Annotated in this window: 53 protein-coding genes and 2 pseudogenes (1 of these 55 running past the window's edge); 21 read left to right on the forward strand and 34 right to left on the reverse strand. The window is 67.7% G+C overall.

From position 1 onward, the window contains the following. Positions 1-197: 197 nt before the first annotated feature. From ASE02_RS05605 to ASE02_RS05615, 3 genes are all read left to right on the forward strand, one after another. A complete protein-coding gene (locus ASE02_RS05605; RefSeq protein WP_056732017.1) occupies positions 198-1,622 on the forward strand; it encodes a short-chain fatty acyl-CoA regulator family protein in 1,425 nt (474 codons plus the stop codon). A 124-nt stretch (positions 1,623-1,746) separates the two neighbouring features. After that, positions 1,747-3,894, forward strand: a complete 2,148-nt coding sequence (locus tag ASE02_RS05610; RefSeq protein WP_056732019.1) for a tetratricopeptide repeat protein — start codon at positions 1,747-1,749, stop codon at positions 3,892-3,894. Between the two features lie 188 nt (positions 3,895-4,082). Continuing rightward, complete coding sequence (locus ASE02_RS05615) at positions 4,083-5,270, forward strand: OprO/OprP family phosphate-selective porin (RefSeq protein WP_056732023.1); 1,188 nt, start codon at positions 4,083-4,085, stop codon at positions 5,268-5,270. Between the two features lie 64 nt (positions 5,271-5,334). Here the strand turns inward: ASE02_RS05615 and ASE02_RS05620 are convergent, their stop codons facing one another. Further along, entirely contained in the window at positions 5,335-6,612 is a 1,278-nt protein-coding gene (locus ASE02_RS05620) for a cytochrome P450 (RefSeq protein WP_056732025.1), read from the reverse strand. 169 nt (positions 6,613-6,781) lie between these two features. Between ASE02_RS05620 and ASE02_RS05625 the strand changes: the two genes are divergently transcribed. Continuing rightward, the gene (locus ASE02_RS05625; protein ID WP_056732027.1) at positions 6,782-7,882 is read left to right on the forward strand and encodes an NADH:flavin oxidoreductase; all 1,101 of its coding nucleotides are present in this window, start codon (positions 6,782-6,784) and stop codon (positions 7,880-7,882) included. Between the two features lie 110 nt (positions 7,883-7,992). Here ASE02_RS05625 and ASE02_RS05630 read toward each other — a convergent pair whose 3' ends face one another. The 7 genes from ASE02_RS05630 to ASE02_RS05660 form a co-directional block, all read right to left on the reverse strand. Then, on the reverse strand, positions 7,993-8,904 hold the full coding sequence (locus tag ASE02_RS05630; protein WP_056732029.1) for an SMP-30/gluconolactonase/LRE family protein: 912 nt from the start codon (positions 8,902-8,904) through the stop codon (positions 7,993-7,995). 126 nt (positions 8,905-9,030) lie between these two features. After that, positions 9,031-9,549 carry a dihydrofolate reductase gene (locus ASE02_RS05635; RefSeq protein WP_056732030.1) on the reverse strand — a complete coding sequence of 173 codons (519 nt, stop codon included), beginning with the start codon at positions 9,547-9,549 and terminating at the stop codon, positions 9,031-9,033. A gap of 19 nt (positions 9,550-9,568) precedes the next feature. After that, on the reverse strand, positions 9,569-10,930 hold the full coding sequence (locus ASE02_RS05640) for a HAMP domain-containing sensor histidine kinase (RefSeq protein ID WP_056732031.1): 1,362 nt from the start codon (positions 10,928-10,930) through the stop codon (positions 9,569-9,571). Next, positions 10,927-11,610, reverse strand: coding sequence for a response regulator transcription factor (locus ASE02_RS05645; protein WP_056732033.1), 684 nt, complete (start codon positions 11,608-11,610; stop codon positions 10,927-10,929). Before ASE02_RS05645 ends, ASE02_RS05640 begins: the two co-directional genes overlap by 4 nt. A 112-nt stretch (positions 11,611-11,722) precedes the next feature. Beyond that, positions 11,723-11,953: a hypothetical protein gene (locus tag ASE02_RS05650; protein ID WP_156405920.1), complete on the reverse strand. Its 231-nt coding sequence runs from the start codon at positions 11,951-11,953 to the stop codon at positions 11,723-11,725. Positions 11,954-12,068: 115 nt separating this feature from the next. Beyond that, complete coding sequence (locus tag ASE02_RS05655) at positions 12,069-12,914, reverse strand: thymidylate synthase (protein WP_056732037.1); 846 nt, start codon at positions 12,912-12,914, stop codon at positions 12,069-12,071. Positions 12,915-13,014: 100 nt separating this feature from the next. Next, positions 13,015-13,569, reverse strand: coding sequence for a DUF924 family protein (locus ASE02_RS05660; RefSeq protein WP_056732039.1), 555 nt, complete (start codon positions 13,567-13,569; stop codon positions 13,015-13,017). A gap of 205 nt (positions 13,570-13,774) precedes the next feature. Here ASE02_RS05660 and ilvC point away from each other — a divergent pair, with 205 nt between their 5' ends. Then, positions 13,775-14,794: a ketol-acid reductoisomerase gene (gene ilvC, locus ASE02_RS05665; protein ID WP_056732041.1), complete on the forward strand. Its 1,020-nt coding sequence runs from the start codon at positions 13,775-13,777 to the stop codon at positions 14,792-14,794. 174 nt (positions 14,795-14,968) lie between these two features. Here the strand turns inward: ilvC and ASE02_RS05670 are convergent, their stop codons facing one another. Beyond that, positions 14,969-15,664 (reverse strand): M23 family metallopeptidase, encoded by a 696-nt coding sequence (locus tag ASE02_RS05670; protein WP_235536620.1) that lies wholly within the window; start codon positions 15,662-15,664, stop codon positions 14,969-14,971. A 367-nt stretch (positions 15,665-16,031) separates the two neighbouring features. On the opposite strand from ASE02_RS05670, the gene otsA reads away from it, so the two are divergent. Continuing rightward, complete coding sequence (otsA, locus tag ASE02_RS05675) at positions 16,032-17,432, forward strand: alpha,alpha-trehalose-phosphate synthase (UDP-forming) (RefSeq protein WP_056732043.1); 1,401 nt, start codon at positions 16,032-16,034, stop codon at positions 17,430-17,432. Positions 17,433-17,438: 6 nt separating this feature from the next. On the opposite strand, the gene ASE02_RS05680 is transcribed toward otsA, so the two are convergent. Continuing rightward, positions 17,439-17,861, reverse strand: a complete 423-nt coding sequence (locus tag ASE02_RS05680) for a VOC family protein (RefSeq protein WP_200957615.1) — start codon at positions 17,859-17,861, stop codon at positions 17,439-17,441. A gap of 132 nt (positions 17,862-17,993) precedes the next feature. On the opposite strand from ASE02_RS05680, the gene ASE02_RS05685 reads away from it, so the two are divergent. Continuing rightward, positions 17,994-18,821, forward strand: a complete 828-nt coding sequence (locus tag ASE02_RS05685) for an acyl-CoA thioesterase II (protein WP_056732045.1) — start codon at positions 17,994-17,996, stop codon at positions 18,819-18,821. On the opposite strand, the gene ASE02_RS05690 is transcribed toward ASE02_RS05685, so the two are convergent. Next, positions 18,818-19,564 (reverse strand): tRNA1(Val) (adenine(37)-N6)-methyltransferase, encoded by a 747-nt coding sequence (locus tag ASE02_RS05690; RefSeq protein WP_235536621.1) that lies wholly within the window; start codon positions 19,562-19,564, stop codon positions 18,818-18,820. The two genes, ASE02_RS05685 and ASE02_RS05690, sit on opposite strands and share 4 nt — an antisense overlap. A gap of 178 nt (positions 19,565-19,742) precedes the next feature. On the opposite strand from ASE02_RS05690, the gene ASE02_RS05695 reads away from it, so the two are divergent. Continuing rightward, entirely contained in the window at positions 19,743-20,714 is a 972-nt protein-coding gene (locus tag ASE02_RS05695; protein WP_056732735.1) for a polyprenyl synthetase family protein, read from the forward strand. Between the two features lie 152 nt (positions 20,715-20,866). Here ASE02_RS05695 and ASE02_RS05700 read toward each other — a convergent pair whose 3' ends face one another. The 4 genes from ASE02_RS05700 to fumC all read right to left on the reverse strand — a co-directional run bounded on the left by ASE02_RS05700 (position 20,867) and on the right by fumC (position 24,810). After that, on the reverse strand, positions 20,867-21,652 hold the full coding sequence (locus tag ASE02_RS05700) for a 3-hydroxybutyrate dehydrogenase (RefSeq protein WP_056732048.1): 786 nt from the start codon (positions 21,650-21,652) through the stop codon (positions 20,867-20,869). Between the two features lie 42 nt (positions 21,653-21,694). Continuing rightward, positions 21,695-22,852, reverse strand: a complete 1,158-nt coding sequence (locus tag ASE02_RS05705; RefSeq protein WP_056732049.1) for a patatin-like phospholipase family protein — start codon at positions 22,850-22,852, stop codon at positions 21,695-21,697. Between the two features lie 129 nt (positions 22,853-22,981). After that, positions 22,982-23,419, reverse strand: coding sequence for a GNAT family N-acetyltransferase (locus ASE02_RS05710; RefSeq protein ID WP_056732050.1), 438 nt, complete (start codon positions 23,417-23,419; stop codon positions 22,982-22,984). Next, the gene (fumC, locus tag ASE02_RS05715; protein WP_056732052.1) at positions 23,419-24,810 is read right to left on the reverse strand and encodes a class II fumarate hydratase; all 1,392 of its coding nucleotides are present in this window, start codon (positions 24,808-24,810) and stop codon (positions 23,419-23,421) included. Before fumC ends, ASE02_RS05710 begins: the two co-directional genes overlap by 1 nt. Before the next feature lie 82 nt (positions 24,811-24,892). Between fumC and ASE02_RS05720 the strand changes: the two genes are divergently transcribed. Next, on the forward strand, positions 24,893-25,282 hold the full coding sequence (locus ASE02_RS05720) for a RusA family crossover junction endodeoxyribonuclease (RefSeq protein WP_056732054.1): 390 nt from the start codon (positions 24,893-24,895) through the stop codon (positions 25,280-25,282). Between the two features lie 67 nt (positions 25,283-25,349). Here the strand turns inward: ASE02_RS05720 and ASE02_RS05725 are convergent, their stop codons facing one another. The 4 genes from ASE02_RS05725 to ASE02_RS05740 all read right to left on the reverse strand — a co-directional run bounded on the left by ASE02_RS05725 (position 25,350) and on the right by ASE02_RS05740 (position 29,444). Further along, positions 25,350-25,637: a DUF1153 domain-containing protein gene (locus tag ASE02_RS05725; protein WP_056732056.1), complete on the reverse strand. Its 288-nt coding sequence runs from the start codon at positions 25,635-25,637 to the stop codon at positions 25,350-25,352. 166 nt (positions 25,638-25,803) lie between these two features. After that, positions 25,804-27,201, reverse strand: a complete 1,398-nt coding sequence (locus ASE02_RS05730) for a flagellar hook protein FlgE (protein WP_056732057.1) — start codon at positions 27,199-27,201, stop codon at positions 25,804-25,806. 43 nt (positions 27,202-27,244) lie between these two features. Continuing rightward, the gene (locus ASE02_RS05735; protein WP_082601892.1) at positions 27,245-27,976 is read right to left on the reverse strand and encodes a flagellar hook assembly protein FlgD; all 732 of its coding nucleotides are present in this window, start codon (positions 27,974-27,976) and stop codon (positions 27,245-27,247) included. Positions 27,977-27,986: 10 nt separating this feature from the next. After that, positions 27,987-29,444 carry a flagellar hook-length control protein FliK gene (locus ASE02_RS05740; RefSeq protein WP_056732059.1) on the reverse strand — a complete coding sequence of 486 codons (1,458 nt, stop codon included), beginning with the start codon at positions 29,442-29,444 and terminating at the stop codon, positions 27,987-27,989. A 431-nt stretch (positions 29,445-29,875) separates the two neighbouring features. Here ASE02_RS05740 and flgK point away from each other — a divergent pair, with 431 nt between their 5' ends. Genes flgK through ASE02_RS05760 form a run of 4 tightly spaced genes read left to right on the forward strand, consistent with a single transcriptional unit; the run spans position 29,876 to position 35,345 of the window. After that, a complete protein-coding gene (flgK, locus tag ASE02_RS05745) occupies positions 29,876-31,978 on the forward strand; it encodes a flagellar hook-associated protein FlgK (protein WP_056732067.1) in 2,103 nt (700 codons plus the stop codon). A 13-nt stretch (positions 31,979-31,991) separates the two neighbouring features. Further along, positions 31,992-32,924: a flagellin gene (locus ASE02_RS05750; RefSeq protein WP_056732072.1), complete on the forward strand. Its 933-nt coding sequence runs from the start codon at positions 31,992-31,994 to the stop codon at positions 32,922-32,924. A gap of 43 nt (positions 32,925-32,967) precedes the next feature. After that, positions 32,968-34,125, forward strand: coding sequence for a tRNA 2-thiouridine(34) synthase MnmA (gene mnmA, locus ASE02_RS05755; protein ID WP_056732074.1), 1,158 nt, complete (start codon positions 32,968-32,970; stop codon positions 34,123-34,125). Between the two features lie 29 nt (positions 34,126-34,154). Further along, on the forward strand, positions 34,155-35,345 hold the full coding sequence (locus ASE02_RS05760) for an acetyl-CoA C-acyltransferase (protein ID WP_056732076.1): 1,191 nt from the start codon (positions 34,155-34,157) through the stop codon (positions 35,343-35,345). A 4-nt stretch (positions 35,346-35,349) separates the two neighbouring features. On the opposite strand, the gene ASE02_RS05765 is transcribed toward ASE02_RS05760, so the two are convergent. Beyond that, positions 35,350-36,015 carry a DUF3617 family protein gene (locus tag ASE02_RS05765; RefSeq protein WP_156405921.1) on the reverse strand — a complete coding sequence of 222 codons (666 nt, stop codon included), beginning with the start codon at positions 36,013-36,015 and terminating at the stop codon, positions 35,350-35,352. A 71-nt stretch (positions 36,016-36,086) separates the two neighbouring features. Between ASE02_RS05765 and ASE02_RS05770 the strand changes: the two genes are divergently transcribed. Continuing rightward, positions 36,087-36,362 carry a GNAT family N-acetyltransferase gene (locus ASE02_RS05770; RefSeq protein ID WP_056732080.1) on the forward strand — a complete coding sequence of 92 codons (276 nt, stop codon included), beginning with the start codon at positions 36,087-36,089 and terminating at the stop codon, positions 36,360-36,362. Here the strand turns inward: ASE02_RS05770 and ASE02_RS05775 are convergent. From ASE02_RS05775 to ASE02_RS05795, 5 genes are all read right to left on the reverse strand, one after another. Further along, positions 36,359-36,661 (reverse strand): hypothetical protein, encoded by a 303-nt coding sequence (locus ASE02_RS05775; protein WP_156405922.1) that lies wholly within the window; start codon positions 36,659-36,661, stop codon positions 36,359-36,361. The two genes, ASE02_RS05770 and ASE02_RS05775, sit on opposite strands and share 4 nt — an antisense overlap. 84 nt (positions 36,662-36,745) lie before the next feature. Continuing rightward, positions 36,746-37,036, reverse strand: a complete 291-nt coding sequence (locus ASE02_RS05780) for a hypothetical protein (RefSeq protein ID WP_156405923.1) — start codon at positions 37,034-37,036, stop codon at positions 36,746-36,748. 251 nt (positions 37,037-37,287) lie between these two features. After that, the gene (gene uvrB / locus ASE02_RS05785) at positions 37,288-39,537 is read right to left on the reverse strand and encodes an excinuclease ABC subunit UvrB (protein WP_056732737.1); all 2,250 of its coding nucleotides are present in this window, start codon (positions 39,535-39,537) and stop codon (positions 37,288-37,290) included. A 78-nt stretch (positions 39,538-39,615) separates the two neighbouring features. Beyond that, positions 39,616-39,879, reverse strand: a complete 264-nt coding sequence (locus tag ASE02_RS05790) for an alpha/beta fold hydrolase (RefSeq protein WP_056732087.1) — start codon at positions 39,877-39,879, stop codon at positions 39,616-39,618. A 30-nt stretch (positions 39,880-39,909) separates the two neighbouring features. After that, entirely contained in the window at positions 39,910-40,692 is a 783-nt protein-coding gene (locus tag ASE02_RS05795) for an alpha/beta fold hydrolase (RefSeq protein ID WP_056732095.1), read from the reverse strand. A 138-nt stretch (positions 40,693-40,830) separates the two neighbouring features. Here ASE02_RS05795 and ASE02_RS05800 point away from each other — a divergent pair. From ASE02_RS05800 to ASE02_RS05810, 3 genes and pseudogenes are all read left to right on the forward strand, one after another. Next, positions 40,831-41,806, forward strand: a pseudogene (locus ASE02_RS05800) (beta-ketoacyl synthase N-terminal-like domain-containing protein); the annotation flags it as partial. A 54-nt stretch (positions 41,807-41,860) separates the two neighbouring features. Then, positions 41,861-42,523 (forward strand): iron-containing redox enzyme family protein, encoded by a 663-nt coding sequence (locus tag ASE02_RS05805; protein WP_056732098.1) that lies wholly within the window; start codon positions 41,861-41,863, stop codon positions 42,521-42,523. Then, complete coding sequence (locus ASE02_RS05810; RefSeq protein ID WP_056732100.1) at positions 42,520-43,434, forward strand: hypothetical protein; 915 nt, start codon at positions 42,520-42,522, stop codon at positions 43,432-43,434. The genes ASE02_RS05805 and ASE02_RS05810 overlap by 4 nt, the downstream gene beginning before the upstream one ends. Here ASE02_RS05810 and ASE02_RS05815 read toward each other — a convergent pair. After that, positions 43,431-43,841, reverse strand: a complete 411-nt coding sequence (locus ASE02_RS05815; RefSeq protein ID WP_056732102.1) for a hypothetical protein — start codon at positions 43,839-43,841, stop codon at positions 43,431-43,433. The genes ASE02_RS05810 and ASE02_RS05815 overlap by 4 nt on opposite strands. A gap of 224 nt (positions 43,842-44,065) precedes the next feature. After that, a complete protein-coding gene (locus tag ASE02_RS05820; RefSeq protein WP_056732103.1) occupies positions 44,066-44,248 on the reverse strand; it encodes a hypothetical protein in 183 nt (60 codons plus the stop codon). Positions 44,249-44,537: 289 nt separating this feature from the next. Between ASE02_RS05820 and ASE02_RS05825 the strand changes: the two genes are divergently transcribed. Both ASE02_RS05825 and ASE02_RS05830 read left to right on the forward strand, forming a co-directional pair. Next, on the forward strand, positions 44,538-45,665 hold the full coding sequence (locus tag ASE02_RS05825; protein ID WP_156405924.1) for a cell wall hydrolase: 1,128 nt from the start codon (positions 44,538-44,540) through the stop codon (positions 45,663-45,665). Between the two features lie 83 nt (positions 45,666-45,748). After that, complete coding sequence (locus ASE02_RS05830; protein WP_056732741.1) at positions 45,749-46,312, forward strand: DUF1003 domain-containing protein; 564 nt, start codon at positions 45,749-45,751, stop codon at positions 46,310-46,312. Here ASE02_RS05830 and ASE02_RS05835 read toward each other — a convergent pair. Further along, a complete protein-coding gene (locus ASE02_RS05835) occupies positions 46,309-47,250 on the reverse strand; it encodes a GlxA family transcriptional regulator (RefSeq protein WP_056732105.1) in 942 nt (313 codons plus the stop codon). The two genes, ASE02_RS05830 and ASE02_RS05835, sit on opposite strands and share 4 nt — an antisense overlap. 80 nt (positions 47,251-47,330) lie before the next feature. On the opposite strand from ASE02_RS05835, the gene ASE02_RS05840 reads away from it, so the two are divergent. Further along, complete coding sequence (locus tag ASE02_RS05840) at positions 47,331-48,020, forward strand: DJ-1/PfpI family protein (RefSeq protein WP_056732106.1); 690 nt, start codon at positions 47,331-47,333, stop codon at positions 48,018-48,020. A gap of 7 nt (positions 48,021-48,027) precedes the next feature. Here the strand turns inward: ASE02_RS05840 and ASE02_RS05845 are convergent, their stop codons facing one another. From ASE02_RS05845 to ASE02_RS05865, 6 genes and pseudogenes are all read right to left on the reverse strand, one after another. Next, positions 48,028-49,671 (reverse strand): ATP-binding protein, encoded by a 1,644-nt coding sequence (locus ASE02_RS05845; RefSeq protein WP_056732108.1) that lies wholly within the window; start codon positions 49,669-49,671, stop codon positions 48,028-48,030. A gap of 208 nt (positions 49,672-49,879) precedes the next feature. Beyond that, complete coding sequence (nadC, locus tag ASE02_RS05850) at positions 49,880-50,725, reverse strand: carboxylating nicotinate-nucleotide diphosphorylase (RefSeq protein WP_056732109.1); 846 nt, start codon at positions 50,723-50,725, stop codon at positions 49,880-49,882. Continuing rightward, the coding region (locus tag ASE02_RS22875; RefSeq protein WP_235536623.1) for an FAD-binding protein at positions 50,722-51,701 on the reverse strand (980 nt) is incomplete at its 5' end. The genes nadC and ASE02_RS22875, both read right to left, overlap by 4 nt. A 1-nt stretch (position 51,702) precedes the next feature. Beyond that, positions 51,703-52,245 (reverse strand): annotated as a pseudogene (locus ASE02_RS22880) (FAD-binding protein); the annotation flags it as partial. Between the two features lie 2 nt (positions 52,246-52,247). Next, positions 52,248-53,330: a quinolinate synthase NadA gene (gene nadA / locus ASE02_RS05860; protein WP_056732111.1), complete on the reverse strand. Its 1,083-nt coding sequence runs from the start codon at positions 53,328-53,330 to the stop codon at positions 52,248-52,250. 169 nt (positions 53,331-53,499) lie between these two features. After that, positions 53,500-55,845: a PAS domain-containing sensor histidine kinase gene (locus ASE02_RS05865; protein WP_056732112.1), complete on the reverse strand. Its 2,346-nt coding sequence runs from the start codon at positions 55,843-55,845 to the stop codon at positions 53,500-53,502. A gap of 157 nt (positions 55,846-56,002) precedes the next feature. Between ASE02_RS05865 and ASE02_RS05870 the strand changes: the two genes are divergently transcribed. Then, positions 56,003-56,192, forward strand: the 5' end (the start) of a protein-coding gene (locus ASE02_RS05870) for a cell wall hydrolase (protein WP_056732113.1). It continues 1,016 nt past the right edge of the window; the window shows 190 of its 1,206 coding nt (coding positions 1-190); the start codon lies at positions 56,003-56,005; its stop codon lies off the right edge, out of view.

Raw genomic sequence — 56,192 nt, forward strand, 5'->3', positions numbered from 1 at the left:
GCTCGCCGCCCCCAAGACGGGCCTCATCACGACGCTTCTCAAGCTCTTCAAGGATGTGCTTCATGATGTCTGTAAAATTGTGTTGAGTGTGGCTACGGTGAATCTCAGGCGTGAGCTTCCGTAGAGCGCGGCTGAGGGGTGTAATTCAATCCAGATCGTGCCAAGTTTTCGCGGTCGCTCGGATCGGATTTGTAAAATTGCAAAATTCACGGAAGCTGTTTGTCGGGCCAAAGGTACGCGCCCTGAGGGAAGCCAAGGGCTGGAAGCTGGAGGCTTGCGCCCTGCGCCTGGGCGTCTCGGTCAGCTACCTCTCGCAGATGGAGTCCAACCAGCGGCCGGTGACCTCGCGGGTGCTGATGGCCCTGGTCGAGACGTTCGAGATCCCGGCGGCGTTGCTCGACGCCGACGACGACCAGAGACTGATCGCCGACCTGCGGGAGGCCCTGGCCGACATCGGGCGCGGAGAGGCGCCGGTCGCGACCTCCGAATTGAGGCAGGCGGTCCAGCAGGCGCCGACCTTTGCACGGCGGCACCTGGAGCTGCACCGCGCCTATCGCCAACTGGACGAGCGGTTGCGGCTGACCGAGGAGGCGGTGGCGCTGGATGAATCGGCGGTGGCCAGTTCGCTGCTGCCCTACGAAGAAGTCCGCGACTTCTTCCACTTCAAGAACAACTACCTCCACGATCTCGACGTCGCCGCCGAGGCCCTGGCCGAGGCCGCGATGGGGGAGGGCGGGCGCTTCGACGAAGCCGGCCTCGCGGCCCATCTGACGCAAGCCCTGGGCGTCACCGTCCAGCGGGGCGCGAGCGGCGACCTGATGCGCCGCTACGATCCGGTCACACGGACGCTGTGGTTGAACGCCGCACAGGCCGACGAGACCCGCACCTTCCAGATGGCGTTCCATCTGGTCTCCACGCAGCTGACCGAGCTGATCGAGCGCGAACTGCAGCGCGCCGGGCTCAAGAGCCGCGAAGCGGTGGACATCTGCCGTATCGGCCTGGGCAACTATGCGGCCGGCGCCTTCCTGATGCCCTATCGGCGTTTCGCCGCCGCCGCGCGGGGCGTGCGCCACGATATCGAGCAGTTGAGCCAGGCGTTCCATGTCAGCCTGGAACAGGTCAGCCACCGCCTCAGCACCCTGCAGCGTCCCGGCGAGCGCGGGGTGCCGATCTATTTCGTGCGGATGGACTACGCCGGCAACATCACCAAGCGCCACAGCGCCACCCGCTTCCGGTTCGCGCGGTTCGGCGGGACCTGTCCGCTGTGGAACGTCCACGAGGCGATCGCTTCGCCCGACCGTTTCCTGGTGCAGATCGCCGAGATGCCGGACGGCTCGCGCTATCTCTGCGTCGCGCGTAGCATCGTGAAGCGCTCGGGGGCCTACATGTCGCCGGACCGCCGCTATGTGCTGGGGTTCGGGTGCGAGCTGCAATATGCGAGCGAGCTGGTCTATGGCGCGGGCCTCGACCTGAAAGGGCCGCCGGCGCGGATCGGGGTCAGTTGCCGGATCTGTGAGCGCAACGACTGTTCTCAGCGCGCCTTCCCGCCGGTCGACCGGCGCTTGACCGTGCCGCTCAATGAGCGCGCCATCGTGCCGTTTTCGCTCGACCCGTCGCGCTGACGGGCTTCGTAATCAACTGATTGTAGAGCTTCAGGGAACGACAACTCTGTAGCATAGTGAGGTGGCTGCATGCGGGGCTGCCTTGGATATTCGGCTTTTCCTTAGCGAGCTGAAGAAACGAAACGTGGTCCGCGTGGCCGGCGTCTACACGGTCACGGCCTGGGGCGGCTTTCAAGTCGCCAAGACGATCCTTGAAACCCTCGACCTGCCCAAGTGGATATCTGCGCTCATCTTGATGCTGCTGGTCCTGGGGCTGCCGATCGTGCTGCTGCTGTCCTGGGCGTTCGAGCTCGCCCCCGACGGTTCGATCCGGCGCACCCGCGCCAGCGAGGGCGACGAGCCCAAGCGCCGGCTGAACTGGATGGATTGGGCGGCGCTGGCCGCGATCGTCGTGGTGGCCATCGTCTTCACGGCCACGACTTTGGGACTGGTCGGATCGTTGGGGCGCGACGGACCCGCGGGCCTGCAGATGGCGGCCTCGAACAAGTCGGTGGCGGTGCTGCCCTTCGCCAATTTCAGCAACGCCCAGGACGCGGAGTATTTCGCCGACGGCCTGACCGAAGAGGTGATCAACAGCCTGGCCCAGGTGCCGGACCTGAAGGTCGCAGGCCGGACCTCGGCCTTCTATTTCAAGGGCCGGAACGAGGACGTGCGCGAGATCGGCCGCAAGCTGAACGTCGCCCATGTGGTGGAGGGCAGCGTCCGGCGCTCGGGCAACCGGCTGCGGGTGACCTGCCAGCTGGTCAGCGTCAAGAACGGCTATCACCTGTGGTCGGAGACCTACGACCGCACGATGGACGACGCCTTCGCCATCCAGACCGAGATCGCCGACGGGGTCGCCGAGGCCCTGAAGGTGGAGCTGCACGCCGGGGGCGAGACGCGGCCGGCGCCCCGCGATCCTGAGGTCTATCGGCTGGAGGTCGTGGCCAAGGGGCAGCTGCGCCGCATGGGCAAGGCGCAGGTCCAATCGGCCCAGGCGATCTACAAGCGCCTGATCGAGATGGAGCCGGACAACGCCGAAGTGCACGCCGACTACGCCTACGCCACCGCCTACCTCGTGCAAAACCATCTGGAGGGCGACTTCCTGCCCTCGGTGCGCGACGCCCAGGCGCAGATCGCCAAGGCGCTGGAGTTGGATCCGAAATCCTCGTCGGCCTATGTCGCCAAGGGGATGCTCAATGCGATCCTGTTTATTCGGGAAGGGCGCCAGAGCGCCGAGATCGAGGCCGAGGCCGCCTATCGCCGCGCCGTCGAACTGGCCCCGCGCGATCCCGAGGCGCTCAGCCTGCTGGGCGACTTCATCTCCGGGCGCAAGCCGCAGGAGGCGGTGATCTATCTGCGCCGGGCGCTGGAGATCGACCCGCTGGACCGGATCGCCAACAACGCCCTGGCCGGGTCGCTGGTCGCCACCGACCACCTCGCCGAGGCTGAGCAGCGCTATCGCTCGAACGTCGAGCTGTTCCCCGACTTCGTGGATTCAAAGGAGCAGCTGGCCGATCTCCTGCTGCAGGAGGGAAAGCTGGATCAGTCGGCGATCTGGTACGAGAAGGCGGCCGCCCCCCATACCGATCCCGCGGCTTCGCTGGCGCTGGCCAACGTCTATTACAATCTCGGCCTGCTCCGTCAGGCCGAGGCGGTCCTGGACGCCTGGAAGACCCATCCGGTGGTCGGCGAGTTGACCACCGCGATCGAGATGGTTGTGGCGCGCGACTATCAGGGCCTGCTGTCGCTCTCGCAGGCGAAGATGACGGCGCCCGATCCCGATCCGGTCTGGCGCAGCGGAGTGATCATCGCGGCTGCGTCGAACGGCCAGTTCGACATCGCCCGCGAGCAGTTGCTGGTCGAGGCGCCGGACATGTTCAAGCCGACGCCGGTCGTCTCGCCCCGGCTTGCGAACGAGGCGGCGGGCGCGGCCTACATCATCGGAGAAACCGGCGACCGGGGGCAGGCGCGGCGGATACTCACCTCGTTGCTCGACGTCACACAACCGCGGCCTGGGCTACGCCAGAGCCACCCCCGGCAGATCGCGCGTCTCAAGGCCTATGTGATGCTGGGCGACAAGGATCGCGGCCTGGCCGAGCTTCGCGCTGCGATCGATGGCGGCTATCGCCAGCTCTACGACACCGACGGCTTCATGCGGCTCGACGACTATCCGATGCTGACGCCGCTGCGCGACGACCCACGGTTCAAGGGCATGATCGCCGAGGTCGAGGCCGACAACGCCCGCATGCGTCAGGCGCTGCTGTCGCAATCGGCGTCACCGGCGCGCTGAAGGCGCCGTCAGGCGCGCCAAATCTATGACCCGGCATGGTCGGTGGCGAAAAGAACTGGCGGCCCTGCGGCCAAAGGCTATTGAGGCATATTGCATACAGTCTCGACTCCGGGGGGAGCGTCCTCATTTTCAAGGTTTCAGGTTTTGGACCCGCGGCCGGAGTTTGGCCGGCGATCGCCGGTTGCGCCGTGCTTCTCTCGGCGACGTCGCCGGCCTTCGCCGCCGATGGCGTGCCGACGCCGCCCACCGCAGGCGTAAATTGGGATAAGGGCACGCCGGAATTCGTCAGCGCCGACGGCCAATTCAGCTTCCGGCTCAAGGGCCGGATGATGCTGGACGCCGCGACCACCAGCGGGTCGAGCTACCCGCTACGGAACCGCTCCGGCGATGAACTCAGGACCCTGCGGCTGGGCTTCGACGGGATGGTCGGCGATCACCTCTACTACACCTTCGAAACCGACTTCGCCGGCGACAAGCCTGCGGTGAAGGGCGCCTACATCGCCTGGCGCACGCCCCACAGCGAGCTCACGGTCGGCAACCGGCTGAGCGAGCGGGGCGTCGAAGGCTCCAGCAGTTCCGACGGCACTCCGTTCATGGAGCGTAACGCCGTCGCCTCGGCCACCGCCCCGCTGAAGGGCTTCTACGGCCTGGGCGTGATCGGCAAGGTCTATGGCCGCGACTGGCACATCGCCGCTCAGGTCGCTGGTGATGATCCCGGCAATCGCGGCGTCGCCAGGGACACCGTCACCTACATGGTCCGTGGCCACTGGAACCCGATCAAGACCCGACAGGCTGCGGTCCATCTCGGCGCCTGGGGGTTCTACGAGAACTATCCTTCGGACCTAGCCAGCCTGTCGCGCACCACCACCTGGGCGGGGCACGTCAATGATCGGCTCCAGGTTCCGCTGGGGGCTCTGCGCGATCCGGTGGATGGGATCGGCTATGGCCTGGAGCTGGGCGGCGTCGCCGGTCCGCGCTGGAGCTTCCTCGAGGTCGGGCGCCGCGAGATCGAGACCCGGACCGAGCATGTCGAGGTCGAGGCGCTGTCGGTCTCGGCCGGCTGGATGATCACCGGCGAGACGCCCTCCTATTCCCCGCGTGGCGGCACGCTCACCAAGGTTGCGCCCAAGTCTCCGCTGTCCAAGGGCGGGCTCGGCGCGCTGGAGATCGCGGTGCGCTACCAGCTGCTCGACAACACCGACGCGGCGACCGGCGGCAAGGGGCAGGAGGCCAGCGTCGGCCTCAACTGGCGCCTGGAGGAATGGATGCGGCTGATGGTCAATCTCAGCCACTGGGAGGTCGACCACAAGGTCGGCCGGTACGCCGGAAACGACACCGGCGAGAGCCTGGCCGGCCGCGTGCTGGTGTCGTTCTAGAGGCGGGGCTTCGCGCCCTACGCGTCATCCTCCGGTGAGCCGAAGGATGACGAGCGAGGCGGCCCTAGAGCTTGGTGGGGATCACCACCTGCAGGTTCTCGTAGCCCTTCACGAAGGAGGAGGGGACGCGCTTGGGCTCGGCCACCACCTGAATGGTCGGGAAGCGCTTGAGCACCTCTTCCCAGAGGATCTTGAGCTGCAGTTCGGCCAGCCGGTTGCCGACGCAGCGGTGGATGCCGAAGCCGAAGGACAGGTGCTGGCGGGGCCGTTCACGGTCGATGAGGTAGGCGTTGGGGTTCTCGATCACCTCGTCGTCGCGGTTGCCCGAGACGTACCACATGATGACCTTGTCGCCCTTCTTGAGCTGCTTGCCGCCAAGCTCGGTGTCCTGGTTCACGGTCCGGCGCATGTGGGCCAGCGGGGTCTGCCAACGAATGGTCTCGGAGACCATCGACGGGATCAGCTCGGGATTGTCGCGCAGCTTTTGATACTGGTCGGGGTTCTGGTTCAGGGCGACGACCGAGCCGGTCATGGTGTTGCGGGTGGTGTCGTTGCCGCCGACGATCAGCAGGATCAGGTTTCCCAGATACTCCATGCGATCCATGTTCCGGGTGGCCTCGCCATGGGCCAGCATCGAGATCAGGTCGCCCTTGGGTTCGGCGTTGACCCGCTCGTTCCAGAGCCGCGTGAAGTAGTCCACGCACTCGAACAGCTCGGCCTGGCGTTCCTGTTCGACGATCTCGGGATCTTCCGAGCTGAACAGGCCCGAGTTCGGGCCGGCGGTGGCCACGTCAGACCAGCGGGTCAGCTTGCGGCGTTCTTCCCAGGGGAAGTCGAACAGGGTGGCCAGCATCTGGGTGGTCAGTTCGATCGAGACCTTGTCGACCCAGTCGAACTCTACGCCGATCGGCAGGCTGTCGAGCGTTTGGCAAATCCGCTCGCGGATCAGCGGCTCCAGCACGTGCAGGTTGGCCGGCGAGACGATCGGACTGACGGTCTTGCGCTGAACGTCGTGTTTGGGCGGGTCCATCGCGATGAACATCGGCATCACGAAGTCTTCCTTGGGATCGAAGATCGTGATCGCCGGCTCGGACGAGTAGATGTCGTGGCTGGTGTCCACGGTCATGATGTCGTTGTACTTGGTCACCGACCAGTAGGGGCCGTCCTCGTGGAGGCCTTCCGGGTGGTAGTGGACCGGGTCTTCGGCGCGCAGGCGCTCGAAGTAGGGCCACATGGCGTCGGTCCGGAACAGCTCCGGATCGGCCACGTTTATCTCGTCCAGCGGCATGGCGTAGGCCTTTGCACGCGCCTCGGCCTTGAGATCGATCGCACCGTCGCTCATGACAATTTCCTCCGGGATCCGGGTCTTTGGGTGACCGCTGTTCACCTGACAATGGCGCCGTATGGGCTTCAGGGGAAGTTGCGGGTGTGCAACAGAAAATCTTAACTGACAAAGCGACCGGTCGTGCTTTATTCAGCTAGCGAACGTCTGTTTGAATTCCGGAGCGCCCATGTCGGCCGACATCCTCTTCAAGCCCTTTGATTTTAAGGGCCTGCACCTCAAGAACCGCATTGTCATGGCGCCCATGACCCGTTCGTTCTCGCCCGGCGGCGTGGCGAACGACGAGGTCGCCCAGTACTACAAGCGCCGCGCGGCGGCCGAGGTCGGCCTGATCGTGTCGGAAGGCACCGGCGTCGATCGGCCCGCCTCGCTCAACGACAAGGACGTCCCGCGCTTCCACGGCGAGAAGGAACTCGCCGCCTGGAAGACGGTGATCGACGAGGTTCACGCCGCCGGCGGGGTGATGGCGCCCCAGCTTTGGCACGTGGGCAATGTCCGCACGCGCGACCCGGAATGGACCCCGCCCGGCCCCTATGACAGCCCGTCGGGCCTGTCGCGCCCCGACAAGGCGTTCGGCGCGCCGATGACCGACGAAGAAGTCGCTGACGCCATCCGCGCCTTCGCCGAAGCGGCCAGCAACGCCAAGAAGCTGGGCTTCGACGCCATCGAGCTGCACGGCGCCCACGGCTACCTGATCGACCAGTTCTTCTGGGAGGGCACCAATCTGCGTGAAGACGCCTATGGGGCCAAGGATCTGCCGGGCCGGGCGCGCTTCGCCGCCGACATCCTGAAGGCGGTGCGCCAGGAGGTCGGCCCCGACTATCCGGTGATCATCCGCATCAGCCAGTGGAAGCAGCAGGACTACGAGGTGAAGCTGGCCAACGATCCGAAGGCGCTGGAGGCCTGGCTCGGGACCCTGGTCGACGCCGGCGCCGACATCCTGCACTGCTCGCAGCGCCGGTTCTGGGAGCCGGAGTTCGAGGGCTCGGATCTCAACTTCGCCGGTTGGGCCAAGAAGCTGACCGGCGTGCCGACCATCACCGTGGGGTCGGTCGGCCTGTCGGGCGAGTTCATCGCCGCCTTCGCCGGCGAGGGCTCCAAGCCCGCCTCGCTGGAGGAACTGGAGCGTCGTCTGGACCGGGGCGATTTCGACCTGGTCGGGGTCGGCCGCGCCCTGTTGCAGGACCCTGAGTGGGTGCTGAAGATCCGCGACGGCCGGACCGAGGAGCTGAAGAGCTTCGAACGCGCCGCCTTGGGGACGCTGTACTAGGGTTCTAGTCCCCCTCCGTCGCGCTGCGCGCGCCACCTCCCCCAGCGGGGAGGACCAGATGCTCCCCCGCTGGGGGAGCTGGCGGCGAAGCCGACTGAGGGGGAACTTATCTAAGCGTTGAAGTTCAGCTTCAGCCCCGCGCGCGGCCAGGTGGTCTTGTAGAGCTTGCCGGTCGAGGACGCGGTGATCCAGGCGGTCATCATGTCCGATCCGCCGAAGCAGATGTTGGTCACGATCAGGTCGGGCACCGGATAGTGCTCGGTCGTGCCCGAGGGATCGAAGGCGGTGATGCCGCCGTTCAGGATCGTCGCCACGCAGACCTTGCCGGAGGCCTCGACCGCCAGACTGTCGAGGAACTGCACGCCGGGCAGGTTGGCGACCGAGCGGCCCGCGGCGAAGCCGGTCGCCGGCGCCAGGACGCCGGGCTCGACGACGTCGAACGCCCACAGCCGGCCAAGCTGGGTGTCGGCCAGATAGACAGTCTTCTCATCGGGCGAGAGGCCCACGCCGTTCGGCGAGATCAGGTGGTCGCGCTGGCGGCTGACGTGGCTGCCGTCGATCTTGGCGTAATAGAGCGCGCCGAACTTGCGGCCCTCGTTCGTGCCGCAGCCGTGGTCGGAGAACCAGAACCCGCCCTGCTTGTCGAACACCAGGTCGTTGGGGCCGACGAAGGGGCGGCCGTCGCAGGTCTCATAGAGGGTTTTCAGCTCGCCGGTGGCGAGGTCGAAGCGCTGGATGTAGCCGCCCGTGTGGGTGTCCGGCGTTGGGCCGGGAATGGTCAGGCCGTCCTGCTGGGGCCAGGTGAACGAGCCGCCGTTGTTGGTGATGTAGATCGCGCCGTCCGGGCCGATGGCCGCGCCGTTCGGGCCGCCGCCGGTCTCGACCACGGTCTCCTTGCGGCCGTCGGGATAGACGCGGGTCAGCCGCTGACCCTTGATCTCGGTGAGGATCACCGAGCCGTCGGCCATGGCGATCGGGCCTTCCGGAAACTCGAAGCCCTCGGCGACTAGCTGCATGTCCATGGTCGTTTCCTCGCGCGGTCACCGCACGGATCGGCGGCGTTCGAGGGCGACTATGACCGATCGGCGCGGCGGCGACAGCCGGAATTTAAACGGCCGTTCGCCTTCCGCGAGGGAAGGCCGCGGGCCTCAGCGGCGCTCCAGCACCCGGAAGGTGAAGGCGTATTCGTCGTCCTCGCCGGCGGGGTGTTCCTCGCGGCGAACCTCGGTCCAACGGCTTTCGTCGATGGGAGAGAGGACCACGTCGCCCTCGATCTCGGCGTCGACCTCGGTCAGGTAGAGCCGCTTGGCGCGGGGCAGGGCGAGTTCGAACAGCGAGGCGCCGCCGATCACGCAATATTCGTCGCGGCCGTCTTCCTCGGCCTGCTCGCGGGCGATGGAGACCGCCTCGGCGAACTCGTCGCAGACCACGGCCTGCTTGGGCTCGAACGAGCCGTCCTTGGACAGCACGATATTGGTGCGGCCGATCAGCGGCTTCTTGGGCAGGCTGTCCCAGGTCTTGCGACCCATGATCACCGGCTTGCCCATGGTCACGGCGCGGAAGATCGCCATGTCGGACTTCAGCCGCCAGGGCAGGCTGCCGTCCTTTCCGATGACGCCGTTGCGGGAGCGGGCGATGGGGCCGGCGGTGAGGATGGGTGAGCTCATGGCGTCGTCTTAGCAGCTTCTATCGGTGGTCGGCCAAGTCGATCACGACACGCAGGCCCGGGGCCGCATCTTCAAGCTCCAACGACCCGCCGTGCAGCTTGGCGCAGGCCGCGGCGATGGCCAGGCCCAGGCCCCCGCCGGGGGCTGAGCGGGCCGTATCGAGGCGCACGAAACGTTCGCGCACCCGGCCCCGGTGTTCTGCCGGAATGCCCGGGCCGGAATCGGCGACGACGATCCTCACCCGCCCCGGAGCTCGTTCGAGAATCAGCCGGATCACCGCTCCAGGGCCGGCATAGAGGGCGGCGTTGTGCAGCAGGTTGCCCAGCGCCTGGCGCAGGATCAGCTCATGGGCGTTGACCACCACCGGCTCGGACGGGGTCGAGGTCATCAGGGTCTGCTCGGCGTCCTCGATCATCGGGGCGAACAATTCGCCGATCTCGCCGACCAGGGCGCTCAGATCGACCGGCGCCATCATCTCGCGCGACAGTCCGGCCTCGGCGCGGGCGATGTCCATCAGCGCCGAGAGGGTGGCCAGCGAGCGGTCGGCCTCGGCGTGGGCCAGTTCGATGTAATCGAGCCGGGTGCGCTCGTCGGCGCCGGGCTCCATGGCGCGGGCCAGGTCGGCGCGCATCCGGGTCAGCGGCGAGCGCAGGTCGTGGGCCAGGCTATCGGTGACGGTGCGCATGCCGGTCATCAACTCCTCGATCCGGTCGAGCATGCCGTTCATGGCCTCGCCCAGACGGTCGAAGACGTCGCCCTTGGGGTGGATCTCGGTCCGTGCCGAGAGGTCGCCCTCGGCGATGCGGCCGGCGGTGGCGGCCAGGGTCTCCATCCGGCTGAGCAGCAGGCGATTGAGCCAAAGCGCGGCCAGCAGCACCAGCCCGACGCCGGCCACCAGCGCCACCCCGCCGCTGGCCACCAGGGCGCGCTGGAAGGCGATGCGCTCGCCGATGTCCTCATAGACGACCAGGGTGCCGCCGACCGACAGCGGCTGGACCAGAACCCGCCAGGGCGAATTGCGACCCTCATTGAGGATTTTGAGCTTGGCGGCGCCGGAGGAAGGCAATCGGTCGGCGTCCAACAGTCGCGCGCCGCCCAGGAGCCGGCCGTCTTCGGCGTAGAGCGCGTAGCGGAAGGCGCCGCCGGGATCGGTGCGTTCGCGCAGGTCCAGCGCCCGGGCGAGCGGGGCGACCCCTTCCTCGTGGGCGAAGGCGACGAAATAGTCCCGCGCGGCGGTGGCCACGGCCTGCTGGCGCTCAGCGATGATCTTCTCGCCGATCCGGTCGATCATCAGCAGGCCCACGGCCAGGGCCGAGATCGCCACCACGAGCATGACCAGGATCAGCGCGCCGGGCCGCAGTCTGGAGCGCACGGGCGTCATGGCTCCAGGGACAGCCGGTATCCGGTTCCGCGCAGGGTGTGCAGCAGGGGGTGGGGGAAGCCGTCGTCGATCTTCTTGCGCAGGCGGCTGATATGGGTGTCGACGACGCTGGTGTGCGGGTCGAAGCGGTAATCCCAGACCTGCTCCAGCAGCATGGTGCGGGTGACCACCCGGTCCTTGTGGCGCAACAGGTATTCCAGCAGCTTGAACTCGCGCGGCAATAGGTCGAGCGGCCGCCCGGCGCGGCTGACCCGGCGCGCCAGCAGGTCGATGACGAGGTCGCCGCAGACAAGTTGGGTCTCGACCTCAGGCCCGGTCCGGCGGCGCAGCAGGTTTTCCAGCCGGGCGGACAGCTCCGAATAGCCGAAGGGCTTGGTGAGGTAGTCGTCGCCGCCGGCCCGCAGCCCCGTCACACGCTCGTCGAGATGGCTCAATGCGCTGAGGAACAGGATCGGTGTGGGGATGGAGGCCGCGCGCAGGGCCTTCACGACGCTCAAGCCATCCATTCCGGGGATCATCCGGTCCATGATGATGGCGTCGAAGTCGAGGCTGGAGGCGGCGTAGAAGCCGTCACGTCCATCGGACATGTGCTCGGCGGTGTAGCCCTCTTCGCGCAGTCCCTTGAGAATGTAGTCCGCCGTCTCGGCGTCGTCCTCGACTAGCAGGATGCGGCGGCTCATGGGGCCTTCCTAAACTCTGGGTCTGTCGAAGATGGGCCTCTTTCGGCTGTGATCCAAATGGCGATCGGACGGCCGTGGGAGGCCAGCCGTCCGATCCTTGCCGGCGTCGCGACTAGCCCTTGGCGACGCAGGCCTTCACGAAGGCGGCTTCCGTGCCGGTGTGGGTCTTCTGGCTCTTCCAGGATTGTTCGCAGGCGGCGTGCTTGGCGCCGGTGTCCATTTTCGCGGTCGCGGCCGGCTTCATGGCCGCGGGCTTGGCGGCGGGCGCAGGCGTGGCGGCGAAGGCGGCGGAACCCACAGCCAGGCTCAGAATGAGGGCGGCGGGGGCGATCAGATTACGCATCAGGCTCTCCATGTGTTCAACCGGTCCATGCCGGTGAACAGGAGAAGACCATCGCCGTCCTGCGGCTGCCGGTCGTTCAACTCGCAAATCTGTAAGGTTGGGGCGGGCGAGCAGTTCAGACCGCGATCGGGGCGGCGATCTTCTCGTGGGCCTTGTAGCCGCGGAGTTTGAAATCCTCGTACTCGAAGGCGAAGAGGTCGCCCCTGTCGGCGATCTCCATGGTCGGGAAGGGCAGGGGCTCGCGGCCGATCTGCTCTTTCGCCTGGTCCAGGTGGTTCAGATAGAGGTGAGCATCGCCGAGCGTATGGACGAATTCGCCAGGCTCAAGCCCCGTCACCTTGGCGACCATCATGGTCAGCAGGGCGTAGGAGGCGATGTTGAACGGCACGCCGAGGAACACGTCGGCTGAGCGCTGGTAGAGCTGGCAGGACAGCTTTCCGTCCGCCACGAAGAACTGGAACAGGCAGTGGCAGGGCGGCAGGGCCATGTCGTCGACGTCGGCCGGGTTCCAGGCCGAGACGATGTGGCGCCGTGAATTGGGCGTGGTCTTCAGGCTCTCGACTACACCCGCGATCTGGTCGATCACCCGGCCGTCCGGCGCGGTCCATGAGCGCCACTGCTTGCCGTAGACCGGGCCAAGTTCGCCGTCCGCATCAGCCCATTCGTCCCAGATGCTGACGCCGCGCTCCTGCAACCACTTCACATTGGTGTCGCCACGCAGGAACCACAGCAGTTCCAGGATGATCGACTTGCGGTGCAGTTTTTTGGTGGTGAGGAGCGGGAAGCCCTTGGCCAGGTCGAAGCGCATCTGGCGGCCGAACACGCCCAGCGTGCCGGTGCCGGTGCGGTCGCCGCGTTGCACGCCGTTGGCCAGGATGTCGGACAGCAGATTCAGATACTGGCGCTCGGGATGATCGGCCGGAGCGGTGGTCGTGCCTGCAATGTCGACGTGAGCGTTCATCGGGCGGCCGTTCTGCTGGTGCGCCTGATTCGTAACCCATCAGCCGCCGATTCGCTGCGGCCAATGGGGCGTCCGTTCGCCTCATCCACAGAAGTGATTCTCAGCCGGCGAAACCGCCTTCGTTCAGGAACGCCTGCTCGTTCGGCGTGGTGATGCGCCCCAGGCAGGGGTTGCGATGCGGGAAGCGCCCGAAGCGAACGATGATGTCGCGATGCAGTTCGGCCCAGCGCAGGGATTCGCCGTCGCCGGTCTCGTCCTTCAGGGTGGTGTAGAGGGTGATCGCGTAGTCCTGGTCGGGCAGGTCCTCCGAATGTTCGAAGGGCAGATAGAAGAACTGCCGCAGGTCGGCGTCCACGGCCCGGTCGTGACCGGCGGCGATGGCGCTGCGGGCGATCTGCCGGGCCTTGGGATCGGTGGCGAAGGCGTGGCCGGAGTTGCGGAAGAGATTGCGCGGAAATTGATCGAGCAGGATCAGCAGGGCGAGCGAGCCCTCGGCGCTCGCCGCCCAGCGGTCGTATTCGCCTCGCGCCGCAGCCAGGTGGACGGGTTCGAATTTCAGGGCGATCGACTGGTCGAATTTCGCGTTTTTGGTGAACCACTTCTCCGGTCCCGCGCCGCGCCAGAAGCCGATCACGTCCTGTGGTGTCGCCGCCATTTCGAACCCTCCGAGTCGAGGCGACTATGTCGGACGACGCCGCTTCGGGTTCAAGTCGCGTTTCTCGTAGCGGTTTTTACGGTGATATCGCCGCAGATCGCCGGCCTTCCCTTGACGTTCGCGCAAGATTCCCCTTCATAGCCCCGCCTTTGCTGCGGCGCCGTTGCGCGGAACCGTGGCTACCTTCGACTTCAGGAGAATGATCATGCGCGTCTACTATGACCGCGACGCCGACCTCGCCCGCATCCTGGACAAGAAGATCGCGATCGTAGGCTATGGCAGCCAAGGTCGCGCGCACGCGCTCAACCTTAAGGACTCCGGCGTCAAGGACGTCGTGGTAGCCCTTCGTCCGGGTTCGGCCACCGCCAAGAAGGTGGAAGCCGACGGCCTGAAAGTCATGACCGTCGCCGAGGCCTCGGCCTGGGCCGACGCCGTCATGGTGCTGGCGCCCGACGAATTGCAGCGCGGCATCTACAAGGATGAAATCGCGCCGAACATTAAGGACGGGGCGGCTCTGCTGTTCGCTCACGGCCTGAACGTTCACTTCAACCTGATCGAGCCCAAGGACAGCATCGACGTCCTGATGATCGCGCCGAAGGGCCCGGGTCACACCGTGCGCGGCGAGTATCAAAAGGGCGGCGGCGTGCCGTGCCTGATCGCCATCCACGCCAACCCGACCGGCAATGCGCTGGACTTCGGTCTGGCCTACGCCTCCGCCATCGGCGGCGGTCGTTCGGGCGTGATCGAAACCACCTTCCGTGAAGAGTGCGAAACCGACCTGTTCGGCGAGCAAGCCGTGCTCTGCGGCGGCCTGGTGGAACTGATCCGCGCCGGCTTCGAAACCCTGGTCGAAGCGGGCTACGCGCCCGAGATGGCCTATTTCGAGTGCCTGCACGAGGTGAAGCTGATCGTGGACCTGATCTACGAAGGCGGCATCGCCAACATGAACTACTCGATCTCCAACACCGCCGAGTACGGCGAGTACGTCACCGGCCCCCGCATCGTGACCGCCGACACCAAGGCGGAAATGAAGCGCGTGCTGGAAGACATTCAGTCGGGCCGTTTCGTGCGCGACTTCATGCTGGAGAACGAGGCTGGTCAGCCGAGCCTGAAGGCGACCCGTCGCCGCGCCAGCGAGCACGGCATCGAGGACGTCGGCGGCCGCCTGCGCGCCATGATGCCCTGGATCACCAAGAACAAGCTGGTCGACACCGCGCGCAACTAAGCGCGGCTGCGATAGCTATCTGAGACGGCGAGGCCCGGGCGAAAGCCCGGGCCTTTTCGTTTGCGGTCAATGAGTGGACGTCCCGCGCCTGGCTTGATGGTCTTGCGGCGATTTGCGAAGGCCGGTGGGGTGATCCGATGGCGGGCGAGCAGCCTGGAAGCGACGCCCGCCGAACTAGGCTCCGAGCCGGGTCACATAGCGCTGCGCCAGCACCCGGGTCGCGTCGATGCGCGCCTGGCCTGGCCTCATCAGTTCCATGTGCACATGGTCGGTCATGCCGCCGGGATAGCGGGCCTGCAGGCCGTGGGCGCGGCCGATGGGCTGGCCGAGCCGCAGAGCGGCGCCGACCTCTACCGACGGGTCGACATAGAAGACCCGCGCGACATAGCCGATGGCCGGGTTGGTGATCTCGACGAACTTCAGGTTCGCGTCGTCGGCGTAGGCGAAGCCGATCTTGGTGACGAAGCCCGACACCGGCGCGACCACGTCCTGGCCGGCCTGCGCCATATAGTCGACGCCCTCGTGCGGGCGAGAGCCGCCGTCGCGGGAGGCGCCAAACGCGCCGTAGCCGTAGGCGTCGTGCGTGCGGGGAGCCTTGCCGGTCGGATTGGCGAAGTCCGGCGCGCCGTCGCCGTCGACGTCGACGCCCTCCCAGGTCAGGACCTTGACCGGCTCGGCGGGCGGCTGGAGCGTCAGTTCGAGGGGCAGGGGGGCGTGAGCGCTGGTGAACTTGACGTCGAGCTTGGCCGCCGCCGCCGCGCCGGCGTGCAACAGCACCGCCACGCCGAGCGCCGCGCCCAGGGTCGCAGAGGTTTGGACAAGCCATGTCCGGAGGGCGCGGGCGTCAGGCAGCGTCAGGGCTCGCATCATGCAGCGTTCAATCCATTTCCCGATTTCGGGCCGAGCGGGCTTGCGCCGCCCTGGCCGTGCCGATTGGCGTTGATCCCCGAGGCGACAGATATGGAGGCAAGGGCGGCAAATGCGGATGTGACCGGTTGCCGCTGGTCGAGGTCACAGGTGTGTGAGGTCGGAAGACGCGCGCTTAAGGTGTGATAAAAGGATCGTCGCGCTGGTGACCAGCAAATCCGTACGAATGGCTGTTGTGTCATTCCAATAGTACGAAATTGTGATCGTAGACATGTCGAAATAGTCGACGTTATTCTGCGCGCATAGAGGGAAATTCTATAGTTTTGTTCCAGATGTTGAAAACTGTACGTCGCGACCGGGAAACCTTCCTCTGGGTCGGCTGATCGTCGTCTCCAACCGCGTGCAGCCGCCGGGCGACGCGTCCAGCGGGGCCGTGGGCGGTTTGGCGATGGCGCTCGCCGCGGCCCTGCGCGAGCACAGCGGGGTCTGGTTCGGCTGGAGCGGACAGACCATCGAGGAACACACCGGCCAGCTCTCGGTGCAACGGATCGGTGGGGTGACGGTCGCGACGATCGACCTCGAGCCCCAGGATCTCGATGAGTACTACAACGGCTACGCCAACAAGACCCTGTGGCCGCTGTTCCACTACCGCGTTGATCTGAGCGTCTATGAGCGCTCGTTCAGCGAGGGCTATGGCCGGGTCAACGCCCGGTTCGCCGACGCCCTGGCGCCGCTGATCCAGCCGGACGACATGGTCTGGGTCCACGACTACCACCTGATGCCGCTGGCCCAGGAGCTGCGGCGGCGCGGCGTGAAGAACCGGATCGGGTTTTTCCTGCACATCCCCTGGCCGGCGCGCCGCCTGTTGGCCACGCTTCCGAACCACCGCGACCTGGTTGAGGCGCTGTTCGACTACGACCTGCTGGGCTTCCAGACCGAGGACTCGGCCAGCGCCTTCGAGGACTATGTCACCGGCGAGCTGGATGGGAGCGTGACACCCGATCGCCGCGCGCACGCTTTTGGTCGGACGGCCCAGGTCGGCGCCTTCCCGATCGGCCTGGACGTCGAAACCTTCGAGGCCGCGGCCCATGACGAGGTCGCCGTGGCTGAGTATGAGCGGATGCACGCCAGCCTGAACGGCCGGGCGATGATCCTGGGCGTCGACCGGCTCGACTATTCCAAGGGGCTGGAAGAACGTTTCCTGGCCTATGAACAGGCGCTGCTGGACCACGAGGAGCTGCGCGAAAAGGTCTTCCTACTGCAGATCGCCACCCCGAGCCGCGAGGAGGTGGACGCCTATCAGGACATCCGCGCCCGGCTGGACGCGGTCACCGGCCGCATCAACGGCGCCTTCGCCACCGTGGACTGGGTGCCGATCCGCTATGTGAACAGGGCCTATCGCCGCGACGAATTGGCCGGCGTCTACCGCGCGGCGAAAATCGGGCTGGTGACGCCTTTGCGCGACGGGATGAACCTGGTCGCCAAGGAGTATGTCGCCGCCCAGGATCCGGAGGATCCCGGCGTCCTGGTGCTGTCGCAGTTCGCCGGGGCCAGCGAGCAGATGACCCAGGCGCTGATCGTCAATCCGTTCAACCGCGAGGAAGTCGCCGAGGCGATCGTCCGGGGGCTGGCCATGCCGAAATCCGAACGCATCGCTCGCTGGGCCGAACTGATGGCCGACCTGCGGCGCACCGACGTCACCGCCTGGCGCGACGCCTTTGTCAAGGCGCTGGCCAGCGACACCGCCGGAACCGAACGCCTGGCGGGTTAGGGCGCCCTAGACCGGCCAGATCCCCTGGTGGAGGACGACCCGGTAGCCGTCCGGGTCCTCGAAGGTGACGCCCTCGCGGTCCCAATAGGGATTGAAGGAGGCCACCGGCTGGTGGCCGCGCCGCCCCATGACCCCGATCATCCGGCTCCAGGTCCTGGCGTCGGGCACATAGATGGCCAGCAGGTTGTCCTGGGTCGGCGCCCGTCCGGCCACGTGGCCGCACGCGGTGGTGAATTCCAGATGATAGGGCGCGCCCGGGAAGCCGAGGATGACGCCGTCGAAACCGTCGTGGTCGGCGAACCGGGTCAGTTCTGGAAAGCCGAGACCGTCGCGATAAAAGGCCACGACCTCCTCGAGCCGATCAGTGGGTCTGGCCACCCGCAGGATGCAGCCGGCGAGCGAGGGGGGCTGGAGGGTCATGATCGACATCGGCGTGCTCCCTAATTTGGAAAGTGAAAACTTTCTAAAATGCCATCCGCTTTTTGTAAATGCGGAGCTTTGCAAATTTTAATGGCCTCGCGGGTTATCGACGGAGCGCTCATGGCGAGGCAGGGTGCGCCCATGTCCGAGACCTTGATTGCGCCGCACCCCCTCGACCACGCCGTCCGTCTGGAGCCCGTAGAGCCCGGCCTCTATCGCGGGGCGACAACGCCGGAATACTGGAACATGGCCGGGCCGTTCGGCGGGGCGACGGCCGCCGTCATGCTGAAGGCCGTCCTCGATCATCCCGAGCGCCGTGGCCGGCCGGTGGCCCAGACGGTCAATTTCTGCGCCGCGGTCGCCGAGGGGTCGTTCGACGTCGCCGTGCGCCTGGTACGCGACGGCCGCTCGACCCAGCACTGGCAGGTGGAGCTGTCGCAGGGCGGCAAAATCGCCACCACCTCCAGCGCTGTCACCGGCGCCGAGCGCGAGACCTGGACCCATACGCCCGGTGCGCCGCCGCAGGTCCCGCCGGCCGAGCAGACGCCGGTGCTGGACACCACCGGGCGCAACGGTTGGCGCTCGCGCTACGAGTTCCGCTATGTGCGCGGCGAGCCGACCCCTGGCGGCGGCAGCGCCGAGGCGCCGGCCTCGGCGGTTTCGCAGACCTGGATCCGCGACGAACCACGCCGGCCCCTCGACTATGTCTCCCTGGCGGCGATCAGCGATTCGATCGTGGTGAAGATCCTGCAGGTGCGGGGCGACGTGCCGCCGGTCGCCACGGTGTCGCTCTCGACCTATTTCCTGGCCGACGAAGCCGCCTTGGCGCGGCAGGGATCACGCCCGGTGCTGGGCGTCAGCGATGCGCGGGTGTTCCGTCACGGCTTCAACGACCAGAGCGCCGAGCTGTGGTCCGACGACGGGCAACTGCTGGCGGTCTCGAACCAGGTGGTCTGGTTCAAGGGCTAGAGCCAGGGCAGGGCTGCTTCCCCGCGGAAGATCGCCTCGGCCTCGGGGGTGTGCTTGGCGCCTTGGCGTGGGTGCAGCACCAGGGCGGGCAGCAGTTGCAGCGGCGCCTTGCCGGTCTTCAGCGCCCTGACCAGCACACGTTTCGCGGGTGCGTCAGCGTGCGGGTGGACCGGGCGGATCTGGAACGACCCGGCCTTGGGCGCCAGCAGGGCCAGGATGTCGGCCAGCCGGTCGGCGCGATGAATGATGGTGATGGAGCCGCCTTCGCGAACCGCCTTCAGCAGGAAATTCGTCCAGACCGACAGGCCCCCGTCAGCCATCCAGGCCCCGTGCTTGGCGGGGGCCGGCGCGCGCAGGGCGCCCGGATCGTCGAAGAATGGCGGGTTGCTCATCGCCGCGTCGAAGGGGGGCAGATCCAGGGCGCGGAACGGTCGGCTCACATCGCCGTCCAGGATCTCGACCCGATCGGACAGTCCATTCAACTGAGCATTGTGGCGGCCGAGCGCGGCGGCGGTGAGGTCGCGCTCGACGCCCGTGAAGCTCGCCCCGGGCCTGCGAGCCGCCGCGGCCAGCAGGGCTCCGCCCGCGCCGCAGCCGGCCTCCAGCACCCGCGCGCCGGTCCCGGCGTCGCAGGCGGCGGCCAGCAGCGCGGCGTCCATGCCGGCGCGATAGCCGTCCTGGCCCTGGCGCAGGACGATCTTGCCGCCCAACAGGCGGTCCTCAGTGACGGGGTCGGTAAGCAAGGGGTGTGACGTGGGTTCCATTTGCGCCTAGAGACAGCCTAGCCCGCCTTGACCCTGGTCTATCCCGTGACCATTGTCGCCCGCAAACCACGGCCCTGTTCGCGGCCGTGCAACGCCTTGGAGTTTCGATAGCTTGGACGTCGTCAGCGCTGCGATCGCCCGCGAAAAACCCGTGTCGATCGACGGGCTGTTGGAGCTCGCACGGCCGGACATGGCCAAGGTCGACGCTCTGATCCGCGATCGGATGCAGAGCCCCGTATCGGTGATCCCGGCCCTGGCCGAACATCTGATCGGCGGATCGGCCAAACGCCTGCGCCCGCTGCTCACCATCGCCGCGGCCCGTGTCGCCGGCGCCCAGGACGACGCCTGCCTGAAGCTGGCGGCGGCGGTCGAGTTCATCCACACCGCCACCCTGTTGCACGACGACGTGGTCGACTCCTCCCAGCTGCGCCGCGGCAAGGTCGCCGCCCATCTGATCTGGGGCGCGCCGGCCAGCGTGCTGGTGGGCGATTTCCTGTTCGCCCGCGCCTTCGAACTGATGGTCGAGGCCGGCTCCATGCAGGCGCTGGAGATCCTGGCCCGCGCCAGCCGCGTGATCGCCGAGGGCGAGGTGCTGCAGCTGACCCGCGCCCACGACCTCAATCTCAGCCAGGATCTCTATCTGGAGATCATCAAGGCCAAGACCGCCGAGCTGTTCGCCGCGGCGGCCGAAGCCGGCGCGGTCTCGGCCGGGGCGAGTCCGGAACGCTGCAAGGCCCTGCGCAAGTACGGCCAGGACATAGGCCTGGCCTTCCAGCTGGTCGATGACGCCCTCGACTACAGCGGCACCAGCGCGACCCTGGGCAAGAACCCCGGCGACGACTTCCGCGAGGGCAAGGCGACCCTGCCGCTGCTGCTGGCCATCTCGCGCACCGGCGCGGCCGAAAAGGCGTTCTGGGACCGCACCGTAGGACGGCGCGAGCAGGACGAGAGCGACTTCGAGCGCACCCGCGAACTGATCGTCTCCACGGGCGCCGACGCCGAGACCCTGGACCTGGCCGCCGACTACGCGGCGACCGCCAAGGCGCAGCTCGCCGAATTCGGGACCAGCAACAGCTGGCGCCCGGCGCTGGAAGACCTGGCCGACTTCGCGGTCGGCCGTCAGGCTTAGAGCGCACCTCAACACCGCTCATCCCGGCGAAAGCCGGGACCCAGATCTCATCGGCCAGCGGTCAATCGGATCAGTTCTGAGCCAGTAGAGCCCACATCTGAGCTTTTCCAGCTGGGTCCCGGCTTTCGCCGGGACAAGCGGGGTGAGCGTAGCTAAGCCGCCGTCCACCCTCCGTCGACCGACAGGTTCGCGCCGGTCATCTGCTTGGCGGCGTCCGAGCAGAGGAACACCACCACGGCGGCGACTTCCTCGACCGTGACGAACTGCTTGGTCGGCTGAGCGGCCAGCAGCACGTCGTTGATCACCTGCTCGCGGGTCAGGTTGCGCGCCTTCATGGTGTCGGGGATCTGGCTCTCGACCAGCGGCGTCCAGACGTAGCCTGGGCTGATGCAGTTGACCGTGATCCCGTTGGTGGCCAGCTCCAGGGCGATGCTCTTGGTGAGGCCCGCGATGCCGTGCTTGGCCGCCACATAGGCCGACTTGAACGGCGAGCCGACCAGGGAGTGCGCCGAGGCCGTGGAGATGATCCGGCCCCAGCCGCGCGCCTTCATGCCGGGAACCGCGGCGTGGATGGCGTGGAAGGCCGACGACAGGTTGATGGCGATGATTTGGTCCCACTTCTCGGTCGGGAAACTCTCGACCGGCGAGACGAACTGGATGCCGGCGTTGTTCACCAACACGTCGACCGCGCCGAAGGTGGTCTCGGCCAGGGCGATCATCTCCGCGATCTGGTCGGGCTTGGTCATGTCGGCGCCGGAGTAGATGGCCTTCACGCCAAACTCGGCCTCGATGCCGGCGCGCTCCTTCTCGATGTCCTCGGGCTTGCCGAAGCCGTTGATGAGGACGTTGGCGCCCTCCTTGGCCAGGGCGCGGGCGATGGCCAGGCCGATGCCGCTGGTCGATCCGGTGACGACGGCGGACTTGGATTTAAGGCTCATGGGAAGCTCCTTCGGGATGTCGGGCGGGGGCGGGCGTAAGGCTCAGGGCTCGCCCTGTTCCAGCGCCTCGCGGCCGGGGTCGAAGACGGCCGTGGCGGCCGCCTGCTGATGGTCGGCGTACTGGCCAAGCTTGCGCCGGCACCTGGAGGCGTCGGCGAGCCCCGAGGACCAGTGGTCGAGCATGGTGTGGCGGGAGAACTCGAAGTCCTTGAAGCCGCCCTCGTAGGATTTGGCGCGGTAGATCAGCTGGACCACGCTCACCGCGCTCTCCCTGGAGAGCTCCTTGAGCAGGCCCACGCTCGGCTCGCTGGCCATCGGTTCGGGCAGGGCGGCGAGCAGGTCGCGCAGCGCCGCCTTCAAGCGGTGAATGCGTAGATTGGCGTCGGTGTTCAGCCGGGTGCGGCTGGAATAGCGGATATCCTTTTCGCGTTCGGCCGCCTCGCCCAGCGTGGTGGGCACCGGGCCGCGGGCGTTGAAGAGATCAACCTGGAAGATCATCAGGTCCTCGGCCGCCCCGGCGTCGAGCACGTATTCCAGCGGGGTGTTGGAGACCAGGCCGCCGTCCCAGTACCACTCGCCGTCGATCTCGACGGGCGGCAGGCCCGGCGGGAGCGCGCCGGAGGCCATGATGTGCTCAGGCCCGATCTTCTGATGCAGGTTGTCGAAATAGGCGAAGTTGCCGGTCTTGATGTGGACGGCGCCGACGCTCAGCCGGACCTCCTTGGCGTTGATCCGGTCGAAGTCGATCAGCCGCTCCAGCGTCCCGCGCAGGGGTGTGGTGTCGTAGTAGCTCAGCGCGCCCGGATCGCTCGTCGCAGGCAGCCATTGTGCGAGCATCGGGGGCGAGAGCAGCCGGGGCGAGAAGAAACCGGGTACGCCGCCGGCCACGGCCCAGCCGGCGCTGGCGTCGCTGATCGCCGCGCGGGTCTGCTCCATCATCGGCAGCGGCGAGGGCGTCCAGCCGGAGGTGACGAGCTCCCAGAACTCGCGCAGGCGCTCCACGCGGCGCTCGGGCGGGTTTCCGGCGATGATCGCGGCGTTCACCGCGCCGATGGAAATCCCCGCGACCCAGCTCGGGTCCAGTTCACCTTCGCGCAGGGCCTCATAGACCCCGGCTTGATAGGCGCCGAGCGCGCCGCCGCCCTGGAGGACCAGCACGCGGCGCGGTGGCGGAGCTTCCGGTTGGGCTTCAGGCGGCATGTGGCCCTATGGGCTGGCGAGGTGATCGGGGCTCATCTGCGCGCTCATATTGCGGCGCACAAAAGGCGGCCCGCAAGCCCCTGGCTTACGGCTGAATCAACAATCTGCAAGGAAGCGGCGGCAGAGACCCTAGCGGCGAAGCTCGTGCGACCAGGCCAGGCCCGTGACGGGCTGGAAGCCTTGGGCTTCCCAGAAGGCGCCGGCGGCTGGATCGCCCGCGTGGACCGTGATCAGGGCGGCGTTGTCGAAACCTTCCTGAGCCAGCGCCGCGACGATGGTGCGGGCGACGCCCGTTCGACGCGCCTGGGGCGACACGAACAGGCGGCGAATACGTAGCGCGGGTTCCGCGGTCTCGGAGGGCTCGCGGGTGATCCCGCCTATACCGACGAGCTCACCCTCCTGGTAGGCGGCCAGCAGGGCCTCGCCGTCGCCGGCGAAGCGCTGCGCGCCGCTGTTCCAGTCCTCGTCCAGTCGCTCGATGTGGCGATGGCCTTCGGCCGCCGCCGCCGTGCGCAGGCGTTCGAAGTCGCCCGGCAGCTCATCGATGATCCGGACGAGTTGGATCATCAGCCCGGGCTGATCATCTTCTCCGGGCGCACCAGGGCGTCGAACTCTTCGTTGGTGACGTAGCCGCCGCCGACCGCTTCATCGCGCAGGGTGGTGCCGTTCTTGTGGGCGGTCTTGGCGATCTTGGCGGCGTTGTCGTAGCCGATCTTGCCGTTCAGGGCGGTGACCAGCATCAGCGAGCGCTCGAGGGCGGCCTTGATGTTGTCCTCGCGGGCCTCGATGCCGACCACGCAGTTGTCGGTGAACGAGATCGAGGCGTCGGTCATCAGACGGCACGACTGCAGGAAGTTATAGGCCATCACCGGGTTGAAGACGTTCAGCTCGAAGTGGCCCGAGGCGCCGGCGAAGGTGATCGTGGCGTTGTTCCCGAACACCTGGGTGCAGACCATGGTCAGGGCCTCGCACTGAGTCGGGTTGACCTTGCCCGGCATGATCGAGGAGCCCGGCTCGTTCTCCGGCAGGGACAGTTCGCCCAGGCCCGAACGGGGGCCGGAGCCCAGGAAGCGGATGTCGTTGGCGATCTTGAACAGGCTGCCGGCCATGGTGTTGATCGCGCCGTGGCTGAAGACCATGGCGTCGTGGGCGGCCAGGGCCTCGAACTTGTTGGGCGCGGTGATGAAGGGCAGGCGGGTGATGTCGGCGATCTTCTTGGCGACCAGCTCGGCGAACCCAACCGGGGCGTTCAGGCCGGTGCCGACGGCGGTGCCGCCCTGGGCCAGTTCATAGAGGCCAGCCAGGGTGTCCTTGATCCGGCGCACGCCGTTGGCGACCTGCTGCGAATAGCCCGAGAACTCCTGGCCCAGCGTCAGGGGCGTGGCGTCCTGGGTGTGGGTGCGGCCGATCTTGATGATGTGGTCGAAGGCCTTGACCTTGACCTTCAGGGCCGCGTGCAGGTGCTCCAGCGCCGGCATCAGCTCCTTGGCCACCTGTTCGGCGCAGGCGATGTGCATCGCCGTCGGATAGGTGTCGTTCGACGACTGGCTCATATTGACGTGGTCGTTCGGGTGGACCGGGCTCTTGGAGCCCATGACCCCGCCCAGCATCTCGATGGCGCGGTTCGAGATCACCTCGTTGGCGTTCATGTTCGACTGGGTGCCGGACCCGGTCTGCCAGACCACCAGCGGGAAGTGGTCGTCGAGCTTGCCGTCGATGACTTCCTGGGCGGCGGCGATGATCGCCGCGCCGATCTTCGGGTCGAGCTTGCCGAGCTCCATATTGGCTTCGGCCGCGGCGCGCTTGACGATGCCCAGCGCCCGGACCACCGGCTTGGGCTGCTTTTCCCAACCGATCTTGAAGTTGCCGATCGATCGCTGGGACTGTGCGCCCCAATAGACATTGGTCGCGACCTCGATGGGGCCGAAGGTGTCGGTTTCGGTGCGGGTCGCGGTCATGGTCAAGGGCTCCGATTGCTTCGCAGCGCCGGTTTAACGAACGGGCGCGAGACTGCAAGACGCGCACGGATTATGGAGCGCTATGGACGAGAGCTGGACCCATCATGGAAAGGTGCGCGCGCGGGAGGCCGAGGGCCTCTTCGAGATCGTCGTGGACGGCCTGACCACCCAGTCGAAATACTACAAGCCGCTGGTCTACGAGTTCTTCCGCAAGGCGTGGCGGGGCTCGCGCCCGGCTTGGGGCGAGTTCTCGGTCGACATCGTCATGGAGTATGTCGGCGATCCGCCCTGGATCGACCTCGACAACCTGGCCAAGGCGATCCTCGACGCCATCAAGGGCTACGCCTTCCACGATGACGCCCAGGTGGCGCGGTTGCTGGTCGAGCGGCGGGCCGGGGATCGCGAGCGCATCGTGGTCAGCGTCCGCAAGCTGTCGGACGCGCATTTGCTCCCAGCGCCCTACCAGCGCTGAAAACGAAAGCAGCCGCGCCGGAGACCGGCGCGGCTGCTTTCGCAAACTTCAAGTTTGCGACGCGGGTTCAGCGATATTGCTGAAGCCGCGTCGTGCGCAGACCTGCCAGACCATGGCGGTCGATCGACTTCTGCCAAGCGAGGAATTCCTCGTTGGTCAGGGAGTACCGTTCGCACGCCTCGTCCAGCGTGAGCAGTCCACCACGTACGGCGGCCACCACCTCGGCCTTGCGCCGGATCACCCACCGACCGGTATCAACCGGGGGCAGATCATTCAGCGTCAACGGCGCACCCGTGGGGCCAATGACGTAGGCCTCGCCGCGGCTGTTCGTGCGCGTCTGCTGTTGTTGCAACATGGCTTTACGCCTTTCCGACCATCACTGTTCGGGTCGAAGGTAGCGGAGGGGCCATAACAGCCGGTGAATCACGATAGTAAACAAAAGCTTATTCATGACCCCTCCGTGTACGATTTTGATACAGTCTAAGTTGTCACTCGATGTTAAGAGTGATTAACGTGAGGAATTACCTCTTAATATTGATTAGTTCTTCAAGCATCTGATCGGCTGTTGTGATGATCTTCGAAGAAGCCGAATAAGCTTTCTGGGTCGTAATCAGTCCCGTGAACTCTGCGGACAGGTCGACTGTCGAGGCTTCGAGGGTTCCGGCGGCGATTTGGCCTGCTCCGCCGACCCCAGCCTGCTTGATGACGAATTCGCCCGAGGGGATCGTCGCCTGATAGGCGTTACCGCTGACCGCCGCCAAACCGTCCGCATTCGCGAAAGTAGCGATGCCGATCTTGGCGATCTGGCGGACTTCGGAGTTGTCGAAGATGGCCGAGACGACGCCGTCTTCACTGACCTCGACGCCGACCACGTTGCCGACGTTCGCGCCGTCGGAGTTCGACGAGTTCAGGGTCGACTGCGAGGCGTATTGCGTGACCTTGCTCCAATCGAGCTTAACGGCCGAGGCCTCGATGCCGAGGCTGTCGGCCCAACGCGGCGTCCCGGCGCCGCCTGAGGCGCCCAGGTTCAACTGCGGCGCGGTGCCCGCGACGCCGAACAGGGTGGTGTTGGCGATGTCGAGCTGGCCGTCGGCCGTGAAGCGCACCATGCCCGAGCTGATCAGGCCGTTGGTCGAACCTTGGATGTCGGACTTGGGAACGGCGTAGATTTCAGCGTGCCACTGGTTCGGCGGGGCGGCCGGGTCGCCGTCCTTCAGGAGGGCGACGGCGACCTTGTGGGTCGCACCGACCGAGTCGATGACGTTCATCTCGAACGTGAAGTCAGGCTGGGTCGCTGTGGCCGGACGCGGGCTGATGTTCGCCCAGTCGGCCATGGTGCTGCCGTTGGGGATGTAGGCCGCTTCCCCCGACGAGATCGTCTGGGTCTTGTTGAGGTTGGCGTTGACGATGACGTTCTTGGTGGCGCTGACCGCCGCGCCCAGGTTCTTGACGTTGATGGAGTCCATCATGGCCAGGTCGGACGGGTTGGTGTTGAACGTCCCGTCCGACTGCACCGGCCAGCCCTGCAGGTAGAGCTTGGCGTCGTTGACCAGGAAACCGTCGGCGTCAACGCTGAACGAGCCCGAACGGGTGAACACCCGCTGGTCGGCGGAGGTGAGGCCCGCGCCCTTGTTGGCGACGATGAAGAAGCCGTCGCCGGAGATGCCGAGGTCGGTCGGCGAGGTGGCGCTCTGGATCAGGCCTTGCTGGCTCACGAACTGGCGGGTCACCGCCTGCACGCCGCCGGCCGAATAGCGGCCCTTGACCGCCTGGGACGTCACCACGTTGGCGAAGTTCACCTGGTTGCGCTTGTAGGCGACGGTGTTGACGTTGGCGATGTTGTCGGAGATCGCCGCCAGGGCCGAGGAGTTCGAGATCAGCCCCGAAACGCCGGCAAGCATTGCGCTGTTGATGCTCATGGGTGTGTGCCTTCTTTCGTTATTCTGTCAGGGAGCGGCGCGCTCAGGCGGCCTGCTCGGGAGTTTCGGGCGTGGGCGGAACGGGCGCCGGTTCCTTGACCGGGTCGGAGATGGCCGTGACCTTCTCCCAGCCGACCTTGACGCCGTTGATGGTGATCAGGGTCTTGCCGTCGACCTGCTCGACGCCGGTGACGATCCCCTTCACGAAGTTGGTGACCGGCACGGTGGCCCCGGCCGAGTCCTTGGCGGTGATCCGCAGGGTGTAGGTGCCGCCGTTGGGCAGTTGCTGGTCGGTGCGGTCCTTGCCGTTCCAGGTGAAGCTGTGGTCGCCAGCCTTGTTCTCGGTGGGCTTGACCACCTGCACGACCTTGCCGAACTCGTTGAGCACCTCGACGGTGACGTCGGTGGCCTCGCGGTCCAGCGAGTAGCTCCACTCGGCCTTGCCGGCCGTGAGCTTGGCGTCGCTGTTGAGGGCGCGGACCTCGCGGCCGAGCAGGCTGACGGAGGTCTGGATGCCCGAGCCGGTGTTGGTGACCAGCTTTTCCAGCAGATCGTTGGTCAGCAGTTGCTGCTCAACGCCGGTCATCTGGACCAGCTGCTGGGTGAATTGGGTGGAGTCCATCGGCGACAGCGGATCCTGGTTTTTGATCTGCGCCGTCAGCAGGCTCATGAAGGTCTCGTAGCTGTCGGCCATGCGCGTGCGGCCGCCAGCGGCAGCTCCGCCTGCTGCGGCTCCGCCTGCGGCGCCTGCGCCGGCTGTGGGATCGATGGCCATGTCTGCCCCCCTAGATCCGAACGTCGACGCCGGTGGTCGACCGGCGTCCGTAATTGAGCGCCAGCGAGCTGGCGGATTCGACGGCTTCACCGGCCGTGCCGAGCACCGCTTGGAAGGCGCGCCCGCGCCAGGCCGCGCCGTCGTTCTGTTGTTGCTGGGCCGCGCCGCGGCCGTCGCCCCGGTCGCCGGCCACGTCGAAGGACAGGCCGCCGGAGAGGTCGAAGCCCGCCTGTTCCAGCGCCCGCTGCAGCTCGTTAGAGCGCGCGCGCAGCTCGGCTGCGGCCTGCGGGCTTTCGAAGGACATAGCCGCGGTCATCTTGCCGCTGGCGGCGATCTCGACGGAGACGCTGACCCGGCCGAGCCCGGCGGGGTTCAGCTCGACGTCGAACTTGGTGGACTGACCGTCGAGCTTTTTTGAAATCTGCGCCGTCAGGTGGGCGACGGTCTCCGGCGTGGCCTTGACGGGCGCCGCGTGGGCGGCCGGCGCGGCCGCATGGGGCGCAGCGGCGGGCGCCGGAGCCTGGAAGTCGGGGGCGTCGGTGGCGGCCTTGGCGTCGCGCGGCGCGGCGGGAGCGGCGGTCTCGGTCTCGACGCTGGAGGCTGCTTCGCCCGACGCCGAGGCGTTGGCGACCGCGGTCACGGCGCTCGGCAGGGCGGCGTCGTCGGCCGGGGCGACCGGCGCGGCGGCCTGACCGGCCGTGCGGCGGGCCAGGTCGGCGGACTTGGCGTTGCGCGGGGCGCCATGCGGCGCAGCCGGCTCGGCCTCAGCTGCGGGCTCGGCGGCGACGGTTTCGGCCTGGGCCATGACCTGAGCGGCCACGGGCGCGGTGGTCGGCGCCGGGGGCGGGGTCTGGGCGATCGGTTGCGGAGCGGCGGCCTGCGGGGCCGTTGCGACGGGGCTCTTCGCAGGGGTCTTGGTGTCGGGCGCCGTGGCGGCGGTCGGAACGGCGAGGTCGGGGTCCGTCGCGGCGGCCGCTGTCGCGGTCTGCGCATCGGCCGTGGCGAGGGCGCTCGGGTCAACCTTCGGGGCGGGCAGGTCGCTCGCCTCGGCCGTCGCCTGGGGGGCGAGCGGCGTGACGGCCGGACCTGGCGGAACGAACGCAATGGCCGGCGCGGGGGGCGAGCCGCCGGCGGCTTCACCTTCCGAGGCCGTCGACGCCGCGGCGTTGGCCGCGGCCTGAGCGATCTGGGGCGCCGGCGCGGCCAGCATCGCCGCCAGCACCTGGGCCTCGGTGGAAAGGGTGGGCGTGCTCTGGGCGTCGGCCAGGCCGGTCTGGGTCTTGGCGGCGTCCTCGTCCGAGACCTGTCCGTCGCCGAACAGGCCGGCTCCAGCGGCGAGATCTCCGGGCTCGCCGAAGAACGCGGCCAACAGCGCCTCGAAACCCGCCATGGGTCCCTGGGCGGCGTTCGCGGTCGAGTTCCCGGCGATCGGGCTCGTCATCGGCAAGTTGAAGATTGGCGCTGTCATGGCTTCCAGATGGTCGGGCCCGCTGTCTTCAGGGGGCCGTCTCGAGGGAGCGCTTCTGCGCCGCTACATTCGGCAGGGTCAGAGCAACCTTCGCGCCACATGGAATATGTGGATCTATCTATTTGAAAAATAACGATAGTGATCGTTGGTGTGCGGATCGTGTCGGCAGGCTCCGAGGCGTTTTTTGCCGAGCCGAAGCGGGGCGATAGGTCGTCCCTGCCGGTCTGACGACCCACCCGCGCCGACAGCCGTGACCCGCGGCGAGGGATCTGGCGCCGGTCTTGCGCCGTGGTTTGCGAGATCAACTGGCCCCCAAAAGGGACTGCATTGAAAAGCTTGGACTTTCCAGAGCCCCTCGCGCGGGCGTTCACCAACTTCTCGGCAGATTTCGCCGGGTCGCGCGACAGGCTTTGCCGAGCGGAGGGTAAACTGTGTCACTGACGGCAACACTCAAGACGGCGGCGTCGGGGCTCAATGCGGCCCAGGTGAACCTCCGCGCGACGTCGGACAACATCGCCAACGTCAACACCCCGGGCTACGTCCGCAAGAAGGTGGTGCAGGCGCCGCTGGTCGTCGGCGGTCAGGGCATGGGCGTCAACGTCGAGGGCGTCAAACGCGTCACCGACCAGTACCTGCAATTCGCGACCCTGACGGCGTCCTCGGACGCCAGCCGTTGGAGCGCGGTCTCCCAGTATCTCGACAACGCCCAGAGCCTGTTCGGCAATCCGTCCAGCGACGGCTTCTACTTCTCGCAGCTGGATAACATCTTCTCGGCGTTCGCGGCCGCGGCCGATGATCCCTCCTCGAGCCTGCTGCGCAGCCAAGCGATGGGCAATGTCGAGGACTTCCTCGCCGACTCCGCGCGGATCAATGCGCAGTTCGGCGAGCTGGGGGGGACGGTGGACGCCCGGATTTCGGCCAATGTCGAGCGTAGCAACGATCTGCTGCGCCAGATCAATCAGCTCAATTCCGACATCAGCCGCGCCAAGCTCACCAATGGTGACGCCTCCGGCTCGGAGAACATCCAGAGCCAGCTGGTCGACGAGCTGGCGACCCTGATGAACGTCCAGGTCGCGCTGAAGCCTCATGGCGGGGTGACGATCCGTTCCGTCGAGGGGCTGCTGCTGTCCGGCGACGGCAAGTCGGCGACGCTCAGCTACAATCGCACCAACCCGACCAAGGGCTATATCGCCGTCGAACCTGAAGGTGGGACGGGCTACGCCCAACCGATCCAGATCACCGGCGGCGAGATCCGCGGCCTGATGGATCTGCGCGACACCACCTTGCCCGGCATGGCCGATCAGCTCGGCGAGTTCGTCTCGCGCGCGGCCGAGCAGCTCAATGCGGCCCATAACAAGACCACGGCGTCGCCGGCTCCGAACGTCCTCTCCGGCCGCAACACCGGGCTCGACCTGCCGACAGCCGTCGGCGGGTTCACCGGCAAGACCACGATCGCCGTCGTCGGCACGGCGGGCGCCGCCAACGGGGTCGTCCAGCACAAGGTCGAGATCGACTTCGACACGATGACCATGACGCCGGGCGGCGCGTTCACCTCGGGCAATTTCCTGGCCGACCTGAACACCGCGCTGGGCGGCAATGCGACGGCCAGCTTCGTCAATGGCGCGCTCAGCATCCAGGGCGCGGCCGGGACCGGCGTGGCGATCGACGAGGGTACGTCGACCAAGGCCGGGCGCGGCTTCTCGCATTTCTTCGGCCTGAACGACCTGATCAAGTCCGATGGGATGATCAGCTACGAGACCGGCCTGAAGACGACCGATCCGCACGGCTTCACCCCCGGCGACACGATCAGCTTCCGGCTGGCCCAGGCCGACGGCAAGCCGATCCGCGATCTGCAGATCACCGTGCCGGCGGGCGCGAACATGAGCGATCTGCTGGCCTCGTTGAACGACCCGACCACCGGCGCGGGGCTCTATGGGCAGTTCTCGCTCGACGCCAAGGGCGCGCTGACCTTCGCGGGTTCGCCGCCGGCCAACGCCACCTTGTCGGTGACGCAGGACCTGACCCAGCGCGGGGCCGGCGGCCCCTCGATGAGCCAGCTGTTCGGCCTCGGCACGATCGAGCGCAACTCGCGGGCGGGGAAGTTCAAGGTCGACCCGGCCCTGCAACAGAACCCGATGAAGTTGGGTCTGGGCACCCTCGATCTCAGCGTGGCGGCGGGTAAGCCCGCCATCACCGCGGGCGACGGGCGCGGCGCGCGGCTGCTGGCCGCGGCGGGCGATGTCGTGACCAACTTCTCGGCCGCTGGCGAACTGGGCGCGGTGACCATGAACCTGACCCGCTACGCCTCGGAGTTCGGCGGCTCGGTCGGTCGCCAGGCCCAGGCGGCGGAAACCCGCAAGAGCGCCGCCGAGGCGGTCGCCAACGAAGCCAACGCCCGACGGCAGTCGGTCGAGGGTGTGAACGTCGACGAGGAACTCGTCATGATGACCACGTATCAACAGGCCTTCAACGCTTCCGCCCGCATGATCCAAGCGGCCAAGGAACTGTTCGACGTCCTGACGAACATGATTTAGCGGAGGCTGACCGATGTTTCGCGTCACGACCGGCGGCAACTACAGCCGCGTACTCTCCAACATCATGCTCGCCCAGCAGCGCCAGATGGACGCTGGCGACAAGCTGTCGACCCAACAAAACGGGTCGAACCTCAAGGACTACGCGCGCAACGCCGAGATGCTGACGGCGATGCGGTCGGTGGAGTCCCGCCTGGGCGGCTATCTCGAACAGAACAAGATGGTCAGCGACAAGCTGACCACCCAGGACTTTTCCCTGAACCAGCTTGGGGACGCGGCGGCCGCCGCCAAGACCGCCATTGAGGAGGCCATCGCCACCGGCCGGACCGATACACTGATGCAGGAGCTGGGCGCGCAGTTCAGCAACTCGGTGTCGGCCATGAACTCGCGCTATGGCGGCAAGTACCTGTTCGCGGGCGGCAAGATCGAGACCGAGCCGGTGACCGCCCAGACCCTGCAGGACCTGACCAACCCGGTGACCCCGGCGATTTCGGACTTCTTCCAGAACGACGACTTCATCACCGAGCACAAGGTCGACGACGCCACCGTGGTGAAGACCGGGCTCCTCGCCTCCGACATGGGGACGGAAATCCTGACGGCCTTCAAGGCCATGCAAGCCTTCCACGAAGGCGCCGGCGGCCCGCTGTCGGGCAACATGACCGACGCACAGCGCACGTTCCTCGAGCAGCAGCTCAAGGTCTGGGACGATGCGGCGAGCAACGTCATCGACAAAACGGCGCGCAACGGGATGATGCAGGCCCGCGTCGAGAACGTGAAGACAGACCTCGGCACTCGCCAAGACAGCCTGAAAGGCATGATCGGCGACATCGTGGACGCCAACATGCCCGAGGTGACGGTCCATCTGGAGCAGGCGACCCTGGCTCTGCAGGCCTCGACCCAGGTCTTCCTGACCCTGCGGGATTCCTCCCTGGTGAACATGCTGAAATAGGCCGACCTCGCAAAACAGGGTGCGAACCGCTACATAGCGGCCGATGAACGCGCTCTTCGCAGATACGGCCGTGGAGGCCGCCCGGGCCGCTGTGGGCCTGAAGCCCGGCGCCCGCGTGGTCGCCGCCATGTCGGGCGGGGTCGATTCCACCGTGACCGCCGCCCTGCTGGCGCGCGCCGGCTATGACGTGGTGGGCGTGACCCTGCAGCTCTACGACCACGGCGCGGCGGTCCAGAAGAAGGGCGCCTGCTGCGCCGGTCAGGACATCCACGACGCCCGCACGGCGGCCGACGCCCTGAACATCCCCCACTACGTCCTCGACTACGAGAGCCGCTTCAAGCAGCAGGTCATCGAGGACTTCGCCGACTCCTACCTGCGCGGCGAGACGCCGATCCCCTGCATCCGCTGCAATCAGACGGTGAAGTTCCGCGACTTGCTGGACGTCGCCCGCGACCTGGGCGCCGAGGCCATGGCCACCGGCCACTATGTCCGCCGCGCCGAGGGCCCGGACGGGCCGCAATTGCAGCGCGCCGCCGATCCGGCGCGCGACCAGAGCTATTTCCTGTTCGCCACCACCCGCGAGCAGCTCGATTTCCTGCGCTTCCCGCTGGGCGGGCTGCCGAAGCCCGAGGTGCGCCGCGTGGCCGCCGAACTGGGCCTGGCCGCCGCCGACAAGCCCGACAGCCAGGACATCTGCTTCGTGCCCGAAGGCCGCTACACCACGGTGATCGACCGCCTGCGCCCGCATGGCGCCGAGCCGGGCGACGTCGTGCACATGGACGGCCGGGTGCTGGGCCGCCACGAGGGCGTCACCCGCTACACCATCGGCCAGCGCCGGGGGCTGAACATCGCCGTTGGCGACCCGCTGTTCGTGGTCAAGATCGACGCCGACAAGCGCCAGGTGATCGTCGGCCCGCGCGAGGCGCTGCTGACCCGCGCCCTGAGCCTGAAGGAAACCAACTGGCTCGGTGAAACCGCGACCATCGAGGACGCCGTCGGCCGCCCCGTGCTGGCCCGCGTGCGCTCGACCCGCGAGCCGGTCGCCGGCCGGCTGACGTTCGAAGACGGCCAGATCGGCGTGGCGCTGGATCAGTCCGAAGAAGGTGTGGCCCCTGGCCAGGCCTGCGTGCTCTACGCGCCCGAGGCGCCCGACCGGGTGCTGGGCGGCGGCTTCATCGCGCGGACCATCGCGGCGCTGTAATCTCGGCCGGGGAGGGATATATCTCTCCCATGACCCAGCGCACCGATCCCGTCGTCATCGCTTCCTATGCTCGCACGCCCATGGGCGGCTTCCAGGGCGTCCTCTCGCCGGTCAAGGCGACCGATCTGGGCGCGGCGGCTGTACGCGCCGCGGTCGAGCGGGCGGGCGTCAGTCCGGATTTGGTGGAGCAGATCGTGATGGGCTGCGTGCTGCCGGCCGGGCTCGGCCAGGCGCCGGCCCGCCAGGCGGCGCTGGGCGCGGGCCTGCCGAACTCGGTCGAGGCGACCACCGTCAACAAGATGTGCGGGTCGGGCATGCAGGCCGCGATCATGGCGCATGACGCCCTGGCCGCGGGCGGCGTCGACATCGTCATCGCCGGCGGCATGGAGAGCATGACCAACGCGCCGTACCTGCTGAACAAGCATCGTGGCGGCGCCCGGATCGGTCACGACACGGCGTTCGACCATATGTACCTGGACGGCCTGGAAGACGCCTACGAGCCGGGCCGGCTGATGGGATCCTTCGCTGACGAGACGGCGCGCGCCTACCAGTTCACCCGCGAGGCGATGGACGAATACGCGATCGGCTCGCTGGCCCGCGCCAAGGCGGCGATCGAGAGCGGCGCCTTCGTCCGCGAAATCGTCCCGGTCGAGGTTGCAACCCGCAAGGGAACCGAGACCGTCTCCACCGACGAACAGCCGCTGAAGGCCGATCCGGCCAAGATCCCCACCCTGCGGCCGGCCTTCGGCAAGGACGGCGCGATCACCGCGGCCAACGCCTCCTCGATCTCGGACGGGGCGGCCGCCCTGGTGATGACCCGGGCCTCGGTCGCCGAGAAGCTGGGGCTGAAGGTGGTGGCGCGGGTGGTCAGCCATGCCGGCCACGCCCACGAACCCAGCCTGTTCGCCACCGCGCCGGTCCCGGCCATGCAGAAGGCGATGAAGCGGGCCGGCTGGAGCGTCGCCGACGTCGATCTGTTCGAGGTCAACGAGGCCTTCGCCGTGGTCGCCATGATCGCCGAGCGTGAGTTGGGCATCGACCGGGCCAAGCTGAACGTCAACGGCGGCGCCTGCGCGCTCGGCCATCCCATCGGCGCCTCGGGCGCGCGCATCCTCGCCACCCTGCTGTCGGCCCTGGAGGCGCGCGGCGGCAAACGCGGCGTCGCCAGCCTCTGCATCGGCGGCGGCGAAGCCACCGCCATGGCGGTCGAGCTGGTCTAGGCGGTCAGGGGCGCAGCGCGGGCGCCGGTTCGGCGTCGGCCAGTTCAGCCTCCGGCTTGGCTTCCGGCTTCGCGGCGGGCTTGATCTTCGCGGCGACCGGCGCTCCCTCGGCGGGGAGGCCCGTGGCGCCAAGCGCGGCGGCGTTGTACTGGATGCCGCTCGGAACCGACATGTCGCCGGGGTACCATTCCTTAGGGCAGACGCCGGTCCAGGCCGAGGTGACCTTCACCGCCCGGGTTCCGTTCATCACCGGCAGATTGGCGCCTGTCGTGATCTGCTGGCCCCAGGCTTCGTAGCGCAGGGTGAAATCGCCCTTGGCCACGCCGGTCGTGACGACCTTGCCGCGAGCGCCCATGTCGCAGGTCGATGAGAATTTCCAGGAGCCGTCGTCCTGACGGGTCACCTGGCTCTGGCTGCAATTATCCCGAGTGCCCTGGGCGCCCATCCAGTCGACCTTCTTGTCGACCTTGTGGTCGATGCACAGAATGGTGGTCTGGACCACGTCGCCGAGGGTGACGTTGGTCTCCCACAGGCCGGGCTGGCGGGGAGGCGGGGTCTTGAGGTTGGCGCGTGTCTTACCATCTGAATCCGTGACGGTTTTCGGCTGACCGCAGGCCGCCAGAGCCAGCACCGCCATGGCGGTGACTACCGCGCTTCGAAATATGTACACTTCACCCTCCCCGACGCGGCCCCTCGCAACTGTCGGGATCGATTCTGACGGACACAGGTTAAGATACGACCATGGATGGCGTGCTGCGAAACAACAAAGTCGATCACCGCTACGAAATGGTCGAGCAGGGGATGACCTCGTGGGCCGACTATCGGCTGTCGGGCGACCGCCTCTATGTCGACCACGTCGAGAGCCCCCCGGCCCTGCGCGGGACGGGCGCGGCTGGACGGCTGATGGCCGCCCTGGCCGCCGACGCGCGCGGCCAAGGCCTGAAGATCACGCCGATCTGTGGCTATGCGGCGGCATGGCTGCGACGCAGCCCTGAATTCCGCGACCTGGTGGCTTAGCGCCGCCCGGCCAGGACCTGGATCGTATTGCCGCGAGCCTCGCAGTCCTCGGCGATCCGCCGGGCGACCTCGCGCACGCCGACCGGATAGGCTTCGCCGCCGCCGGCGATTTCCGACGACAGGCGCTCCACCTGGAGGAGGGCGCTCTCAAGAGCCTGGATATGCTCGCGGGCGAGGATCTTGGCCTCGGCCTGCAGCCGGCGGATGCGGTCGGAGAGGTTGGTTCCGGCCGGGACAGGGGCCTTCACCCCGTTATCGCTGTTATCGGCCACGACGCTCAGCGCGGTGGACGTACGCATTTGACTGACCATCTGGTGCTCCCAAAGCTGCACAGTCTGACCTGTGCGCTGCAGGACCGGCGCCAGCCGGATGGCTCGCGCGCCTCAGGCGCGCGAGGAGATGGCTTCGAGCGTCTGGACCTTCATCTCGCAATCCTCGGCCATTCGGCGGGACAGTTCACGGACCCCGGCCGGATAGGCGTCGCCGCCGTCGGCGATCTCGGACGAGAGCCGTTCGACCTCGATGATGGCCGCCTCCAGCGCCTTGATGTGCTCGCGAGCCAGGTTCTTGGCCTCGGCCTGCAGGCGGCGAATGCGCTCGGACAGGTCGCCACTAGGAAGGGGTTTGGTTTTCTCGGCCGAGTTGTCGGCCACGACAGAGAGAGGAGGAGACATTGGCCTGACCCCAGGACAACGACATGCCGACGGTCCCCAGCGGACCGCCTCGACAGCGTCGCCCTAACGACAAAACTACGCACGAAGCGCGACAGTGGTTCCTGGCTCTGTGGCGTTGACGACGTTGCGTTGGCTGGTGTGGGGTTTGAGTGACAGGTCCTTCACCCCAGCGTCGTAAAATCCGTGGTCACGCTCGAAGAAGCTGTGTTTCTTCAAGCAGCTAGCCAAGGGCGGGCCGGGAACCTTCCAGCCTACTTCTTGCCCTTCCTGAACCGCTCGGCGGCCTCGGCTCGCGCTTCGGCCTTCACGCGCTTCACGGCGCCGCGGTCGACCTCTTCGCCCGGCGCGGTCAGGGCGTCGTTGGCGAATTCCAGGTCCAGCATCTTCAGGCGCTTGATCTCGTCGCGCAGGCGGGCGGCGGTCTCGAACTCCAGGTCGGCGGCGGCCTGGCGCATCTTGGCCTCGAGATCGCGCAGGGTGGTCTTGAAGTTGTCGCCCAGGAACGGCTTGGAGCCCTCGGCCACGCCGACCGGCACCAGGACGCGGTCCTTCTCGTAGGGGCTGGCGAGGATTTCCTTGATCTGGCTCTTCACGCTTTCGGGCGTGATGCCGTGCTCGAGGTTGTACTCCTCCTGCTTGGCGCGGCGGCGGTTGGTCTCGGCCATGGCCCGTTCCATCGAGCCGGTGATGCGGTCGGCGTAGAGGATCACCTTGCCGTCGATGTTCCGCGCGGCGCGGCCGATGGTCTGGATCAGCGAGGTTTCCGAGCGCAGGAAGCCTTCCTTGTCGGCGTCGAGAATGGCGACCAAGCCGCATTCGGGGATATCGAGCCCCTCGCGCAGCAGGTTGATGCCGATCAGGGCGTCGAACGCGCCTAGCCGCAGGTCGCGGATGATCTCGATCCGCTCCATGGTGTCGATGTCGGAGTGCATGTAGCGGACCTTCAGGCCCTGCTCGTGCATGTACTCGGCCAGGTCCTCGGCCATCTTCTTGGTCAGGACCGTGATCAGCGAGCGATAGCCCTTGGCGATGGTGTCGCGCACCTCGGCGATCACGTCGTCGACCTGGGTGTGGTTGTTCTTGTTGACCGGACGCACCTCGACCGGCGGGTCGATCAGGCCGGTGGGGCGGATGACCTGTTCGGCGAAGACGCCGCCCGAGCGTTCCAGCTCCCAGGCCGCGGGCGTGGCCGAGACCGACACCGTCTGGGGCCGCATGGCGTCCCACTCTTCGAACTTGAGCGGGCGGTTATCGAGGCAGGAGGGCAGGCGGAAGCCGTACTCCGCCAGGGTGAATTTGCGGCGGTAGTCGCCCCGGTACATGGCCCCGATCTGCGGCACCGCCTGGTGGCTCTCGTCGATGAACAGCAGGGCGTTCTCGGGGATGTACTCGAAGAAGGTCGGCGGCGGCTCGCCGGTGCGGCGGCCCGAGAGATAGCGGGAATAGTTCTCGATACCCGCGCAGGAGCCGGTGGCCTGGATCATTTCCAGGTCGAAGATCGTGCGCTGCTCCAGCCGCTGGGCCTCCAGCAGCTTGCCGTTGGCGATCAGCCACTCCAGCCGTTCCTTCATCTCGTCGCGGATCTGGACGACGGCTTGGTTCAGGGTCGGGCGCGGGGTGACGTGGTGGCTGTTGGCGTAGATCTTGATCCCGTCCAGGTCGGCGGTCTTCTTCCCGGTCAGCGGATCGAACTCGGTGATGGTCTCCACCTCGTCGCCGAACAGCGAGATGCGCCAGGCGCGGTCCTCGTAGTGGGCGGGGAAGATCTCGATGGTGTCGCCGCGGCGGCGGAAGGTCCCGCGCTCGAAGGCGGCGTCGTTGCGCTTGTATTGCAGCGCCACCAGGTCGGCCATGAGCTGCTTCTCGTCCAGGCGCTGGCCCGGTTCGAGGGTGAAGGTCATGGCCGTATAGGTTTCGACCGAGCCGATGCCGTAGATGCAGGACACCGAGGCGACCACGATCACGTCGTCGCGTTCCAGGATCGCGCGGGTGGCCGAGTGGCGCATCCGGTCGATCTGCTCGTTAATCGAGCTATCCTTCTCGATGTAGGTGTCGGTCCGGGGGACGTAGGCCTCGGGCTGGTAATAGTCGTAGTACGAGACGAAGAACTCCACGGCGTTGTCCGGGAAGAAGCTCTTCATCTCCGAATAGAGCTGGGCGGCGAGCGTCTTGTTCGGCGCCAGGATCAGCGCCGGGCGCTGGGTCTCGGCGATGACGCTGGCCATGGTGAAGGTCTTGCCCGAGCCGGTGACGCCCAACAGCACCTGGTCCTGCTCGCGCCCTTCCAGACCGCTGACCAGTTCGGCGATGGCGCGCGGCTGATCGCCCGCCGGCTGGTAGTCGCTGACCAGATTGAAGCGTTTGCCGCCTTCCGACTTGGCCGGCCGGGCCGGGCGGTGGGGCTTCCACAGCATCGGCATGGCGGTCTCGTCGTAGTCGAAGCTCGCCGACATGTCGGCGACGCCGGGGACGGTCGGCGCGGTCTCGGGAGAACGGGGCATGAACGCCAAGGTAGGGTGGATCATGGGCGAACGCTAGTCCGCCGAAGTGTCAGGACATGTCAGCAGCGTCGCGCGAGGTCAGGGCGTCTCGGCGGCCACGGTCGATGGCCGAACGTGGGCCTTGAGCTCCCTCAGGAATATGTCCGGCATGGCGATGACGGCGCTGTGGCCGCCGCCGGGGATCAACACCAGGCGTTTGCTGGGCGCCTGGAGCCGCTCGAAGTAGCTCTTCACCAGCACGGTCGGCGTCTGGATGTCTTCTTCGCCCTGCAGGAACACCACCGGCACGGGGATGACAGGGGCGGGAACGTCGTCGCTATAGGTCATCAGGGCCGGCAGCATCTTCCCGATCGAGAACTTGCCCGCGTCGAGCTAGGCGCGGATGTCCTTCAGGCCGTAGTCCGGCGCGAACAACAGGATGGGGATCAGGCTGCGATAGAGACCGCGCTCGCTCTCCGGCGGGTTGGCCTCCAGGATCTTGCGTTCGGCCAGCAACTCCTTGCGGCCCGCATAGGGTGGGGCGCCGATCGCCAGCAGCTTGGTCTCGGCCTTGGCGTCGCCCTTGGCGCGGACCTTTTGGAGCAGGGCGTCGAAGCCGACGGCCTCATTGCGCTGCATGTCCACCACCTGGCCGGCGCCGACATAGGTGTGGATCAGGTCGGGGCGGCGGCGAGACATCTCAACGCCCACCACGGAACCCCAGGACACCCCGACCAGCACGACCTTGTCCTTGCCCAACGTCTTCCGGGCGTGTTCGACCACGCCGATCCCATCGGCGGCGATGCGGTCGAGGGTGAGCGCGCCGGAGCCTGTTGTCCCGTGTCGGCTGAAAGTGCGCCCGGCCCCCGGCTGGTCCCATTGAACGACCGTGAAGTCCTTCTCCCAGGACCGCAGGGCTTTGTATCCGACCGGCAGGAAGGCCACGCCCGGACCGCCGTGCAGCAGCACCAATACGGGGTTGGATCGATCCTCTCCACGAATGGAGACCCATTGTTCGACGCCGTTGACGCGGATGAAGCCGGCTTGCGCGATCCCGTTCGGCGTGCGGATGGCCAGGGCCTCGGCGGCCTCATGCTGGCGCCATGTCCGATAGACGGCGAGGCCCGCCACGAGAACGAGAACCAAGCCCAGGACAACCAGAAGGCCTTTAGCCATTTTCCCCGCCCGTCGCATGCCGCGCCGTCTTTGGGCGCTGGCCATTGGGTTCGCAGCCTCGACGCGGCCGGAATCAACGATCATCGTAGCGCGATGACGCAGCTGCGCGAGGCCTACATCACCGGGACCGGCGTCTTCCTGCCGGGGGAACCCGTACCGGTGGAGCGGATGGAAGATCACCTCGGCCGGATCGCCGGGCGTGACAGCCTGCTCGGCCGCCGGGCGCTGCGTTGGAACGGGGTCGAGACGCGGCACTATGCGCTCGCCGCCGACGGCCGGGCGACCCACTCCACCGCCGGCATGTGCGCTCAGGCCGTGCGGGCGGCGCTGGAGGCGGCGGCGCTTGAACCGGCGGATCTGAGCTTCCTGGCCGCGGCGACCACCCAGGGCGACTATTTGGTGCCGGGCCACGCGGCGAACGTCCACGGCGAGCTGGGCGGCGGCCCGTTGGAGATCGCCAGCTTTCAGTCGGTCTGCGGTTCGTCGCTGATGGCGGCCAAGGCGGCGTGGTTGTCGGTCCGGGCCGGCGAGCATGACGTGGCCGTGGCGGGGGCGAGCGAATTCTCCTCGCGCTGGTTCCAGCCCGCCTTCTACGAGGGCACCGCTCTGGTCGACGCCAAGGGGCGGCTGCGGGCCGAGGCCGACTACCTGCGCTTTACACTCTCGGACGGGGCCGGGGCGGTGGTGATGGAGCCCGCGCCGCGTCCGCAGGGCCTGTCGCTGAAGGTCGAGTTCATCGACCTCGTCTCGCTCGCCGACCGCTTCGATCCTTGCATGTGGGCCGGGGCTTCGGTGGAGGGGCGGACCGACCCGCTGGCCACCTGGGCGTTCGCGGGGCCGGCGGCGGCCCATGCGGCGGGCGCGGTGGCGCTGTTGCAGGACTTCGAACTGCTGAAGCGGGTGATCCGCGCCTGGGTCGGGGTCTATCTGCAGAAGGTCGATCAGGGCCGGATCGTCCCTGGCCAGGTCGATCACCTGCTCTGTCACTACTCGGCGCGCTCGCTGCGCGAGGAGATCGTCTCCCTGCTGGAGAAGACCGCCGGGATGATCCCCGAGCAGAAGTGGTTCTCGAACCTGGCGAGCGTCGGCAATATCGGCTCGGCGTCGATCTGGGNNNGCCCGAGAGCGGTAGGGCCTTTGTTGGGTTCATGATGCTGGAGGCGGTCGGTTGAGTTCGGTTTCCGACGTGCTGCGGCAGCTCACCGTGGTGTTCACCGAGTTCGAAGGGCGGCTGGAGCAGACTCCGCTGATCCGCAAGCTGACGCGCGGGCGGTTCGCGCTGGCCGACTACCACGCCTTCCTGATCGGCCTGCGCCAGCAGGTGAAGGACGGGGCGCTGTGGATGTCGCGCGCCGCCTCCAATGTCGACGACGAGCACCTGGAGCTGCGCTCCAGCCTGATGCGCCATGCGGTGACCGAGCACCGCGACTTCCGGCTGCTGGAAGCCGACTATGTGGCGGCGGGCGGTGAGCTGGCGGCGATCCGGGGCGCGGAGAAGAACATCGGCTCCGAGGCGCTGTCGGCCTGGATGTTCCATGAGGCCTCCAAGCCCAACCCCTTCGGTCTGCTGGGGGCGATGTGGATCATCGAGGGGCTGGGATCGATCAAGGCGGCCGAGTGGGGCGCTCTGGTGCGCCAGCGGCTGGACCTGCCCGACCATGCGGTGCGCTTCCTGCTCTATCACGGCGAGAACGACGTCGAGCACATCAAGGAATTCGAGGAGATGCTGGCGATGGTGCTGCCGGACGCCGAGACGGCGGCGCGCATCGTCAAGTCCGCGCAGGTGACGGCCAGGCTCTACGCCCTGCAGATCGAGGAGATCACGGCGTGAGCGATCCGGCCTTCGATCTCGCCAACTACGATCCGCGCGATCCCGACCCTTGGCTGGCGCTCTATCTGGACCAGGGCCTGCCGATCGCACCCGAGGCCAAGATCGCGCTGTTGAAGGGCAACCGGTCCTGGTCGCGGCGCTGGCTGTTTCCGATCATGCGGCCGGCGGTGTTCGCCTTCTTCATCCTGGTGAAGATCGCGCGCGGGATCTCGCCGCACCACCCGAACCTGAACGGGACGCTGCACCGGCTGATCCATTGGGGGCTGAGGACCTTCTGCACCCCGGAAGCCAACACCCTGATCCTGCGCCATTTCCATGTGGGCACCGAGTTGCTGGCCTTCATCAAGGCCAACGCCGGGCCGGTGGAGATCGACACCGTGCCGCTGCGGCCGCGGACCTTGAAGGACCTGGAGGACAACGTCTTCCTCCAGCACGACCTCAACGTCTTCAATTTCATCATCCAGCTGAACGCCAGCCTGAGGGTGCAGGGCAGGGACCTGGTCCCGGTCGACAAGCCGGACTTCTCGATGATCTCCGATAAGCCGTTCGAGCTGGCGCCGCTGCCGAGGGGGCGGCTCAACTTCGCCGACGCCCAGACCGCCATCGAGGTCTACACCCCGCTCTACGCCCTGCTGCTGCCGCGCGCCGACTTCGTCCGGGCGGCCCAGTCGCTACAGCTCGACGAAACCGTGGCGATCTATATCGGCAAGATCCTGGGCACGGACTACCACATGTCCTTCGTCAAGAACGGCCACCCGCTGGTGCCGCTCTCGACCTTGCAGGCCGGCTACCGGTTGATGATGCACGGCCTCGACTGCGAGGCCTTCCACGGCTGGCTGCGGTTGTTGAAGCACCGGCAGGCCCAGGGGCTGCCGCTCGATCCGCGTAATCCGACTGGAGCGAGCGCCTAGCGGTCGTTGTTGAGGGCCCGGCGTTCCAGGGCCTGGCACTTGCTCGGCGTCACCTGCGGCCAGGGGCCGGGATCGGAGCCGATCCGGCGGTAGGCTTCCTGCTGGGAGATCCGCTCGCGCATGGCCAACTGTTCGGCGGCGCGGTCGGCGAAGCCGCGGCCCGAGCGCATGGCGGCGTCGAACCGGGCGCGGGCGTCCGGGTCTTCCTGTTGGCCAAACGTCTGACGAGAGCCGCCCAGCGAGACATTGGCGCTTTCGCGACCCCAGCCCGATGGGAAGGCCGGCGTGGCGCGAAGATAGCGCTGCATCGCGCACGCCTGTTCCACGCGCCAAGCGGGGGTCGCCGAGGCGTAGGCCGGAAGCGCGGTTCCGGTCAGGGCGATAAGCGTGAAGACGTACTTCAGCATCAACGTCAGTTTGGCATCAGAAATTGGGCGCACCTGTGGCGGCCACCATAATGACCGCAATGAGGATGACGAGCGCATATGTGACGTGGGCCATGGCGGCTCCGCTAGGCTTTCTCCTGATCGGATAGGAGCCTGGCGGAGCGCCCCGGGTCGCGCATGACCCATACGGACTAAGCCGGGGCGCGCGCCTGTTGGCCCCCCGAGGGAGGAGGACCCTGTCTCGTCTACTTGTCGGCGGCCTTGCTGACCGCCGTGCCGACCGCGGCGCCTGCCACCGCGCCGACCGGCCCGCCGACGACGGCGCCCGTCGCCGCGCCGGTCGCGGCGCGTTGCTCGACGTTGTGGCCGCAGGCCGAAAGGGTCAGGGCGAGGCCGGCTGCGGCGATCAGGCTGAGGGTCTTACGCATGGGGTTTCCTTCGATCGTGACGGCTTGACCGTGGAACGGAGGAGGTGCTGCGAAGGTTCCGGCCGCAGCCTGTTCGGTTAAGAAATTCCAAAAATTTTCATGTTGCAGCGCAATATATGCTTGCGAATCCTGGCGCACCTGGGCATAAGCCCTTCAACTTCGCCGTAGCCTGCCACTCCACGTGTATCTGGACAGGCTCACAGTCGCGACGCCGCCAGCATGAGCAGGGGCGTCCGTGACGACGATGTCAGGGGGCGAAATCGCCCTCGTCACACGGGACAAGACCTCTTTGACATTCCACAGTAAGGCACGCGCCGATTGGCGTGGGCCGACATGCGCCGCATTGATCGGCTCGGGCATTGGGCTTGCGCTGGGCGCGACCTACATGGCCGGCGGCATGGCGCGCGCCGCCACCGACCACGCCCGGGCCTCGCGCCTGGCCGGCGTCGCGGCGGGCGCCTATTCCGACTCCATTCTGGAACGTGAAGCCGCGGCTCTGGATCCAGGCGTTCTGCGCGTCGCGCGTCGCCACGATCCGTCCATCACCACGGCCTCCATTGATCGTCAGAACGCGGTCCTGACGGCGCGGTTGGAAAATTCGCCCCGCCACGACACCAACCACAATCCACTGCGGCGCGGCTTTGACGTGCGGTTGCCCACGGCGGCGCCGTTCCATCTGACCGGTGCGCTCGAAACCTCCCGCGAGCTCGAATGCCTGACCCAGGCGGTCTACTTCGAAGCTCGCGGCGAAACGCCGGCCGGCCAGGCCGCCGTCGCCCAGGTCGTGCTCAACCGCGTCCGCCACCCGGCTTTTCCGAAAAGCGTTTGCGCCGTGGTCTTCCAGGGCGCGGGCAAGCGGATCGGTTGCCAGTTCAGCTTCGCCTGCGACGGCTCCATGCGCCGCGGCCGCGAGACCGCCGCCTGGAACCGCGCCCAGAAGGTCGCCTCGCGGGCGCTTTCCGGCACGGTGATGGCCGTCGTCGGCAACGCCACCCACTTCCACACCGTCAATGTGGCGCCCAGCTGGGGGCCGCGTCTGGTGCGCACCGCCGAGGTGGGGCTGCACGTCTTCTATCGCTTCGGCCAGGGTGCGAGCCGCATGTACGCGGCCGCCCCGGACAGCCAGCGCGCGACCTTCACCTCCGCGCCGGGCGTCTCGGCGCCGATGGAGATCACCACCGAGCTGCGGCTGACCTCCGCCGTGAAGACCGACAAGCCCGATGCGACGGCCGTCGCCGACACCGGCGTTCACGCCGACGTCCTGGCCAAGGCGCCCAGCCCGACCCTGGCGCCGGCCGAGGCGGCCGCGTCGGCTCGCAAAACCGCCGAACCGGCCAAGCTCTCGCCTGTGAAGCTCACCCCGGCCAAGTTCTCGGCGTCGTCTGACCTCGAAACCCAGATGGTCGGGACCGACTAAGGTCGTTTCTCCGCCACCGGCGATAGGTCATGCTCCAGCGTGGCCGTCGACGGCGGTTAGGAGATGACTTCAGGATGTCGGACATGAACGGCGCGAACCGCAGCGAGGAATTGGCTCAGGGGCTGCTGAACTGCCCCTATGCGGAGCTCAGCCCTCTGCAGAAGAGCGTGATCGATCTGATCGCGGCCGAGACGCCCAGCGGCGCCGATCCGATTCTGTCGCGCGACGACCGCACCTTCGGCCAGCGTCTGGCCGATCGGGTCGCCTCGATCGGCGGTTCCTGGGGCTTCATCATCGGCTTTGGCCTGGCCCTGATCCTATGGATCGGCTGGAACCAGGTCGCCAAGGGCGGCCATCTGGCCTTCGACCCCTATCCCTTCATCTTCCTCAATCTGATGCTGTCGATGCTGGCCGCCATCCAGGCGCCGGTCATCATGATGAGCCAGAACCGGCAGAGCGCGCAGGACCGGCGCGCCGCCGAGCACGACTATGTCGTGAACCTGCGCGCCGAACTCGAGATCATGCACCTGCACGACAAGATGGACGCCATGCGCAACCTCGACCTGGCGCGGCTGGTCGAGGCCCAGAACCAGACCCTGAACCTGCTTAAGGTTCAGATCGCCGAACTGTCGGCCGGGCGGAACTAGGCGCGCGCCGCCCGGCGCAGGGCTTGGGGCGGTTGGCCGAACGCTCGCAGGAAGGCCCGGCGCATCCGTTCCGGATCTCCGAAGCCGGTCAACTCCGCCACCCGGTCGATCGGATCGGCGGAACCCTCGACCCGTTCGCGGGCGGTTTCGAGCCTTAGACGCTCCACGGCCTTGGCGGGCGTCATGCCGGTCTCGGCGGCGAAGGCGCGGGCGAAATGGCGCGGGCTCATGGCCGCCCTGTCGGCCAGCTTCTCGACACCGAGGGGCTCGGCCATCCGTTCGCGCATCCAGTCGAGCAGGGCCGCGAAGCGTCCGCCCTGACCGCCCATCTCCAGCAGGGCGGAGAACTGCGACTGTCCCCCGGGGCGGCGGTGGTAGACGACCAACTGCTGGGCCACGGCGCGGGCGATCTCCTCGCCAAGATCATCGGCGATGAGCGCCAGCGACAGGTCGATGCCGGCGGTGATCCCGGCCGAGGTCCAGACATCGCCGTCGCGTACGAAGATCCGGTCGGGCTCCAGGCGGACCTTGGGATAGCGCCGCGCGAAGTCGGGGCAGCGCTGCCAGTGGGTGGTGGCCCGCCGACCGTCCAGCAGACCGGCCTCGGCCAGGACATAAGCGCCGGAACAGACGCTGGTGGTGCGCTGCGCCGTGGCCGCCGCCGCGCTGACCCAGGCCAGGGTGTCCTGGCACAGCGCCGGCCCGCGGGTGCCTTCGCCGCCGGCGACCATCAGGGTGTGCAGCGGCTCGGAGCAGAGCGGCTCGGCCACCATCAAGGCGCGCGAGGACGAGGCCACCGGCCCCGGATGGCGCGCCATCACCTTGATTTCATAGGCCCCGGGCACATAGCGCGCGGCGATCTCGAAGGCGGCGATCGGCCCGGCGGCGTCCAGGATCTGGAAGTCTGGAAAGATCAGAACGCCGAGCGTGCGGGTCATGGCTGAAACCGAGGGAAAATTGTCATTTCTGCCGCAGGCTATGCCGAGCACTGTGGGCGCGTCAAATCCCGGAGGTCGCCATGTCCCAGTTTCAGATCGTCATCCCGCTCTATCCCGACGTCACCCACCTCGACTTCACCGGGCCGCACCAGGTGTTCGCGCGGCTGCCGAACACCAAGGTCATCGTCGCCTCGATGGGCGGGGTCGATGTGGTCGCCGATGGCCTGACCTTCTCGAACCTGGCCGACCTGTCGAAGGTCGAGCGCTGCGACCTGCTGTGCGTGCCGGGCGGGTTTGGAACCACCAACGCCATGCTGGACGAGGCGTTCATGGCGCAGATCCGCCGCCTGGGCGGCGGCGCCAAGTACCTGACCAGCGTCTGCACCGGCTCGCTGATCCTGGCCGCCGCCGGGTTCCTGCGCGGCAAGCGCGCGGCCTGCCACTGGGCCTGGCGCGACCTGCTGATCCCGTTCGGGGCCATCGTCGACGAGAGCCGGGTGGCGCGTGACGGCGACATCATCACCGGCGGCGGGGTGACGGCGGGGCTGGACTTCGCCTTTGTCGTGGCGGCCGAGGTGGCGGGGGAGACCCTGGCCAAGTCGATCCAGCTCGGCCTCGAATACGCGCCGGCGCCGCCCTTCGCCTCGGGGCGTCCGGAGCTGGCTTCACCGGAGGTCCTGGCCGGCGTGCAGGCGCGAATGGCGGTCGGGGCCGATGCGCGGCTGGCCGCCGCCCATCAGGCCGCCGCGCGCCTGGAGCCCGCTCAATGACGTGTTGCTAGGCGGCTAGTCCCAGGGCGCGAACCAGGGCGGCGGGCTCGATCGGCTTGCTGAGATAGTCGTTGAAGCCGAGCGCCAGCAGGCGTTCGCGCTCCCCGGCCATGGCGTCGGCGGTCAGGGCGACCACCGGAATGGTCTCCCGGCCGCTGGCGCGGATGGCCGCCAGGGTTTCGATCCCGCTCATGCCGGGCATGTGGATGTCCATGAAGACGACGTCGAAGCCGCCGCCCTCCAGGGCGACCAGACCCTCGTCGCCGCTGGCCGCGGTCGCCACGGTGAGGCCGAGCGCCTCCAGCAGCGCGCGCGCGACCTCCTGGTTGGTGCGGTTGTCGTCGACCACCAGGGCCCGCGCGGCCGCCTCTCGCAACGGGAGCCGGGACTCAGGCCCCGCGACGGGGCCGGCCAGCGCCGCCGGCAGAGGCAGGGTGAGGGTGAACCGAGAGCCCGAGCCTGGGCGGCTGTCGAGCATGATGTCGCCGGACATCAGCCGCGCCAGGTTGCGTGAGATCGCCAGGCCCAGCCCGGTGCCGCCAAAGCGTCGGGCGATGCTGGAATCGGCCTGGGTGAAGCCCTGGAAGAGGCGCGCCTGCGTCTCCGCGTCGATCCCGGGACCGGTGTCTGAGACCGTGAAAGTCACCGTATCTGGAGCGCTGGCCTGAGCCACGCTCAGCCGGACTTCGCCCTGGCTGGTGAACTTCACCGCGTTGGAGAGCAGGTTCTGCAGAATTTGCCGAAGCCGGGCGTCGTCACCGCTCACCCAGGGCTGGATTTCGGGCGCGATCTCCCAGGTGAGGGCGAGCCCCTTCTCCCGAGCGGCCGGGGTCCAGAGTTCGGCGGCGCGCTCGACGGCTTGGCGCAGCTCAAAGGGACGATCTTCGACGTCGAAGCGGCCGGCCTCGATCTTGGCCAGGTCCAGGATGTCGTTGAGGATGGTCATCAAGCCCCCGCCCGACCGCAGCAGGGTGGCGACATACTCGGCTTGGCGGGCGGTGAGGTCGGTGCGCTCCAGGGCGTGGGCCATGCCCAGCACGCCGTTCATCGGGGTTCGCAACTCGTGGCTCATCATCGCCAGGAACGCCGACTTGGCCTGGTTGGCCGCCTCGGCCGCGCGGGTCTGGGTCTCCAACGCCCGGTAGGCGGCGGCGAGCTCGCGGGCGGCGACCACGCTGCGGCGGGCCGAGATCGCGGCGTAGCCGATGAAGACCATGGCCCCCATGGCGGCGGCCAGCAGCTGGGGCCCCTCGAGACGGGGGAACAGCAGCGCCGCGATAAGGACGGCGATGGCGCTGGGCGTGCTGAAGATCAGCAGCGCCAGGGGAGAGCGGAAAGCATGGCTGATCCCGTTGAGCAGCAGGGCCGACCAGGTCAGGAAGGCCAGGACCTCCGCGCCAGGGACGGGCGACAGCCAGTAGGTGATGGCCAGGCCGACCCAGGTGAAGTTCACCGCCAGGGCTGAGCCGAGATATGAGAGGCGGCCCAGGCGGGTCGGAGTCTCGCCGCGGCCTTGGACCGATGTGGCGAGCCAGGTCCAGATTTCGGCGAGCGCCAAGGCGACGCCCCAGATCGCCGCGATCTTCGGCGACAGCACCGCGCTCACCAGGAAGACGTTGAGCACGCCGACGATCCACCGCGACGGCGCCATTTTTCGGGCCGACCGCGCTACGCCGTCAAAGCCTTCGTCCCAAGCAAAAACCGATAACTTCATCACGCCGCCCGACTGATCGGGGCGCAATTTCCAGGATATTGCGCAAAATAGCCTTAACGGCGACGCCGTTATGCGACTTTGGGTTGGGATCAACGATCCTGGGTTTTGGCGCGGATCGTGTCGATATTCCGGGCCTGGGGTGGGCTCAGACCGCGTCGAGACCGATGTCGAGCACCGGCGCCGAGTGGGTGAGGGCGCCGACGCTGATCACGTCCACACCGGTCTCGGCGATCGCGCGTACGGTCTGCAGGTTGACGCCGCCCGAGGCCTCCAAGGTCACCTTGCCCGCAGCCAGGCGCACGGTGGTCGCCAGGTCTTCCAGGCTGAAGTTGTCCAGCATGATCACGTCGGGCGCCAGCGGCAGGGCCTCGTCGAACTGCGCCAGGCTGTCGACCTCGACCTCGATCTTCATCAGGTGGCCGGCGGCGGCGCGGGCCCGCTTCAGGGCCTCGGCGACCCCGCCGCAGGCGGCGACGTGGTTGTCCTTGATCAGGATGGCGTCATCCAGGCCGAAGCGGTGGTTCAGACCACCGCCGCAGCGCACGGCGTATTTTTCCAGATGACGCAGGCCCGGCGTCGTCTTGCGGGTGTCGGCGATGCGGGCCTTCGTGCCGGAGACGGCGGTCACATAGGCGTGGGTCAGGGTGGCGACGCCGGAGAGCCGGCCCAGCAGGTTGAGCGCGGTGCGCTCGGCCGAGAGCAGGGCGCGCGCATTGGCCTCCACCTTGGCCAGGACTTGACCAGGCTGGACCAGATCGCCGTCGACCGCGCACGCTTCGAAGCGCGCGTCGGGATCGAGCGCCAGCACCGCCAGCCGGGCGCAGGCCAGGCCGGCCACCACGCCCGATTGCCGGGCGGCGAACACGGCCGACAGCCGGGCGTCGGCCGCGATGCAGGCCTGCGCCGTGACGTCGCCGGCGCGGCCCAGGTCTTCAGCGAGGGCGGCCGTGACCACGGGCGCGATCAGGAGGTCGGGGATCGGTGGGGTCATTCGGCTGCTAGGCGTGAGGAATGGGGGGCAGGAAGCGTGATGAAGGTCCGCGTCGGCGCCTTGTCGGCCACGCCGTCGGCGCGGAAGTGGGCGCCAAGGCTGGCCGGGCGGGCGAGGGCGGCCTCGGCGGTCAGGCGGGCGGCGACCAGCGGCGCGGCGCGGCCATGGGCGGCCTCCATCGCGTCGATCTCGGCGATCAGGCGGGTCAGACCCTGCGCGTCGCGGACCACGCCGGCGTCACGGCTCATGGCGATGCGAAGCTGGGCGAGCGCCTGGCGCGGCAGGTCGGGCGCCGGGAGCGCGCGCAGCGGCCGGCTCTTGGGATCGAGGACCTCGCGGGCGGCATGCCCGGCGCGAGCGCCGAACACCGCGGCCTCCAGCAGCGAATTGGAGGCCAGGCGGTTGGCGCCGTGCACGCCGGTCGAGGCGCATTCGCCGGCCGCGAACAGGTTGGCGAGCGAGGTGCGCCCGTCCGCGTCGGTGACGATCCCGCCCATGTGATAGTGGCAGGCCGGTGCGACCGGGATCGGCTGGACCCTGGGGTCGATGCCGCCCGACAGGCAGGCGGCGAACACCGCGGGGAACTCGTCGGGGAAGTGCGCGCCGACGGCGGCGCGGGCGTCCAGGAAGGCGCCGCGCCCAGCTTCACGCTCGGCGTGGATGGCGCGGGCCACCACGTCGCGGGGCGCGAGCTCGGCGTCGGGGTGATAGCGGGCCATGAAGGCCTCGCCGTTTCCGTCGATCAGCTTGGCGCCTTCGCCGCGCAGGGCTTCGGTGGCCAGGGGCGCCGGATCGCGGCCGATGTCGATGGCGGTCGGGTGGAACTGCACGAATTCGGGGTCGGCGATGGTCGCGCCGGCCATGGCGGCCAGCGCCAGGCCCTCGCCCTTCAGTTCGGGCGGGGTGGTGGTGACGGCGTAGAGCCCGCCGATGCCGCCGGTGGCCAGGATAGTGGCGGCCGCCGTGATCTCGATCANCTCGATCAGGCGTCCGTCTTCCTCGGCCAGCACGCCGCGCACGCGGCCCTCGGCGTCCTGCAGCAGGCCGCGCAGCCGCGCGCCCGAGCGGATCTGGATGTGCGCGGCCGAGAGCGCGGTCTTGATGACAGCGTCCATGATGGCGCGGCCGGCCTGGTCGCCCTTCACCCGGGCCACGCGCGAGCGCGAGTGGGCGGCTTCGAGGCTGGTGGCGAACCGGCCCTGGTCGTCGCGGTCGAAGGGCGCCCCCAGCAAGGCCAGCCTGCGGACCGCTTCGGGACCCTCTTCGGCCAGGATCGCGGCCATGGCCGCATCGACCAGGCCAGCGCCGGCGGCGATGGTGTCGGCGGCGTGCAGAGCCGGGGCGTCGTCGTCCGACAGCGCCGCGGCCATGCCGCCCTGCGCCCAGGCTGAGGAACAGCCCTGGTTCACCGGCGCGCCGGTCAGGACCAGCGCCTTGCGCGGGGCGACCGCCAGCGCCGCCGACAGGCCAGCCAGGCCCGCGCCGACGATCAGCACGCCGTCGTGCTTGATGCGTTCCACCGCTAGATCAGCTCCACGTCGACGTGGTGGCGAGCCTTCACGAGGTCATAGCGCGCCGGAATGAGCGGCGGCGGCAGGTCGATCATCCGTTGCACGGACAGCCGCGCCCGTTCGGCGATCGCCGGGTCGACAGTGACCTCGTAGCGGTCGTAGGCCAGGGCCTCATAGATGTTCTGCAGGCTGATCCGCTTCATGTGCGGGCAGAGGTTGCAGGGGCGCAGGAACTCAGTCTCCGGCGCGTCGGCCGCGACGTTGTCGGCCATCGAGCATTCGGTGATCAGCACCACCTGCTTGGGCTTACGCTGCAGCACATAGTCGTTCATCGCGGCGGTGGAGCCGGCGAAGTCGGAGACTTCCAGCACCTCGGCCGGGCACTCGGGGTGCGCCAGGACCTCGGCGTTCGGATAGGCTTCCCGCAGTTCCAGGATGTCGGCGGCCGTGAAGCGCTCATGCACTTCGCAGCGCCCCTGCCAGGCGATGATCTTGACGTCGGTCTGACGCGCGACGTTGCGGGCCAGGAACTCGTCGGGGATCAGGATGACGCGGTCGACGCCCCATTCCTTGGCCACATGCTCGACCACCTGCACGGCGTTGGCGCTGGTGCAGCAGACGTCGGTCTCGGCCTTCACGTCGGCGGTGGTGTTCACATAGGTCACGACCGGCAGACCCGGATAGCGCTGCTTGATCAGGCGCACGTCGGCGCCGGTGATCGAGGAGGCGAGACTGCAGCCGGCGAGCAGATCGGGGATCAGCACGGTCTTGCCTGGCGACAGGATCTTCGAGGTCTCGGCCATGAAGTGCACGCCGGCCTGGACGATGATCTTGGCGTCCGACTTGGCCGCTTCCTTGGCCAGGCCCAGGCTGTCGCCGACATAGTCGCCGACCCCGTGGAAGATCTCGGGCGTCATGTAGTTGTGGGCGAGGATGACGGCGTCCTTCTCGCGCTTCAGCCGATTGATCTCGGCGATCAGCGGAGCCTGGAGGCGCCACTCCATCGGGGTGACGTGATGCTTGACCTTTTCCCACAGGGGAAGGGTGGCGGCTTCAACAGCGGGCGTGAACGCAAATTGCGAACCGTCGGCCATGGTGTCCCTCCTTATGCTCAAACTGAGCATTTCCTCGGCCTCAAAAAACGCCGCGGGTGTCTGCAGCGCCCGTCGGCGTCGTGATTATGCTCAAAACGAGCAAAACCAATGACGGATCATATAGACCCCCGTTCGGTCGGGGACAAGCCCACTTTATCTTGAAGCCCGGTCAGGCCGCCTGGGTCTCGGGGTCGATGGAGCGGGCGATGGTCCGCGCCAGGGTCTCGGCCGAGTAAGGCTTGCGCAGCAAGGGCCAGGGCGCGTCGACCGCGGTCGACAGCGTTTCTCCGGTATAGCCGGACGACAGGATAACGGGCAGGTCCGGCCGCACGGCGGCGGCGGCGCGCGCCAGGTCCACCCCTGAACGGGCGCCCGGCATGACCAGGTCGGTCAGCAACAGGTCCAGATCATCGGGCCCGTTCAGCAGCTCCAATGCGCGCTCCACGCCGTCGGCGCGGATCACCTGATGGCCCAGCTCGCTCAACATCGCGGCGACCATGTCGCCGACTTCCAGGTCATCCTCGACCAGCAGGACGTTCAGGGCCCGGGCCCTGGCGGCGTTCTGCTCGGGCGCAGGCTCGGCGATCTCCGGCAGGGCCTCGATACGGGGGAGATAGAGGCTGACGGCCGCGCCATGTCCGGGAGAGGTCTCGATCACCACGCCGCCGCCGCTCTGACGGGCGAAGCCGTAAACCTGAGAGAGGCCAAGTCCGGTGCCCTTGCCGACATCCTTGGTCGTGAAGAACGGCTCGAAGACGCGGGCCAGAACGTCGGCCGCCATGCCGACGCCGTCGTCGCGGACCACGACCTGGACGTAGTCCCCCGCGGCGAGGTCCTGGACTTCGCCCTCGGCGAGGCTGCGCAGGCTGGTCTCCAGCCGTACGGCGCCGCCCTGGGCGATGGCGTCGCGGGCGTTGACCACCAGGTTCATGACCGCTGCATCGAATTGGCCGGGGTCGATCATGGTCACCGCGCCTGGCGCGTCGGGGGCGAGGGTCAGGGAGACGGCTTCGCCGGCGGCGCGGCGGAGCAGCTGTTCGCTCTCCCTCAGCAAGGTGTCGATGCGGACGGCCTCGGGCTTCAGGGCCTGGCGTCGGGAGAAGGCCAGCAGTTGGTGGGTCAGCCGCTCGCCGCGCCGGGCGGCGCCCAAAGCGGCCTCGACCATGCGGTCGCGCCGCTCGACATCGTCCGGCCGCCGCTGGATCAGGTCCAGGGCGCCGATCACCACGGTCAGCAGGTTATTGAAATCGTGGGCCACCCCGCCGGTGAGCTGGCCGACGGCTTCCAGTTTCTGGGCGTGGTGCAACCGAGCCTGGGCCTCGTCGCGTTCGGCCAACGCCGCCTGGACCCGTTCGGCCAGCAGGTCGTTGATCCGCATCAGATCGAACTCGGCCTGCTTGGCGTCGGTGGTGTCCACGCCAATGCCGATGAAACCGACGAACTCGCCGTTCGGCCCGTATCTGGGCTGGGAGACGGAGCGGATCCACCGCCAGGCGTCGTCGACGCGGCGGTAGCGGGCCTCCAGGGTGAAACGTTGGCGCGAGGCCTCGCCTGCGACCTGCTCCTTCAGGACGCGGGGCAGGTCCTCCTCGTACAGGCGTTCGCGCCAGTCGAAGGCCAGTGCGTCGTCGTATGAAACACCCAGGAAATCCACATAGGCCTGGTTCACGAACTCCCGACGGCCGTCGGTCCTCGAAACCCACAGCAGCACTGGGGCGCTGTCGGCCAGGGCGCGGAACCGGGCGTCGCTCTCGCGGACCTTCTCAAAGGCCAGCCGCCGTTCGGTGATGTCGATATTGACGCCGACCGCACGGACGATGGCGCCCGCGCCGTTCTGCAGCATCTCGCCGCGCGACAGCAGCCACCGGATCTCGCCGTCCGGGCGCACGATCCGGTATTCGGTCGGCGCCATCCTGCCGGTCTTGATGGCGGCGATGTTGCTTTGCCGCACCCACTCGCGGTCGTCGGGATGCACGCTGCTGAGCAGCGAGCGGATGTTGGACTCCCCGCCCGGCGGCCGGCCGAGGTTCTTGTAGAGCGTGGGCGACCAGTAGCCCTCGCCGGTCAGGACATCCCAGTCCCAGAGGCCGACCTCGCCGGCGTCCTGGGCCATTTGCAACCGCGCCTCGCTGCGGTCGAGCGCGGCCTGGGCCTCGTCCAGGCGCAGCATGATTTCGCGCAGGGCCGCGGCGACCATGACGGTGACGGCCCCGGAGGTCGCGTAGAGGACGACCTGCGCCTGATCGGCGAAGGCGATCGGAAGGGCCTGGCGCACGCCGAGCCCGATGCCCAGCGCGGCCAGCAGGCTGATCCAACCCCAGCGCTGACCCGCAAACAGCGTGGCGACGACGAAGGCGGGGAAGTAGGTCGGCGAGAGGCTGAAGGCGTTGTCCCAGCCGACGAACATGCCGCTGACGCCGATGGCTACGGCCATGGCCGCAAGGCTGATCGCCAGCGCAGCCGGGAAGGGCGGCGAGCGCCGGGGAATGCGAAGCGGCAGGGCGACGGGGCTCATGGCGCCGGACGCTCCCAAGACTCCGGTCGCTAGCGAACCGGCCTACAGAGCATGCTGGCGCTGGCGGCTTGGTGCAACTCTCGATATCGAAAGGATTGAACCCTATTTTCGCCCGGTTGCGGCTTCATGTTGGCCGGCTCGGAAACGACGTAAGACCTTGCGCCTGAACCTATCGCAGATCTTTTCGCAACGCGGCTTGATCGCGGCCCTGGTGGCGACCTGCGGCGCTGCGGTCGTGCTGTTGGCATGCGCCAATCCGAACTACACGGGCCAGGACTTGGGCAAGTCCAGAGGGTTGGCGAGCGTCGTCGGAACCCTGTCGGACAAGGGGTTGGCGCGGCTCACCG

Source organism: Phenylobacterium sp. Root700 (assembly GCF_001429025.1).
In the GTDB taxonomy this organism is placed as follows: Bacteria; Pseudomonadota; Alphaproteobacteria; order Caulobacterales; family Caulobacteraceae; genus Phenylobacterium.

Bases quoted from the DNA above. Each gene is read 5' to 3' on its own strand.
- ASE02_RS05865 (WP_056732112.1), bottom strand. From the start codon at position 55,845: ATGAGCCCCGTCGCCCTGCCGCTTCGCATTCCCCGGCGCTCGCCGCCC.
- ASE02_RS05650 (WP_156405920.1), bottom strand. From the start codon at position 11,953: ATGCGTAATCTGATCGCCCCCGCCGCCCTCATTCTGAGCCTGGCTGTG.
- ASE02_RS05705 (WP_056732049.1), bottom strand. From the start codon at position 22,852: ATGCCGCCTGAAGCCCAACCGGAAGCTCCGCCACCGCGCCGCGTGCTG.
- fumC (WP_056732052.1), bottom strand. From the start codon at position 24,810: ATGACCGCGACCCGCACCGAAACCGACACCTTCGGCCCCATCGAGGTC.
- ASE02_RS05655 (WP_056732037.1), bottom strand. From the start codon at position 12,914: ATGAACGCTCACGTCGACATTGCAGGCACGACCACCGCTCCGGCCGAT.
- ASE02_RS05735 (WP_082601892.1), bottom strand. From the start codon at position 27,976: ATGGCCATCGATCCCACAGCCGGCGCAGGCGCCGCAGGCGGAGCCGCA.
- ilvC (WP_056732041.1), top strand. From the start codon at position 13,775: ATGCGCGTCTACTATGACCGCGACGCCGACCTCGCCCGCATCCTGGAC.
- ASE02_RS05680 (WP_200957615.1), bottom strand. From the start codon at position 17,861: ATGTCGATCATGACCCTCCAGCCCCCCTCGCTCGCCGGCTGCATCCTG.
- nadA (WP_056732111.1), bottom strand. From the start codon at position 53,330: ATGGCCGACGGTTCGCAATTTGCGTTCACGCCCGCTGTTGAAGCCGCC.
- ASE02_RS05770 (WP_056732080.1), top strand. From the start codon at position 36,087: ATGGATGGCGTGCTGCGAAACAACAAAGTCGATCACCGCTACGAAATG.
- ASE02_RS05685 (WP_056732045.1), top strand. From the start codon at position 17,994: ATGTCCGAGACCTTGATTGCGCCGCACCCCCTCGACCACGCCGTCCGT.
- ASE02_RS05750 (WP_056732072.1), top strand. From the start codon at position 31,992: ATGTTTCGCGTCACGACCGGCGGCAACTACAGCCGCGTACTCTCCAAC.
- ASE02_RS05660 (WP_056732039.1), bottom strand. From the start codon at position 13,569: ATGGCGGCGACACCACAGGACGTGATCGGCTTCTGGCGCGGCGCGGGA.
- ASE02_RS05635 (WP_056732030.1), bottom strand. From the start codon at position 9,549: ATGAGCTCACCCATCCTCACCGCCGGCCCCATCGCCCGCTCCCGCAAC.
- nadC (WP_056732109.1), bottom strand. From the start codon at position 50,725: ATGACCCCACCGATCCCCGACCTCCTGATCGCGCCCGTGGTCACGGCC.
- ASE02_RS05710 (WP_056732050.1), bottom strand. From the start codon at position 23,419: ATGATCCAACTCGTCCGGATCATCGATGAGCTGCCGGGCGACTTCGAA.
- ASE02_RS05720 (WP_056732054.1), top strand. From the start codon at position 24,893: ATGGACGAGAGCTGGACCCATCATGGAAAGGTGCGCGCGCGGGAGGCC.
- ASE02_RS05670 (WP_235536620.1), bottom strand. From the start codon at position 15,664: ATGATGCGAGCCCTGACGCTGCCTGACGCCCGCGCCCTCCGGACATGG.
- ASE02_RS05730 (WP_056732057.1), bottom strand. From the start codon at position 27,201: ATGAGCATCAACAGCGCAATGCTTGCCGGCGTTTCGGGGCTGATCTCG.
- ASE02_RS05840 (WP_056732106.1), top strand. From the start codon at position 47,331: ATGTCCCAGTTTCAGATCGTCATCCCGCTCTATCCCGACGTCACCCAC.
- ASE02_RS05815 (WP_056732102.1), bottom strand. From the start codon at position 43,841: ATGCTGAAGTACGTCTTCACGCTTATCGCCCTGACCGGAACCGCGCTT.
- ASE02_RS05640 (WP_056732031.1), bottom strand. From the start codon at position 10,930: ATGACGCCCGTGCGCTCCAGACTGCGGCCCGGCGCGCTGATCCTGGTC.
- ASE02_RS05780 (WP_156405923.1), bottom strand. From the start codon at position 37,036: ATGTCTCCTCCTCTCTCTGTCGTGGCCGACAACTCGGCCGAGAAAACC.
- ASE02_RS05740 (WP_056732059.1), bottom strand. From the start codon at position 29,444: ATGACAGCGCCAATCTTCAACTTGCCGATGACGAGCCCGATCGCCGGG.
- ASE02_RS05760 (WP_056732076.1), top strand. From the start codon at position 34,155: ATGACCCAGCGCACCGATCCCGTCGTCATCGCTTCCTATGCTCGCACG.
- ASE02_RS05790 (WP_056732087.1), bottom strand. From the start codon at position 39,879: ATGCTGCCGGCCCTGATGACCTATAGCGACGACGTTCCCGCCCCTGTC.
- ASE02_RS05795 (WP_056732095.1), bottom strand. From the start codon at position 40,692: ATGGCTAAAGGCCTTCTGGTTGTCCTGGGCTTGGTTCTCGTTCTCGTG.
- ASE02_RS05835 (WP_056732105.1), bottom strand. From the start codon at position 47,250: ATGACCCGCACGCTCGGCGTTCTGATCTTTCCAGACTTCCAGATCCTG.
- ASE02_RS05620 (WP_056732025.1), bottom strand. From the start codon at position 6,612: ATGAGCGACGGTGCGATCGATCTCAAGGCCGAGGCGCGTGCAAAGGCC.
- ASE02_RS05645 (WP_056732033.1), bottom strand. From the start codon at position 11,610: ATGAGCCGCCGCATCCTGCTAGTCGAGGACGACGCCGAGACGGCGGAC.
- ASE02_RS05830 (WP_056732741.1), top strand. From the start codon at position 45,749: ATGAACGGCGCGAACCGCAGCGAGGAATTGGCTCAGGGGCTGCTGAAC.
- ASE02_RS05700 (WP_056732048.1), bottom strand. From the start codon at position 21,652: ATGAGCCTTAAATCCAAGTCCGCCGTCGTCACCGGATCGACCAGCGGC.
- mnmA (WP_056732074.1), top strand. From the start codon at position 32,968: ATGAACGCGCTCTTCGCAGATACGGCCGTGGAGGCCGCCCGGGCCGCT.
- ASE02_RS05845 (WP_056732108.1), bottom strand. From the start codon at position 49,671: ATGGCGCCGTCGCGGTGGATCGTCGGCGTGCTCAACGTCTTCCTGGTG.
- ASE02_RS05630 (WP_056732029.1), bottom strand. From the start codon at position 8,904: ATGGACATGCAGCTAGTCGCCGAGGGCTTCGAGTTTCCGGAAGGCCCG.
- ASE02_RS05775 (WP_156405922.1), bottom strand. From the start codon at position 36,661: ATGCGTACGTCCACCGCGCTGAGCGTCGTGGCCGATAACAGCGATAAC.
- uvrB (WP_056732737.1), bottom strand. From the start codon at position 39,537: ATGCCCCGTTCTCCCGAGACCGCGCCGACCGTCCCCGGCGTCGCCGAC.
- ASE02_RS05725 (WP_056732056.1), bottom strand. From the start codon at position 25,637: ATGTTGCAACAACAGCAGACGCGCACGAACAGCCGCGGCGAGGCCTAC.
- ASE02_RS05820 (WP_056732103.1), bottom strand. From the start codon at position 44,248: ATGCGTAAGACCCTCAGCCTGATCGCCGCAGCCGGCCTCGCCCTGACC.
- ASE02_RS05625 (WP_056732027.1), top strand. From the start codon at position 6,782: ATGTCGGCCGACATCCTCTTCAAGCCCTTTGATTTTAAGGGCCTGCAC.